Annotated in this window: 57 protein-coding genes and 1 pseudogene (1 of these 58 running past the window's edge); 25 read left to right on the top strand and 33 right to left on the bottom strand. The window is 49.8% G+C overall.

Annotated features, from left to right (window positions below; all coding sequences use genetic code 11):
- Nucleotides 1–140: 140 nt before the first annotated feature.
- Nucleotides 141–1,250 (bottom strand): methyl-accepting chemotaxis protein, encoded by a 1,110-nt coding sequence (locus GUC46_RS11270; protein ID WP_016150306.1) that lies wholly within the window; start codon nucleotides 1,248–1,250, stop codon nucleotides 141–143.
- Nucleotides 1,251–1,661: 411 nt separating this feature from the next.
- Between GUC46_RS11270 and GUC46_RS11265 the strand changes: the two genes are divergently transcribed.
- On the top strand, nucleotides 1,662–3,776 hold the full coding sequence (locus GUC46_RS11265; protein WP_121571773.1) for a bifunctional diguanylate cyclase/phosphodiesterase: 2,115 nt from the start codon (nucleotides 1,662–1,664) through the stop codon (nucleotides 3,774–3,776).
- A gap of 67 nt (nucleotides 3,777–3,843) precedes the next feature.
- Nucleotides 3,844–5,076, top strand: a complete 1,233-nt coding sequence (locus tag GUC46_RS11260) for a sensor domain-containing diguanylate cyclase (protein WP_003843938.1) — start codon at nucleotides 3,844–3,846, stop codon at nucleotides 5,074–5,076.
- A gap of 12 nt (nucleotides 5,077–5,088) precedes the next feature.
- Here GUC46_RS11260 and smrA read toward each other — a convergent pair whose 3' ends face one another.
- Nucleotides 5,089–5,652 (bottom strand): DNA endonuclease SmrA, encoded by a 564-nt coding sequence (smrA, locus tag GUC46_RS11255; protein WP_130714621.1) that lies wholly within the window; start codon nucleotides 5,650–5,652, stop codon nucleotides 5,089–5,091.
- Nucleotides 5,653–5,877: 225 nt separating this feature from the next.
- Here smrA and ogt point away from each other — a divergent pair, with 225 nt between their 5' ends.
- The 3 genes from ogt (at nucleotide 5,878) to uspE (ending at nucleotide 8,442) form a co-directional block, all read left to right on the top strand.
- A complete protein-coding gene (gene ogt, locus GUC46_RS11250) occupies nucleotides 5,878–6,393 on the top strand; it encodes a methylated-DNA--[protein]-cysteine S-methyltransferase (RefSeq protein WP_049003283.1) in 516 nt (171 codons plus the stop codon).
- Between the two features lie 194 nt (nucleotides 6,394–6,587).
- A complete protein-coding gene (gene fnr, locus GUC46_RS11245) occupies nucleotides 6,588–7,340 on the top strand; it encodes a fumarate/nitrate reduction transcriptional regulator Fnr (protein WP_003020397.1) in 753 nt (250 codons plus the stop codon).
- A 151-nt stretch (nucleotides 7,341–7,491) separates the two neighbouring features.
- Entirely contained in the window at nucleotides 7,492–8,442 is a 951-nt protein-coding gene (gene uspE / locus GUC46_RS11240) for a universal stress protein UspE (RefSeq protein ID WP_003840808.1), read from the top strand.
- A 48-nt stretch (nucleotides 8,443–8,490) separates the two neighbouring features.
- On the opposite strand, the gene GUC46_RS11235 is transcribed toward uspE, so the two are convergent.
- The gene (locus GUC46_RS11235; RefSeq protein ID WP_003020403.1) at nucleotides 8,491–8,751 is read right to left on the bottom strand and encodes a DUF2534 family protein; all 261 of its coding nucleotides are present in this window, start codon (nucleotides 8,749–8,751) and stop codon (nucleotides 8,491–8,493) included.
- A 244-nt stretch (nucleotides 8,752–8,995) separates the two neighbouring features.
- On the opposite strand from GUC46_RS11235, the gene GUC46_RS11230 reads away from it, so the two are divergent.
- On the top strand, nucleotides 8,996–10,027 hold the full coding sequence (locus GUC46_RS11230) for a mechanosensitive ion channel family protein (protein WP_044710863.1): 1,032 nt from the start codon (nucleotides 8,996–8,998) through the stop codon (nucleotides 10,025–10,027).
- 36 nt (nucleotides 10,028–10,063) lie between these two features.
- Here the strand turns inward: GUC46_RS11230 and GUC46_RS11225 are convergent, their stop codons facing one another.
- The 3 genes from GUC46_RS11225 to GUC46_RS11215 form a co-directional block, all read right to left on the bottom strand.
- Nucleotides 10,064–11,116, bottom strand: coding sequence for an NAD(P)-dependent alcohol dehydrogenase (locus GUC46_RS11225; protein WP_044700101.1), 1,053 nt, complete (start codon nucleotides 11,114–11,116; stop codon nucleotides 10,064–10,066).
- A 43-nt stretch (nucleotides 11,117–11,159) separates the two neighbouring features.
- A complete protein-coding gene (locus tag GUC46_RS11220) occupies nucleotides 11,160–11,567 on the bottom strand; it encodes a cupin domain-containing protein (RefSeq protein WP_130714620.1) in 408 nt (135 codons plus the stop codon).
- Nucleotides 11,568–11,900: 333 nt separating this feature from the next.
- Nucleotides 11,901–12,284, bottom strand: a complete 384-nt coding sequence (locus GUC46_RS11215) for a VOC family protein (protein WP_046670747.1) — start codon at nucleotides 12,282–12,284, stop codon at nucleotides 11,901–11,903.
- Between the two features lie 120 nt (nucleotides 12,285–12,404).
- Here GUC46_RS11215 and GUC46_RS11210 point away from each other — a divergent pair, with 120 nt between their 5' ends.
- Nucleotides 12,405–13,175 carry a DeoR/GlpR family DNA-binding transcription regulator gene (locus tag GUC46_RS11210; protein WP_003843948.1) on the top strand — a complete coding sequence of 257 codons (771 nt, stop codon included), beginning with the start codon at nucleotides 12,405–12,407 and terminating at the stop codon, nucleotides 13,173–13,175.
- A gap of 5 nt (nucleotides 13,176–13,180) precedes the next feature.
- Here GUC46_RS11210 and GUC46_RS11205 read toward each other — a convergent pair whose 3' ends face one another.
- Both GUC46_RS11205 and GUC46_RS11200 read right to left on the bottom strand, forming a co-directional pair.
- A complete protein-coding gene (locus tag GUC46_RS11205; protein WP_087878838.1) occupies nucleotides 13,181–13,456 on the bottom strand; it encodes a Rho-binding antiterminator in 276 nt (91 codons plus the stop codon).
- 66 nt (nucleotides 13,457–13,522) lie between these two features.
- A complete protein-coding gene (locus tag GUC46_RS11200) occupies nucleotides 13,523–13,753 on the bottom strand; it encodes a glutaredoxin domain-containing protein (RefSeq protein WP_003843952.1) in 231 nt (76 codons plus the stop codon).
- A 114-nt stretch (nucleotides 13,754–13,867) separates the two neighbouring features.
- Here GUC46_RS11200 and GUC46_RS11195 point away from each other — a divergent pair, with 114 nt between their 5' ends.
- Complete coding sequence (locus GUC46_RS11195; RefSeq protein ID WP_049003287.1) at nucleotides 13,868–14,431, top strand: MarR family winged helix-turn-helix transcriptional regulator; 564 nt, start codon at nucleotides 13,868–13,870, stop codon at nucleotides 14,429–14,431.
- Between the two features lie 99 nt (nucleotides 14,432–14,530).
- Here GUC46_RS11195 and mppA read toward each other — a convergent pair whose 3' ends face one another.
- Complete coding sequence (gene mppA, locus GUC46_RS11190; RefSeq protein ID WP_003840789.1) at nucleotides 14,531–16,144, bottom strand: murein tripeptide ABC transporter substrate-binding protein MppA; 1,614 nt, start codon at nucleotides 16,142–16,144, stop codon at nucleotides 14,531–14,533.
- 184 nt (nucleotides 16,145–16,328) lie between these two features.
- Here mppA and mpaA point away from each other — a divergent pair, with 184 nt between their 5' ends.
- Nucleotides 16,329–17,057 carry a murein tripeptide amidase MpaA gene (gene mpaA / locus GUC46_RS11185; protein WP_130714989.1) on the top strand — a complete coding sequence of 243 codons (729 nt, stop codon included), beginning with the start codon at nucleotides 16,329–16,331 and terminating at the stop codon, nucleotides 17,055–17,057.
- Here mpaA and ycjG read toward each other — a convergent pair.
- On the bottom strand, nucleotides 17,032–17,997 hold the full coding sequence (ycjG, locus tag GUC46_RS11180; RefSeq protein WP_130714619.1) for an L-Ala-D/L-Glu epimerase: 966 nt from the start codon (nucleotides 17,995–17,997) through the stop codon (nucleotides 17,032–17,034). The two genes, mpaA and ycjG, sit on opposite strands and share 26 nt — an antisense overlap.
- Before the next feature lie 115 nt (nucleotides 17,998–18,112).
- Between ycjG and tpx the strand changes: the two genes are divergently transcribed.
- Nucleotides 18,113–18,619, top strand: a complete 507-nt coding sequence (gene tpx / locus GUC46_RS11175) for a thiol peroxidase (protein ID WP_003020437.1) — start codon at nucleotides 18,113–18,115, stop codon at nucleotides 18,617–18,619.
- A gap of 53 nt (nucleotides 18,620–18,672) precedes the next feature.
- On the opposite strand, the gene tyrR is transcribed toward tpx, so the two are convergent.
- The 4 genes from tyrR to pspE form a co-directional block, all read right to left on the bottom strand.
- Nucleotides 18,673–20,217, bottom strand: a complete 1,545-nt coding sequence (gene tyrR / locus GUC46_RS11170; protein ID WP_032935606.1) for a transcriptional regulator TyrR — start codon at nucleotides 20,215–20,217, stop codon at nucleotides 18,673–18,675.
- Nucleotides 20,218–20,364: 147 nt separating this feature from the next.
- Nucleotides 20,365–21,426, bottom strand: a complete 1,062-nt coding sequence (locus GUC46_RS11165) for a YcjF family protein (RefSeq protein ID WP_044710879.1) — start codon at nucleotides 21,424–21,426, stop codon at nucleotides 20,365–20,367.
- Nucleotides 21,423–22,820, bottom strand: coding sequence for a YcjX family protein (locus GUC46_RS11160; RefSeq protein ID WP_003020444.1), 1,398 nt, complete (start codon nucleotides 22,818–22,820; stop codon nucleotides 21,423–21,425). Before GUC46_RS11160 ends, GUC46_RS11165 begins: the two co-directional genes overlap by 4 nt.
- Nucleotides 22,821–22,962: 142 nt before the next feature.
- Nucleotides 22,963–23,280 carry a thiosulfate sulfurtransferase PspE gene (pspE, locus tag GUC46_RS11155; RefSeq protein WP_003020447.1) on the bottom strand — a complete coding sequence of 106 codons (318 nt, stop codon included), beginning with the start codon at nucleotides 23,278–23,280 and terminating at the stop codon, nucleotides 22,963–22,965.
- Nucleotides 23,281–23,508: 228 nt separating this feature from the next.
- Between pspE and GUC46_RS11150 the strand changes: the two genes are divergently transcribed.
- Nucleotides 23,509–24,519, top strand: a complete 1,011-nt coding sequence (locus GUC46_RS11150) for a LacI family DNA-binding transcriptional regulator (RefSeq protein ID WP_048217506.1) — start codon at nucleotides 23,509–23,511, stop codon at nucleotides 24,517–24,519.
- A gap of 32 nt (nucleotides 24,520–24,551) precedes the next feature.
- Here the strand turns inward: GUC46_RS11150 and GUC46_RS11145 are convergent, their stop codons facing one another.
- From GUC46_RS11145 to pspA, 15 genes are all read right to left on the bottom strand, one after another.
- Entirely contained in the window at nucleotides 24,552–25,457 is a 906-nt protein-coding gene (locus tag GUC46_RS11145; protein ID WP_046670756.1) for an OmpG family monomeric porin, read from the bottom strand.
- Nucleotides 25,458–25,523: 66 nt separating this feature from the next.
- Nucleotides 25,524–26,606, bottom strand: a complete 1,083-nt coding sequence (locus tag GUC46_RS11140) for an ABC transporter ATP-binding protein (protein WP_044700116.1) — start codon at nucleotides 26,604–26,606, stop codon at nucleotides 25,524–25,526.
- Nucleotides 26,607–26,616: 10 nt separating this feature from the next.
- Nucleotides 26,617–27,285, bottom strand: coding sequence for a beta-phosphoglucomutase (gene pgmB / locus GUC46_RS11135; RefSeq protein ID WP_057101436.1), 669 nt, complete (start codon nucleotides 27,283–27,285; stop codon nucleotides 26,617–26,619).
- Nucleotides 27,282–29,558, bottom strand: a complete 2,277-nt coding sequence (locus GUC46_RS11130) for a glycoside hydrolase family 65 protein (protein WP_150115579.1) — start codon at nucleotides 29,556–29,558, stop codon at nucleotides 27,282–27,284. Before GUC46_RS11130 ends, pgmB begins: the two co-directional genes overlap by 4 nt.
- Nucleotides 29,555–30,610 (bottom strand): Gfo/Idh/MocA family protein, encoded by a 1,056-nt coding sequence (locus GUC46_RS11125; protein WP_046670758.1) that lies wholly within the window; start codon nucleotides 30,608–30,610, stop codon nucleotides 29,555–29,557. The genes GUC46_RS11130 and GUC46_RS11125 overlap by 4 nt, the downstream gene beginning before the upstream one ends.
- A gap of 10 nt (nucleotides 30,611–30,620) precedes the next feature.
- Nucleotides 30,621–31,409: a sugar phosphate isomerase/epimerase gene (locus tag GUC46_RS11120; RefSeq protein WP_044710889.1), complete on the bottom strand. Its 789-nt coding sequence runs from the start codon at nucleotides 31,407–31,409 to the stop codon at nucleotides 30,621–30,623.
- Between the two features lie 16 nt (nucleotides 31,410–31,425).
- Complete coding sequence (locus GUC46_RS11115; RefSeq protein WP_160180190.1) at nucleotides 31,426–32,478, bottom strand: zinc-binding alcohol dehydrogenase; 1,053 nt, start codon at nucleotides 32,476–32,478, stop codon at nucleotides 31,426–31,428.
- A gap of 27 nt (nucleotides 32,479–32,505) precedes the next feature.
- On the bottom strand, nucleotides 32,506–33,348 hold the full coding sequence (locus GUC46_RS11110) for a carbohydrate ABC transporter permease (RefSeq protein WP_003020474.1): 843 nt from the start codon (nucleotides 33,346–33,348) through the stop codon (nucleotides 32,506–32,508).
- On the bottom strand, nucleotides 33,335–34,216 hold the full coding sequence (locus GUC46_RS11105; RefSeq protein WP_003840754.1) for a carbohydrate ABC transporter permease: 882 nt from the start codon (nucleotides 34,214–34,216) through the stop codon (nucleotides 33,335–33,337). The genes GUC46_RS11110 and GUC46_RS11105 overlap by 14 nt, the downstream gene beginning before the upstream one ends.
- Before the next feature lie 20 nt (nucleotides 34,217–34,236).
- The gene (locus tag GUC46_RS11100) at nucleotides 34,237–35,529 is read right to left on the bottom strand and encodes an ABC transporter substrate-binding protein (protein ID WP_003840753.1); all 1,293 of its coding nucleotides are present in this window, start codon (nucleotides 35,527–35,529) and stop codon (nucleotides 34,237–34,239) included.
- 16 nt (nucleotides 35,530–35,545) lie between these two features.
- Nucleotides 35,546–37,252, bottom strand: a complete 1,707-nt coding sequence (locus GUC46_RS11095; RefSeq protein ID WP_071698439.1) for a sugar phosphorylase — start codon at nucleotides 37,250–37,252, stop codon at nucleotides 35,546–35,548.
- 164 nt (nucleotides 37,253–37,416) lie between these two features.
- Nucleotides 37,417–37,647, bottom strand: coding sequence for a phage shock protein PspD (gene pspD / locus GUC46_RS11090; RefSeq protein WP_003020493.1), 231 nt, complete (start codon nucleotides 37,645–37,647; stop codon nucleotides 37,417–37,419).
- 8 nt (nucleotides 37,648–37,655) lie between these two features.
- Nucleotides 37,656–38,015 (bottom strand): envelope stress response membrane protein PspC, encoded by a 360-nt coding sequence (gene pspC, locus GUC46_RS11085; RefSeq protein WP_003020497.1) that lies wholly within the window; start codon nucleotides 38,013–38,015, stop codon nucleotides 37,656–37,658.
- Nucleotides 38,015–38,239: an envelope stress response membrane protein PspB gene (pspB, locus tag GUC46_RS11080; RefSeq protein WP_003020509.1), complete on the bottom strand. Its 225-nt coding sequence runs from the start codon at nucleotides 38,237–38,239 to the stop codon at nucleotides 38,015–38,017. Before pspB ends, pspC begins: the two co-directional genes overlap by 1 nt.
- Before the next feature lie 54 nt (nucleotides 38,240–38,293).
- Complete coding sequence (pspA, locus tag GUC46_RS11075; RefSeq protein ID WP_003020532.1) at nucleotides 38,294–38,962, bottom strand: phage shock protein PspA; 669 nt, start codon at nucleotides 38,960–38,962, stop codon at nucleotides 38,294–38,296.
- A gap of 155 nt (nucleotides 38,963–39,117) precedes the next feature.
- Between pspA and pspF the strand changes: the two genes are divergently transcribed.
- Nucleotides 39,118–40,107 carry a phage shock protein operon transcriptional activator gene (gene pspF, locus GUC46_RS11070; protein WP_176691736.1) on the top strand — a complete coding sequence of 330 codons (990 nt, stop codon included), beginning with the start codon at nucleotides 39,118–39,120 and terminating at the stop codon, nucleotides 40,105–40,107.
- A gap of 44 nt (nucleotides 40,108–40,151) precedes the next feature.
- A pseudogene (locus tag GUC46_RS11065) lies at nucleotides 40,152–40,439 on the top strand (pentapeptide repeat-containing protein); the annotation flags it as partial.
- A gap of 8 nt (nucleotides 40,440–40,447) precedes the next feature.
- Here the strand turns inward: GUC46_RS11065 and GUC46_RS11060 are convergent.
- Nucleotides 40,448–40,771 (bottom strand): hypothetical protein, encoded by a 324-nt coding sequence (locus GUC46_RS11060; protein WP_003840736.1) that lies wholly within the window; start codon nucleotides 40,769–40,771, stop codon nucleotides 40,448–40,450.
- A gap of 311 nt (nucleotides 40,772–41,082) precedes the next feature.
- On the opposite strand from GUC46_RS11060, the gene sapA reads away from it, so the two are divergent.
- Genes sapA through sapF form a run of 5 tightly spaced genes read left to right on the top strand, consistent with a single transcriptional unit; the run spans nucleotide 41,083 to nucleotide 46,365 of the window.
- A complete protein-coding gene (gene sapA, locus GUC46_RS11055) occupies nucleotides 41,083–42,726 on the top strand; it encodes an ABC transporter substrate-binding protein SapA (protein ID WP_130714613.1) in 1,644 nt (547 codons plus the stop codon).
- Nucleotides 42,723–43,688, top strand: a complete 966-nt coding sequence (sapB, locus tag GUC46_RS11050; RefSeq protein WP_003020545.1) for a peptide ABC transporter permease SapB — start codon at nucleotides 42,723–42,725, stop codon at nucleotides 43,686–43,688. The genes sapA and sapB overlap by 4 nt, the downstream gene beginning before the upstream one ends.
- Complete coding sequence (gene sapC, locus GUC46_RS11045; protein WP_003020550.1) at nucleotides 43,675–44,565, top strand: peptide ABC transporter permease SapC; 891 nt, start codon at nucleotides 43,675–43,677, stop codon at nucleotides 44,563–44,565. The genes sapB and sapC overlap by 14 nt, the downstream gene beginning before the upstream one ends.
- Entirely contained in the window at nucleotides 44,565–45,557 is a 993-nt protein-coding gene (sapD, locus tag GUC46_RS11040; protein WP_003020556.1) for a peptide ABC transporter ATP-binding protein SapD, read from the top strand. The genes sapC and sapD overlap by 1 nt, the downstream gene beginning before the upstream one ends.
- A 1-nt stretch (nucleotide 45,558) precedes the next feature.
- Complete coding sequence (gene sapF / locus GUC46_RS11035) at nucleotides 45,559–46,365, top strand: peptide ABC transporter ATP-binding protein SapF (RefSeq protein ID WP_003020558.1); 807 nt, start codon at nucleotides 45,559–45,561, stop codon at nucleotides 46,363–46,365.
- Nucleotides 46,366–46,402: 37 nt separating this feature from the next.
- Here the strand turns inward: sapF and GUC46_RS11030 are convergent, their stop codons facing one another.
- Nucleotides 46,403–47,092 (bottom strand): EAL domain-containing protein, encoded by a 690-nt coding sequence (locus tag GUC46_RS11030; protein ID WP_016150328.1) that lies wholly within the window; start codon nucleotides 47,090–47,092, stop codon nucleotides 46,403–46,405.
- Nucleotides 47,093–47,533: 441 nt separating this feature from the next.
- Here GUC46_RS11030 and fabI point away from each other — a divergent pair, with 441 nt between their 5' ends.
- The 7 genes from fabI to osmB all read left to right on the top strand — a co-directional run bounded on the left by fabI (nucleotide 47,534) and on the right by osmB (nucleotide 55,646).
- Nucleotides 47,534–48,322: an enoyl-ACP reductase FabI gene (gene fabI, locus GUC46_RS11025; RefSeq protein WP_130714612.1), complete on the top strand. Its 789-nt coding sequence runs from the start codon at nucleotides 47,534–47,536 to the stop codon at nucleotides 48,320–48,322.
- Between the two features lie 197 nt (nucleotides 48,323–48,519).
- Nucleotides 48,520–49,665: a carboxymuconolactone decarboxylase family protein gene (locus GUC46_RS11020; RefSeq protein ID WP_160180188.1), complete on the top strand. Its 1,146-nt coding sequence runs from the start codon at nucleotides 48,520–48,522 to the stop codon at nucleotides 49,663–49,665.
- 89 nt (nucleotides 49,666–49,754) lie between these two features.
- On the top strand, nucleotides 49,755–51,689 hold the full coding sequence (locus tag GUC46_RS11015) for an exoribonuclease II (protein WP_003840726.1): 1,935 nt from the start codon (nucleotides 49,755–49,757) through the stop codon (nucleotides 51,687–51,689).
- A 264-nt stretch (nucleotides 51,690–51,953) separates the two neighbouring features.
- Complete coding sequence (pdeR, locus tag GUC46_RS11010; RefSeq protein WP_003840724.1) at nucleotides 51,954–53,945, top strand: cyclic di-GMP phosphodiesterase; 1,992 nt, start codon at nucleotides 51,954–51,956, stop codon at nucleotides 53,943–53,945.
- Nucleotides 53,946–54,128: 183 nt separating this feature from the next.
- A complete protein-coding gene (locus tag GUC46_RS11005; RefSeq protein WP_003020577.1) occupies nucleotides 54,129–54,311 on the top strand; it encodes a hypothetical protein in 183 nt (60 codons plus the stop codon).
- A gap of 95 nt (nucleotides 54,312–54,406) precedes the next feature.
- Nucleotides 54,407–55,159, top strand: a complete 753-nt coding sequence (locus GUC46_RS11000) for a DNA-binding transcriptional regulator YciT (protein WP_130714609.1) — start codon at nucleotides 54,407–54,409, stop codon at nucleotides 55,157–55,159.
- A gap of 268 nt (nucleotides 55,160–55,427) precedes the next feature.
- Nucleotides 55,428–55,646, top strand: a complete 219-nt coding sequence (gene osmB, locus GUC46_RS10995; RefSeq protein WP_003020583.1) for an osmotically-inducible lipoprotein OsmB — start codon at nucleotides 55,428–55,430, stop codon at nucleotides 55,644–55,646.
- A gap of 91 nt (nucleotides 55,647–55,737) precedes the next feature.
- Here osmB and yciH read toward each other — a convergent pair whose 3' ends face one another.
- Nucleotides 55,738–56,064, bottom strand: coding sequence for a stress response translation initiation inhibitor YciH (yciH, locus tag GUC46_RS10990; protein WP_003843984.1), 327 nt, complete (start codon nucleotides 56,062–56,064; stop codon nucleotides 55,738–55,740).
- Nucleotides 56,065–56,438, bottom strand: partial view of an orotidine-5'-phosphate decarboxylase gene (pyrF, locus tag GUC46_RS10985; RefSeq protein WP_003840720.1) — the 3' portion only. 364 nt of this gene lie beyond the right edge of the window; 374 of the gene's 738 nt are visible here — the last part of the coding sequence; the start codon falls outside the window, past its right edge; the stop codon is at nucleotides 56,065–56,067. It abuts the gene before it with no gap.

Below are 56,438 nucleotides of genomic sequence, written 5' to 3'. Positions count from 1 at the left end.
AACATTCAGCTTTTTTCGTTAGTCTAGCCGTCAGAATATGTTAAGCAATATCTCATTGTCCCATTGTGCTGAAATGACTCATAAAAGTATCTGATAACAAAAAGCGCCGACAAAGGTGGCGCTTGTTGTGAGGTACCCTGTTAAGCCCGCTGGCGTCTCTCAGATTCAAAAGCGTGACTTAAACGAAACTTGTGCGTTCGTGACTGGAGGTCAGTCACTTGATTTTTCAGAATATCCGAAGAGTCAGACAGTTCATCCACCATAATGGCGTTACTCTGGGTAACGTTTTCCAGTTCCGCGAGCGCATGAGTAATACTGATGATCCCTTTCTCCTGCTCCTGCGTAGTGGTTAATATCTCGCCCATCAGTTGGTTTAATTGCCCGGCGCCACCAACAATATCCTGCATATTTTTTTCAGCTTCACGCACAATAGCCGCGCCTTGCTGAACGTTTTCATGAGTTTGGGCAATCAGATGTTTAATATTCTTAGCGGCATCTGCGCTACGGTGCGCGAGCATTCGTACCTCTCCGGCCACCACGGAAAAACCTTTACCATGTTCTCCCGCTCTCGCCGCTTCTACGGCGGCATTCAATGCCAGAATATTTGTCTGGAATGCAATACCATCTATCAGGGTAATAATTTCTGTCATCTGCTGGGCGCACTCGGTGATCGACTGCATATTGGTTGCGACCTGCACCATTAAATCACCGCCCTGCCGGGCAGATAGTGTTGCAATATTGGCCTTAGCACTCGCCATTTGCGTATTCTCTGCATTGTTACGCGTGCTGACCGCTATTTCATCCATGTTGGCAGCCGTTTGCATTAATGCTCCGGATTGCTGCTCTGTTTTTACCGATAACTCAGCGCTGCGTTCCGCGAGCTGTTCAGAGAGCGCCATCGCCGTTTGCGAAGATGTTCTGATCTCATTAACGAGTGTTGAAATATTACTTGATAAACTATTAATGCCCGGTATTAATCTTCCCGCACAGTTATTGCCAAACTCTGGAATACTAATCGCCAGATTCCCGGAGGTTACCTCCTCAATGCTTCTTTTAACCGTATTAATTGGCACGACTAAATATTTCGTCATGTACCACCACAAACATAATATAGAAGTAAAACTGACCAAATTAGTTCCAATGATAATTACCGGGGGAGCGGAAAATATTATTTCAAAAACATTGAGAGCGACCGCCGTAATGAGCAGAAATAAAATAATAAAGGTTCTGACGCTAATATCATTTAACATTTTAGTCCTGTGCGCTAAGAAATAACGTGGATATTATTTTTTATAGCATCTGCAATGCAGATTTCCATAACGCGGAGACGAAAGACGAACTTTCAATGAGAGTCTGCAATCCTTTCACTTAAGACAGACAATAACACTATTTATTTACATTAACCAGGTGCTTTATCCTGCAAAGGATAATGCTGGCGCTTGTCGTTAGATTATTGTGATGACAAGCACGTCGTGTGCATAAAATGCACAGAATTATAAATCTTATGAATATTTGTATAAGTAAAGGTCTATCATTTTCGATGTTTGCCCCTTCCCTCTAATAGTCATTGTAAAAACACAAGAACATCCCAGGTTTTATCAGGTTAACTGGACAAAACCTGCTAAATTTATCATCACGTCTTTTTTTTGATAGGTAGTAAGATGTTGCACGTGTCGTGGGACCCTGTATTGATTGGGATTTCCTTTATTGTCGCGTTTATTGCCTCCTTTATTGCCCTCGACAGTGCGGGCAAAGTGGCAATTTCCAGCAGACGTGAATCTACCTTCTGGCGACTCTCTGGCGGCGCTACGCTGGGTATGGGGATCTGGTCGATGCATTTTATCGGTATGCTGGCCATGAAAATGAGTATGCCAATAAATTACCATTTATCCCTCACCGCGTTTTCGTTCTTTATTGCGCTCATTTCTGCGACAGTCGCCATCAATATCGCCATTTCTGGTAATACGCTATCAACAAAACGCCTGCTCATTGCTACCAGCATATTAAGTGCCGGTGTTGTTACAATGCACTACGTTGGTATGTATGCCGTTATCGAACATGTGGCTATAACCTGGGATCGCTCGCTGATCCTGCTCTCCGTGATTATTGCCGTCGCTGCGTCTGGCGTGGGTTTGTGGCTGGCCTTTCACTTACGCCAAAATAGCCGTCGAGCGCTAATAAATCGGCTTATTGCTGCCTTTATTATGGCGCTGGCAATAGCCTCTATGCATTACACCGGTATGGGAGCAGCTACGTTCACCCATTTTGGACACACTGCGCACGATGGTCTCAGCACGCTGGAACTTTCTATCTGGGTCTGCGCCGTCACGCTTGTTATTTTGGGGATCATGCTGGTGGTTTCGATGGTGGATTCGCAACTCCGTACCTCCCGACTGGCTGACAATCTGCATCAGTTGAACTGCCAGCTTGAGCATCAGGTTCACTTCGACGCGCTGACCGGTCTCGCTAATCGTACGCAAATAGACACCTGCTTACTGGCCTGCCTGCGGCATTCTAAACTGCATCAGCAGCATTTCGCGTTGGTATTTATCGACCTCGATCGTTTTAAAGTCGTTAACGATACCTGGGGACATCACATTGGCGATCAGCTACTGATAGCCAGTACACAGCGAATCTTCACTTGCCTTGATGACTCAATGACGCTGGCAAGACTGGGGGGCGATGAATTTATCCTGCTGATTCCAGACTGCAACCAGCAGGATATCTCCGCCCTGCTGACGCGGATTGCCGATGTGATCGGTGAACCCTTTACCTTGTTCGGACATACCATTCGGGTTTCGTTAAGTGCGGGGAGCAGTATTTACCCTGAGCATGGCTCAACGCTGCATGAGCTAAAAGTGAAGGCCGATATGGCGATGTATCATGTCAAACAGGCGGGCAGAAACGGCTGGGCTATTTATCATCCGGAAATGGAAGCTATCGCGGATACACCGCCGACATTTTTACAAGAATTGTCGCAAGCGCTTGAACGCAACCAGTTTGAGCTATGGTATCAGCCTAAATATACCGCTGGAGATCATTCCCTGACCGGTTTTGAAGCATTATTACGCTGGCATCATCCGGAACGCGGCATGCTGCTGCCAGCCGAATTTCTTTCTGCGTTGGAAGATACGGGCCTGATTATTCCCGTTGGGAAATGGGTTATCCAGCAGGCATGCCTGCAGTTGCATCAATGGAAATTACAGGGAAATGCAGAATGGACGCTCGCCGTTAACCTCTCACCCGCCCAGTTTGAACAGCATGATATTATTGATGTTGTTTGTAACGCCCTGGCGCAGTATCAACTGTCACCTGCTTGCCTCACGCTGGAACTCACTGAAAGCACCGCCCTTAAAAATTTGAAACGCAGTGTGGAAGTCCTGAATGCTTTTTCTGCTTTGGGGATCACCGTATCTATTGATGATTTCGGTACAGGTTATTCAAATATATTGATGCTGAAGTCTCTTCCGGCGCGCGAATTAAAAATTGACAGGATATTTGTCAAAGATATCAGCGAGAACAGCAAAAACACAAAAATTGTGTCTACCATTATTGACATAGCTCACTCCATGAATATGCGTGTGGTGGCAGAAGGAATAGAAACCCAGGAACAGGAAATACTCCTTACTCAGATGGGGTGTAGCATGCTGCAAGGTTTCTTGTTTGCAAAACCGCTGCCAGCACATAAGATTCATGAACTGATACAACAAGAAAACAGTATCAAGCAAAAGCCAGTTGTACACCCCTTGTCTCACCGACAATCAATAACATTGTGAGACGTAATATCTAAAAATATTCGCCATTTAACAGGCAACACAGCAGATAAAGATAACGGGATTATCGATGAGCACAACCGAGCTGCATTCACTGGATTTATTAACCTTTCCGGTGTGGATTGTTTTGCCACATACCGAAGAGCTGGTGTTCGCTAATAACGTTGCACGGGAGCTAATGCAGGGTCTCTGTTTTTCCCCGCTCCGCAAGGGAACATTTTCAACGCATGCTCAAAATGACTTAACCATGTATCTCAGCGACTTGCGAAATCATCACCATGTAGTGGAAATTCTCACGGTTTACCGCGACGGTGAAGAGATTGCGATGGCAAGTCGCCTTTCCATTAAACCCCTGCCTGGCATGGGTGAAGTCATCCTTTTCGAAGGCATTGAGACGCCTGCTGCACAGGGTCTGAAAGCGAGCCGTTCAGCAACCTATCAGCGGAAAAAACAGGGATTTTATGCGCGCTTCTTCCAGACTAATTCCGCGCCAATGTTACTTATTGATCCGTCCCGCGATGGGTTGATCGTGGATGCAAACCTCAGTGCGCTCAATTTTTATGGATACACTCATGATGTGATGTGTCAGAAACATACATGGGAAATCAATATGCTGGGCCGCCATATACTTCCGGTGATGCATGAAATCGCCCATCTGCCCGGCGGCCATAAACCTTTGCATTTTGTCCATAAACTGGCTGATGGGACTTCCCGTCATGTGCAAACCTACGCCGGACCGATCGAAATTTACGGTAATAAACTGATGTTGTGCATTATTCATGACATTACCGAACAAAAGCGGCTGGAACAGGAGCTGGAGCGTGCGGCCCTGCGAGATGTTTTAACGGGATTACTTAACCGCCGACATTTTTATCAGGTAACCGAGCCGGAACAGACGCATGCGATATCATTGACGCAGGACTACAGCCTGTTGTTGATCGATACGGATCGCTTTAAAAGCATTAACGATCTGTTTGGCCATTTAAAAGGCGACGAAGTGCTCTGTGCTCTGGCACGCACCCTGGAATCCTGTGCGCGAAAAGACGATCTTATTTTTCGCTGGGGTGGTGAAGAATTTGTGCTGCTCCTGCCGCGAACGTCGCTGGATGTCGCTCTCAACCTAGCAGAAGTGATCCGTGCGACAGTGGCAAAGGTGACTCTCCCTGGCCTTCCCCGTTTTACCGTCAGCATTGGTGTAGCACGGCACGAAACAAATGAAAGTATCGATGAGTTATTCAAACGTGTTGACGACGCGTTGTACAAAGCCAAGAACGAAGGCAGGAACAGAGTGCTGGCCGCCTGATGTTTACGTCGTTCAGCGACTACGTTTAGCGTGACGCTCCCAGTTATCCTGTTTTGCCTGCGCGGTTTTACGCAATGCCACATAGCATGCCCCGCTGCCGCCGTGATGCGGCAGTGCGGCGCAGTATGCTTGCACGTCGTCAAATTCCGTCAACCAGCGCGCTACGTAGCTGCGAATAATATTGGCATGAGAATTATCGTCACGTCCCTTGCCGTGTATCACCAGCACGTTACGCAACCCTTCTTGCTGCGCCTGCAGAATAAAGCTAAAGAGCATCTGACGACATGTTTCAACAGGTTGGCGAATAAGATTAAGACTCGCCTGCTGCGGGTATTTTCCGTTTCGCAGCTTGTCAGTCACACCGTTCTGTAAACCTTCGCGACGAAACTCGAGCGGCACACTTAACGGGACAATATCGAGAAATCCCGTCGAGAGAAAATTATCCAGTTGAAGCGTATCGATACGCGCCGGAATGCGAAGATTACGCATGGGCTGCCAGTGTACATCGGTATGGCTTTTCAGCGGTTGAACATCCCCCATAGCGTCAAGAAACAACGATGCATCATCAAGGTTCATGTTTCATCCTCCAGCGTATTGCGACGGGCATTATCATAACCGCGCACTATTATACCGACAACTATACCGGTAACGCTTTACGGTTATTTCCAATAATTAACCGGATCCGTCGCGCTGAACCGATCTACTCACGACAAGTTGATATCCATTTTTAGAGGTATAGCTGCGACGGTCACTGGCGTGATAATGTGTAGCCTCGCCTGAATGCTGTAATGAGAGAAACGGATGCTTAACTTACTGGAAGACACCATCGACACGCCGCTGGGCCCGCTGTGGGTTATTTGTGATGAGCAATTTCGCCTGCGTGCAGTGGAATGGGATCAGCACAGCGATCGCATGGAACAATTGCTTGATATTCATTACCGCACAGAAGGTTATCAGCGCATTACCGCCAAAAACCCAGGTGGATTAAGCGACAAACTCGCTGAGTATTTTGCCGGAAACCTCAGCATCATTGACACGCTTGAAACGGCAACCGCAGGGACGCCTTTCCAGCGTGAAGTCTGGCAAGCGTTACGCACTATCCCCTGCGGGCAGGTCATGCATTATGGTCAACTGGCCGAAAAGTTGGGTCGCCCCGGTGCTGCAAGAGCCGTCGGCGCAGCTAATGGCTCCAATCCAGTAAGCATTGTGGTCCCCTGTCATCGCGTCATTGGACGTAACGGCACCATGACCGGATATGCCGGTGGCGTACAACGAAAAGAGTGGTTATTGCGCCACGAAGGTTATTTGCTACTCTAGACTCTAGGCAATTAATGCCTTATCCATCACACTTCCGCATAATGCGACCCCAAATTAATTGTGGCTAATCAAGCAGATACAAATATTCACTCCAGTTATGCCTGAATTATTCTCTCTTGGGAGTAGCTCAGGCTTACGTGCTCACCAAAAAGATGTTAAAATTGACAAATATCAATTACGGCTTGAGCAGACCTATGATCCCGGAAAAGCGAATTATACGGCGCATTCAGTCTGGCGGTTGTGCTATCCATTGCCAGGATTGCAGCATCAGCCAGCTTTGCATCCCGTTCACACTTAACGAGCATGAGCTTGACCAGCTCGATAACATCATCGAGCGCAAAAAGCCTATCCAAAAGGGGCAGACGCTCTTTAAAGCAGGTGATGAGCTTAAATCACTCTATGCTATCCGCTCCGGAACGATTAAAAGCTATACCATTACCGAACAAGGCGATGAGCAGATTACTGGCTTCCATCTGGCGGGCGATCTGGTCGGTTTTGACGCGATTGGCAGCGGACATCACCCGAGCTTTGCTCAGGCGCTGGAAACCTCGATGGTATGCGAAATTCCTTTCGAAACCCTTGATGACCTGTCCGGCAAAATGCCAAATCTGCGTCAGCAGATGATGCGTCTGATGAGTGGCGAAATCAAAGGCGACCAGGATATGATCCTGTTGTTGTCGAAGAAAAACGCTGAAGAGCGCCTGGCGGCTTTTATCTACAATTTGTCTCGTCGCTTTGCCCAGCGTGGATTCTCGCCTCGTGAATTCCGCCTGACCATGACCCGTGGCGACATCGGTAACTACCTCGGTCTGACGGTTGAAACCATCAGCCGCCTGCTGGGTCGTTTCCAGAAAAGCGGTATGCTGGCGGTGAAAGGCAAATACATCACTATTGAGAATAGCGACGCGCTGGCAGTTCTTGCTGGCCATACGCGTAACGTTGCGTAATCTTTCCGCAAGCATCTCTGTTATCCTTCTGTCAAATCGCTAAATTATCCCGATTTATTGATCTGGCAGGAGGTTATTCCCTGTTTCAAACCACATTATTGGGTTACTCTTTTAGTTACAAACTGCGATGACAGTTGTAAGGAGACCCTGTATGGCTATGTATAAAAATATGCTGGTCGTCATCGACCCGAACCAGGACGATCAACCAGCATTACGGCGAGCTGTTTATTTGCATCAACGGATTGGTGGCAAAATTAAAGCCTTTTTGCCGATCTATGACTTTTCCTATGAGATGACTACCCTGCTGTCGCCCGATGAGCGTACGGCAATGCGTCAGGGGGTTATCAGCCAGCGAACTGCATGGATACGTGAACAAGCGAAATACTATATCGAAGCAGGGATCCCTCTGGAGATTAAAGTGGTCTGGCATAACCGACCCTTTGAAGCCATTATCCAGGAAGTCATCAGCGCCAAGCATGACCTGGTCCTCAAGATGGCGCACCAACACGACCGCCTCGAAGCCGTAATATTTACGCCAACCGACTGGCATTTATTGCGTAAATGTCCAAGTCCGGTATGGATGGTGAAAGACCAGCCATGGCCTGAAGGGGGTAAAGCACTGGTTGCAGTAAACCTCGCCAGTGAAGAGGCTTATCACAACGCGCTCAATGAAAAACTGGTCAAAGAGACGCTACAGCTTGCAGAACAGGTTAACCATACCGAAGTGCATCTGGTAGGCGCCTACCCTGTTACGCCAATCAACATCGCGATTGAACTGCCTGAATTTGATCCCAGCGTTTATAACGACGCAATCCGTGGACAGCATCTGCTGGCCATGAAGGCGCTACGCCAGAAATTCAGTATTGATGAGAAAGTGACGCACGTTGAAAAAGGCTTACCTGAAGAGGTCATTCCTGATTTAGCCGAGCACCTACAGGCAGGTATTGTGGTATTGGGGACCGTCGGACGTACCGGTATTTCTGCCGCGTTCCTTGGTAATACCGCGGAACAGGTTATCGATCATCTACGCTGTGACCTGCTGGTCATCAAGCCAGATGAATATCAGACGCCAGTTGAACTGGACGACGAAGAAGACGATTAACCACATAATAAAATGCCGGATGGCGATATCATCCGGCATTTTAAACGCCTAGTGTTGCTCCTCGCCGCCGAGGAAATAGATACCAAGCGGGATAGCCAACAGAATCGTAAACACCATGCTGTAGACACAAATCATTGCAGATTGAATGGCATACATTGAAGCGGTCCAGTCGGATAGCGGAATGTCATACTGTTCAATAACGCCGCCGATCGTCGCGCGCGTCACGACCGACGCTGCGATAATAAACACTCCAAGCAGGCACAACAAAAATTTCCGTCCCTTCGCTGTTTTCAGCTTAGCCATGATCATAGTACTGTCCTTTTGCAGATGAAAACCTTGTTACTTTGCGCTAACAATACCATGACATCAACTGACTGTCTGCTACATAAACCGCATACAGGGTTGACGTCAGCATTATTTCGCTGAAAATAACGCTGATTGCATTATTTATCTCTCCTTTTGATTAATGATCTGACCGCCCTAACTGAGTAAAATATCCGGGGATTAAGATGTCAGATGATATTTAGATAACATGGAGTTGCCAGGAAGAATCATGATCGCTGAACTGTTTATGAATAATGCGTTTAATTTGACGGTAATTCTCAGCTGCTGTGCCGCGCTGGTCCTGATGAGTGTCTGGTATCATCGTGGAGAGCGTCGCTGCAAAGGATTCATATTTCATGCCGCACAATTTTTTGTCTATGCCATTATCATTGGGACGTTTGGCAGCATTGCTAATAACGTTATCGAAAGTTACAGCCTGAAATTTATCTCCCCCAACGTGGTCGACTTTATCTGCACCTCGTTGATTGCATTGATCCTGACCATCAAACTTTTTCTGGTGATTAATCAGTTTGAAAAGACGCAGATTAATAAAGGCAGAGATATCACCAGCGCGAGGATCCTGTCGCGTATCATCAAGATTACCATCGTGGTTGCCATCATTTTACTGTATGGCGAACACTTCGGTATGAGCTTATCCGGCCTGTTAACCTTTGGCGGCATTGGCGGTATCGCTGTGGGTATGGCGGGGAAAGATATTCTGAGCAACTTCTTCTCAGGCATTATGCTCTATTTCGACAGACCGTTTAGCATCGGCGACTGGATCCGCTCCCCGGACCGCAATATTGAAGGCACAGTGGCCGAAATTGGCTGGCGAATGACTAAAATAAACACCTTCGACCATCGTCCGTTGTATGTGCCAAACTCGATTTTCTCCTCCATCAGCGTAGAAAATCCAGGGCGCATGACCAACCGGCGTATTAAAACGGTGATCGGGTTACGATATGAGGATGCCGATAAAGTCGGTGCTGTTGTCGAGTCGGTCAGAGAAATGCTGCAAAACCATCCAGGAATAGACCAGAAACAAACTCTGTTGGTCTATTTTAATGAATTTGCCGATTCATCGTTGAATATCATGGTGTATTGCTTCACGAAAACCACCGTCTGGAAGGAATGGCTCGCGGTACAGCAAGACGTTTATTTAAAGATTATCACGATAGTCCAGGCAAATGGCGCCGACTTTGCGTTCCCCAGCCAGACGCTGTATATGGATAATCCTGAAGCATCGCCGTCGACACACTAACAAAAAAAGACGCGGAAATCCGCGTCTTTTTTGTACTTATTTCAATGAGGCAATATCAATTACAAAGCGGTATTTCACATCGCTTTTCAACATCCGCTGCCAGGCATGATTAATATCCTGAATATTGATCACTTCAACATCGGCGGTAATACCATGCTGACCGCAAAAATCGAGCATCTCTTGCGTTTCGGCAATACCGCCGATAACTGAACCCGCCACAGACCTACGTCCAAGGATCAGGGGAACCGTATTCAGAAACGGATCCAACGCACCGAGATAACCAACCAGCACCAGCGTACCGCTTAGTGCCAGGGTTGGGATATACGGGTTCAGGTCATGAACGTAGGGCACAGTATCGATAATCAGATCAAACTGATTCGCTGTCGCTTTCATCTGCTCACTGTCAGTGGAAAGCACAACATGACTGGCACCCAAACGTCTGGCATCAGCTTCTTTGCCCGGTGAACGCGTAAACAGCGTAACTTCCGCGCCCAGTGCATTTGCAAGTTTGATTGCCATATGCCCAAGCCCACCCAGACCAACAACCGCGACTTTACTGCCCTCGCCTACCTGCCAATGGCGCAGAGGCGACCATGTCGTGATCCCGGCGCAGAGCAGCGGTGCCGCACCGCGTAAATCGATCCCTTCAGGGACCTTCACCACAAACTTTTCAGTAACGACAATTTTGTCAGAATAGCCGCCGAAAGTGGGCAGACCGTCATGACGGTCGATATCGTTATACGTTAGCGTGTTGCCTTCTTCGCAATATTGTTCCAGCCCTTGTTCACAGGCGCTACAGTGTTGACATGAATCAACCATGCAGCCTACCCCTGCGAGATCGCCCACGTTGAATTTCGTTACCGATTTACCAACATGCACCACGCGGCCAATGATTTCATGCCCTGGTACCATCGGATATTTAGCACCGCCCCAATCGTTGTAGGCGTTGTGGATATCCGAGTGGCAAACACCGCTGTATAAAATATCGATAACCACATCATCTTCACGCGGGTCACGACGAACAAAACTATGGGGGACTAAATCTTCTTTCACTGCCAGAGCAGCATAACCCTTCACGTTCATGACCATTGAGATCTCCTCAGGGATTAGGTGTTACCAGAACCAGCATAGTTCAGGGCAGCAGGTTGTACTCAGCGTCGCTAACCGGTTCCAGCCATTCGTTCGACGCGCCAGGGGCCGGGATTTCCACGGCGATATGGGCAAACCAACTATCACGCGCAGCGCCGTGCCAATGTTTCATTCCCGCGGGAATATGCACGACATCACCGGTTTCCAGCTCGCGCGCCGGTTGATTCCATTCCTGATACCAGCCTCTACCACCGGTCACCAGCAATATTTGTCCGCCCTCATGATGAACATGCCAGAAGTTACGACCACTCGGTTCAAATGCGACATTGCCAATTACCACACCTTCCATGGAGAGCATGGTCAGATAGCTATCACCAGTGAAATACTTCGCATAAGCTTCATTTTTCTCGCCTCGCGGAAAGACGCTGTTACCATCAAATTGTTCGTTCATAGTGACTCCAGTATGAATAATGTCTGCGGTGTTCGTGCAAGACATTCATCAAAAACCGTACGGGCATAGCAGGACAGGCCGTTCAGACTGCGAGGGAAACCGCAGTATGCTTAGAGCTGTGCTTCATTGAGCGTGAGTCCCGCATCCAGTTGGTATTGCATATTCGACTCTCCAGAGCGGTGGCAACATTGCACCACCGGGGGCTGAAAACAGTAAAATTATAGAGACTCGACGTGTCGGTGATTAGAGAGGAAAAGAAAGACAAACTTATGAGCTGGGCTCATCAATAATAAGCAGCAGGTACTCTTTATTTGCAGGTTACTGATTGATGACTTACGCCACAATCTCGATTAAATTGCCGTCAGGATCTTTTATCACCGCTTCGTAATAACCATCGCCCGTAGTGCGCGGACCTGAGACTAATATCCCCTGTTTCTGCGCTTGCATTGCAACGGCATCAACATTTTCATTGCCGCCAACAGAAATGGCGAGGTGTACCCACCCGCAACGATTATTGTCAGGTTGCTGCCCGACAAGACCCGGTTTGGTCATTAACTCAATTGCAATATCCTCGCCAATTTTGACAAAATAAGATTCAAACCCAGGGTTGGTTTTACTGCAGTATTTCTCGTTGATCTTACCGTCAAAAAATGAGACCCAGAAGCGAGCTTGCTGCTCGAGATTCTGTGTCCATAACGCCATATGCGCAATTTTCATAGCTTACCTCTTTCCGTTGTATCCAGAATAGTACGGTCCCTGTAAGGGATGTTGACATCGTTAATCATAATGCACGATCATGCACTTTATTGCTCGATGTTTATTTTACCTGGAGTATCTATGCTTGATTACGCCGCATTCCCGGAACAGCGCCAGGCGCTTATCTATCAGATCCTGCAAGAAAACGGCAGAGTCATTTGTTCTGAACTCGCGAACCGATTAGGTGTTTCTGAACATACAATTCGTCGTGACTTGCATGAATTGAGCAAAGATGGCGTGTGCAAGAAGGTCTATGGTGGCGCGGTAATTGCACTCCCTGAATCCGAAGACATTGCCGTGCGCAAGGGTATTAATGTGGCCAAAAAGAGCAACATCGCGCAGCGATGTGCCAGACTGGTCAAATCCGGAAGCTGTATTTTTATCGACACGGGTAGCACCAATCTGGCGATGGCAGAAGCTCTGCCCGCCGAACTGGCGTTAACCGTGGTGACAAATTCACCGGAGATTGCCGCCGTTTTGCTAAAAAAACCGCTGTTTGAGGTCATTATGCTGGGCGGCGCGGTACAGAGATCTTCTGGCGGGTGTGTGGGAGCTTCCGCCATCGCACAAGTGCAGGACATTTTATTCGATCAGGGATTTATTGGCGGCTGTGCGATGTCGCCTGAATCCGGCTTAACGGGGTTTGATTACGCGGATTGTGAGTTCAAAAAAGCGGTGATCAAACAATGTAATGAAACTATCGTCGCGCTAACCGCTGAAAAAATCCCAGCCGTCGCCCGATATGTCGTTACCGAAAGCAGCAATATTGATGTGATTGTTGTAGAGGACAACATCAGCAAAGAGTACGCCACAGCATTCCAGGCGCACGACATTCGGATTTATACCGTCTAACCGTGTCAGGCTCTCTGAAAACTTACTGTGCTAAACGTCGCTCCTGGCGTCAGCGCGGTGATAGCTGACAGACAATCCAGACGGATTTTTTGCTGATTTTCAGATTGCCCCACTACCAGAAATTCTTCTTTTTCCACGGTGGTAGACGTCGTCAGCGCTTTAGAATCAAAACATGTGCCATCCGTTAGTTCAATGCGCAACCAATAGTGGTACATGCAGGCGATTTCCAGATAATCATGAAGATCGCAATCTATCGGGTGATACTCTTCGGTCGTTTTCATCGCGTTACCTTCCCCAACGTCTTGTATATTCGGGAAATCGCCAACGCAACTTCCCGAACTATCCAGCTATTTCAACGCTTCAATGGGAGCGCCAAAATTAATATGCAGCACATTGCCGTCAATCACCAGCGCCGGAACAGATTTCACGCCAGCCACTTCAGCCTCGGCAACCCGATCAGGATGCTCTCCCAGATGAACCACATCGATTTCAACATCCGCAGACAAGTGCTGCAGAAGAGCTTGTTCTGCGGAAACACAAACCGGGCAACCTGCATGATAGAAACGAGCTTTAGTCATGATACATCTCCTATAAATTATAGTATCGATTCGATACTATAATTTATAGTACGTTGCTTTTATTCTTTGTCAATATAGTTTTTAATCGATACTATATGCCGAGGAGGATTTGTTATGCCCGACATGTCACTTTTCGACGTACTTGACCGGCTTTCCAGCCTGACACGGATGTGGTTTCGCCAGCATCCTTTACTGGTGGATCTCCAGCCAGTACAACTTAGTGCGTTAATGTATCTGGCCCGTTGTAACCGTTATTCCAATACGCCGCTTGGCGTGACAGACTACCTTGGTCTCACCAAAGGTACCGTGTCGCAATCGCTGAAGCTGTTGGAAAACAAAGGGTTGATTGTTCGCAAGCCGGATGACCGTGATAAACGTAGCGTCCATCTCCACTTAAGTGAGTCTGCCAATACCTTACTGGAAGCCCTGCTGCCCCCCACGTTTTTAGTGGAGGGTGAATCGGCAATGGGTGAACGGGCGAGCGTACTCAGAGAGCTGCTGTTAGAACTGTTACGCGGGATCCAGAGGAGCAACAATGTGCCTGGCTTTGGTCTTTGCCATAGCTGTCGGTTCCACCAAAAAATTGATGGTCAGGGATTTTGTAATCTGACGAAAGAGGGATTAAGTGAAGAAGATTCGTTGCTGATTTGCCGTGAGCATCAACCGCCGGAAACGTAATGCGGTTAACAAAGGTTAACGAGAGGTGCTGGCGCTGAAATCCGCGCCAGCTCTGGTTTTAGATGAGGTTAACGAAGGTTATCAGGAGAGTGTATCCAACTAGTGCTTAACGATATACATTGTGCGGCTATAGGCCACATCTTCAGGGTTAGTAATCGGATACCCTTTCAGCCACGGTTTAATTAAACGCCCATTAGTGTACTGATAGATCGGCGCAATAGGCGCCTGTTCCATCAGAATTTTCTCCGCAGCGTTATAATCAGCATTCCGCGCTTTTTCTGTATTCTCCAGAGTAGCCTGGGTCAACACTTTATCGTATGCCGGATTATTAAAGCGGGAGATATTGCCCGTATGGGTCGATGTTAATAGCGACAAGAACGTAGAAGGTTCATTGTAGTCACCCACCCAGGAGGCACGGATCACATCAAAGTTGCCGGTATTACGACTATCAATATAGGTTTTCCACTCCTGGTTTTGCAGTTTCACGTCAACACCAAGGTTTTTCTTCCACATAGAAGCCACTGCGATAGCAATCTTCTGATGATTTTCTGAGGTGTTGTACAGCAGCGTCAGTTTAAGCGGTTTCTGTGGACCATAGCCCGCCGCACGCAGCAGCGTTTTCGCCTGCGCATTCAATTCTTCCTGACTCATTTGCTCAAACGGTGAAGGTTCAGGCACAAATCCTGCCGTTACATCCGGCGTAAAATGCCATGCAGGCTTCTCACCGGTACCCAGCACCTTCTCCGCCATCAGGCGACGATCGATAGTCATGCTGAGCGCCAGACGCACGCGTGAATCGGCAGTCGGTCCCTTCTGGGTATTAAAGGCATAATAATAAGTACCAAGCTGCGGCGGGGTGTAAACCTGACCCGGGATATCCTTCAACAGTTTCTGGTACATATTTTTCGGGAAGGATTCCGTGATATCAATATCACCAGCAAGATAGCGCTTGGTCGCTGCCGATTCCTGGTTAATTGGCAGGAAGGTAACTTTTTGCAGCACTGTTTTGGCGTTGTCCCAATAATGCGTGTTCGGGACAACTTCCAGTTTTTCGTTCACGACGCGATTTTTTAGCACATAGGCGCCGTTACCAATCAGGTTACCCGGTTTGGTCCACTCTTTGCCGCTCTCAACGTTGGCTTTTTGTACCGGATAAAATGCAAAACTCGCCGTCAGATTGGCAAACCAGGGCAGCGGTTTATCCAGTTGAACTTTCAATGTCCGCGCATCGACAGCACTAACGCCAAGTTTATCAGGCGTGGCTTTGCCATCGATAATAGCCTGAGCATTATTAATACCCGCCAGCGCAGCAAACCAGGCAAACGGCGACAGCGTTTTTGGATCAACCAGACGCTGCCAGCTGTAGACAAAATCCTGCGCCGTTACGGGCGTACCATCCGCCCATTGCGCATTGTCGCGCAGCGTAAACGTCCAGATGCGGTTATCGTTACTCTTCCACTGGGTAGCGACGCCAGGTACGATCTCACCCTTCTCATTCTGGTTGACCAGCCCTTCAAATAAATCACGAATTACCTGAATCTCAGGGAGCCCGACGGCCTTTGCCGGATCAAGCGACGCCGGTTCGTCTTTTATATGACGCACCAGTTCTTGTTTCTCTGCCAGTACCGTTCCGCTGGGAACATCAGCAGCCCAGGATAAAGAAATGCTGCTAACCAACAACGCACAACAGGTTACTGAAACAGAATGCTGCATAAGATACCCTCGATTCCGGCTACTAAGTGAATGTGTAATTATTTGTATCGCCAGCAGGAAATGCAATTAACTTCCGACAAGAAAGTGATATTACACCTGAAAAGATAAGTGTGTGAAAACGATTTGATTATCCATACATTTTGCACAACACTGCGAGTAACAATCCAAGCATTCAGAGATGACTATGACCGTTACCCGTCCCCGTGCCGAGCGCGGCGCATTCCCACCTGGAACCGAACATTACGGACGTTCATTGTTAGGCGCACCGCTAATCTGGTTTCCTGCACTGGCAGCCGATCGTGAAAGCGGCCTGATACTGGCGGGAACGCACGGCGACGAAAACTCCTCGGTCGTTACCCTTTCCTGCGCATTGCGTACGCTTAACCCTTCCCTGCGTCGCCATCATGTGGTGCTAGCCGTAAACCCTGACGGTTGCCAGCTTGGGCTGCGCGCAAATGCGAACGGCGTCGATCTTAACCGTAACTTTCCCGCCGCAAACTGGAAAGCAGGCGAAACGGTGTATCGCTGGAACAGTAGCGCAGAAGAGCGTGATGTGGTGTTGTTGACCGGCGATCATCCGGGCTCGGAACCAGAAACCCAGGCATTATGTCAGCTTATTCACCGAATTCATCCCGCCTGGGTAGTCTCTTTTCACGATCCACTGGCCTGTATTGAAGATCCCAGAAGCAGCGAGCTGGGCGCGTGGCTGGCACAATCGTTTGAATTGCCTCTGGTCACCAGTGTAGGTTATGAAACGCCCGGCTCTTTTGGTAGCTGGTGCGCAGACCTAAACTTACACTGTATAACCGCCGAATTTCCGCCCATTTCATCGGATGGAGCGAGCGAAAAATACCTGCTGGCTATGTCCAATCTCCTGCGCTGGCACCCTAGAGATGGAGCTGCCCGGTCGTAAAATGCAGGGCTGGCACCGCATCGGTGGCAAGCCACGTTGGACCATCAAGATCGGCAAAGCTAACCAGTGGCGTAAGGGGTAATGCCGCGCCGATCGCCCGGGAGGTACACAGCATACAGCCCAGCATCAGCGCAAATCCCTGCTCGCGTGCTTCGGTTGCCAGCGCGAGCGCTTCCGTCAGGCCGCCTGTTTTGTCCAGTTTGATATTGACCATTTCATAGCGTCCGTGCAGCGCTTTCAGACTGCTACGGGTGTGGCAGCTTTCATCTGCGCAGATGGGCAGCGGATGTACAAAATTCTCCAGCGCGGCATCATCCTGCGCCGGCAGTGGCTGCTCCAGCATCGCAACCCCTAAATCAGCCAGCAACTGACAGCGTGCCGCAAGGCCTTCTGCCCGCCAGGATTCGTTGGCGTCGACAATAATCGTGGCGTCAGGAACAGCCGCACGAATGGCAACCATTCGCTCACTAATCAAGCGAGCATCCAGTTTAACTTTCAGCAATTTCGCGCCATTTTCCCACAGCGCAGCCGCGCTCGCAGCCATTTGTTCCGGCGAGGCAATCACTACGGTTTGCGCCGTAGTCACCACTTCCGCCAGTTCACTTCCCACTAATTCCGCCAGCGACTGCTGCTGTTGACGCGCGCTTAGATCCCACAACGCGCAATCCACGGCATTACGCGCTGCACCCGCTGGCAGCTGCTTTTGCAGCTCTTCACGCGTCATTCCGTTTTCCAGTTGTGGCGCAATGCTCATAATTTGCGCCAGCACTGAGGCATCGCTTTCACCGTAGCGCGGGTACGGTGTGCACTCGCCTATACCTGTGACGCCGTTTTCTTCCACCTCGACAACCACCACATGCGCTTCGGTCCGGCTCCCACGGGCAATGACAAAGGGAGTGTGCAGCGGCCAGGCTTCCTCATATACCTTAACTGTTCTCATTTGTTTTCCTTAATGCAGTCCCTGAAGCGGATATCCGCAAATAGCGTTTGCCGTGTTAACTGCTGATGGCATAAACTAGCCTCGACGTTAACTATATGTAAACAGGAAGATAACCATGTCACAAACCGTTCATTTCCAGGGCAACCCGGTTGCAGTTGCCGGCTCTATTCCTCAGGCTGGAAGCAAAGCTCAGGCTTTTACCCTTGTGGCTAAAGACCTGTCTGACGTTACGCTGGGCCAGTTCGCAGGCAAGCGCAAAGTGCTGAATATTTTCCCAAGCATCGATACCGGCGTTTGCGCGGCATCGGTACGTAAGTTTAACCAACTGGCGACAGAAATCGACAATACCGTCGTACTGTGCATCTCAGCCGACCTGCCATTCGCCCACTCTCGTTTTTGCGGCGCGGAAGGTCTGAGCAACGTTATCACGCTGTCCACCCTGCGCAACGCAGAATTCCTGAAAAACTACGGTGTTGAAATCGCTGAAGGCCCGCTGAAAGGCCTGGCCGCACGTGCCGTGGTCGTTATTGATGAAAATGATAACGTTGTTTTCAGCCAGCTGGTCAATGAAATCACCAACGAACCAGACTACACCGCTGCGCTGGACGTACTGAAAGCGTAAGCTGCGTCTGCATACAAAAATGCCTCCACATGGAGGCATTTTCATTTACGGCATTACTCTTCGCTTTTTTTCTGCTGGCTCAGTCCATACTCACGCAATTTGTTAGCTATCGCAGTATGCGAAACACCTAGGCGCTTGGCCAGCTTGCGCGTGCTGGGATAATTCATATACAGCTGCGTCAACACGGAGCGTTCAAAGCGGCTGGTGATTTCATCCAGCGACCCTTCCATCACCTCTTCTCCGACAGCAACCGTTGCCGCATCGTAATCCGGCAGCAAAATATCCTGTGGTCGCAGCTCATAGCCTTCTAGCTGGGTCAGAGCCCGGTAGATCGCATTTTTAAGCTGACGCACGTTGCCCGGCCAACCATAACGAGTTAGTACCGTGCTGAGATCTGCGGACAGTTTCGGACGCGGCACGCCCTGCTCGTCGGCAAAACGCGCCACAAACAGTTCGGTAAGCGGCATAATATCTTGTGGGCAATCGCGCAGCGGCGGCAGGTTTAGCGTTAGTACATTCAGACGATAATAGAGGTCTTCACGGAAAAGTCCTTTCTGCACCAGTTCCACAAGGTTCTTTTGCGTTGCGCAAATCACGCGAACATCAACATGAACTTCGTGATCTTCTCCCACACGACGGAACGTGCCGTCATTGAGAAAACGCAGCAATTTGGTCTGCATACGCGGCGACATTTCGCCAATTTCATCTAACAGAACCGAACCGCCATTCGCCTGCTCAAAGAAGCCTTTTTTACCTTCCGGCGCATGGCCAAACAGCTCGCTTTCAACCGCATCTTCAGGAATTGACGCGCAGTTCAGCGCCAGATACGGTTTTGACGCACGCGGACTTGCCAGGTGGCAGGCATGAGCAAAGAGATCTTTGCCGGTGCCGGTATTACCGGTAATCAGCAGCGGCGCGCTCAGCGTCGCCAGCTTACGCGCCTGTTCCACCACGTGTTTCATTTTAGCGCTGACGGCAATAATCTGGCTAAACGCGCTGAGATCCTGCGTAGTCATATTTTGCAGCTGGCGTCCCATTCGGATAGTGGAGCGCAACATCACCACCGCACCGGTCAGCATCTGCTCCTGATTTTCGCCCTGCAAATGGACAGGCGTAATTTCCATCAGGAAATTCTGTCCGTTAATCACGACATGTTCGCTATGGGAATCCTGCGGATTGCTTTCCAGCCAGCGCTGGAAGTTAAACCCATTGATTAACTGGGCAGCGGTATGATTGCGCATCCGTTCCTGACTGTGGGCGAAAAGCTGACAGCTCGCAGGATTCGCCATCTCGATTTTGCTTTTCATATCCAGAGAAAGGACCGGTTCTGGTAGCGCCTCAAGCAGCGCGCTCAGCGCAAGATGTTCACGCTCTGAAGGCATCCAGGGTACAGTACGCACATCCGTAACGCCTGATATACGGCGGATTTCAGCCATCAGACTGCTGAAGTTGGTGAACTCCAGCTCAGCAAAATTAAGGTAAATTCGCCCGATGGGGTCAATCTCGATACCGCGTAAATCAATGCTTCTCAGCACCAGTAAATCGAGCAGTTCGCGGGTCAGACCAAGACGGTCTTCACAAAAGACTTCCAAACGCATAGGAACCTTCACCTGGACAAGGGATTATGTGTTAAATGATAAGCCAGTATTTGGTTTGCAGGAAGAACTCTGTCAACAAATATTGACAGCGAGCTGGAAAATTGGGCGCCGGGGCGTAAAGTTAAACGATCGGCGCCTGTTTTATAGTTAACTTTCGCGCGGAGATTTATTCTTTTGTAAGGTCTCTTTCACCTGACCAATCAGTTGGCGGCGGAAATCGCCCAGCCGTGGCTTATCATCATCGATCCACGGCAATGGTCGGCAAAGTTCCATAGCTTTAATGCCCAGACGCGCCGTTAATAACCCCGCGCCAATGCCCTGAGCTGCACGCGTTGATAAGCGGGCGGCTAAATCCTGCGACATCCAGTCCATTCCTACTTCCCGCACCAGTTCACTGGCCCCGGCAAAAGCGATATTCAACAGCACCAGACGGAACAAACGCAGGCGGCTGTAATAACCCAGCTCAATGCCATACAGCGAAGCAATACGATTAATCAGCCGCAGATTGCGCCAGGCGATAAACGCCATATCCACCAGCGCCAGCGGACTGACGGCAATCATCAGTGTGGATTCTGCCGCTGAACGGCTAATCTCACGCCGGGCTTGCGCATCCAGCACCGGCTGCACCAGATGGGCGTACAGACTAACCACTTCACGATCGTTCTGCGTTTCATGAATTGAGGCATACCAGCGCTGCAATGCCGGATGAGACTGATCGATGCCCGCCTGCTGCGCCAGCTTTTCACAAAATGCACGGCCTTTTCCGGTTCCATGGCTGTGGAGCAGATCTCGCGCTTCATCGCGCTCGTGCGCGCGCTGACGCAATCGCCATAGCCGACGCCATTCGGTCGCCACCGATCCAACCCCTGCACCGATAATCAATGCGCCTGCGGCACATCCTCCCAGCGCGACCCAATCCTGAGTCTGCCAGGCATTCATGGTCCACTGCACACCCTGAGCGACAACGCTCACGCCAAACAGCGCCACGCCACCCATCACCATCTTACGCCACAGACTACGTTTAGGGCGAAGGGCCGCATCAATAACGGCTTCTGCCTGACCTTCGTCTTCCAGTGGTTCATCCACTGTCGCCGGAGAAAAAGTCTGCGCCTCCGTTTCGTTAAACATCTGCTGCGCTTTAAACGCCGCATTTTGTTCCACGTCCAGCGGACCTGAGAAATCGATACGCGGTTTTAACGGCTCGCTCATCGCAATTTATCTCCTATTAAAAACTCCAGCGCGGCATCAAGACGGATATGCGGTAAGGGCTTATCGACATCCATCACCTGCGGGCGAAACGCCTCAAACTGAAAGCCCTGGTTGTCCCAAAATGCCTGTCCAGGTAAACGCGCGGGCACTTCCCCCGGATAAACGGTTAGCGGTTCGCCATCGCTCAGACGATTACCACGCAGCGCGGGGATCTTTTCACCTTTCACATCGATAAGGCCGCTGGTGGTTGCCTGCACCGATGCCAGGCCCAGACAATCCATGCTGATACCTTCGAACGCAGCGTTTTGCCAGGCATCCTGGATCAACTGCTGTAAAAGCGACACCATATTGGCGTGCTGATCGACCGTGACATGGTCAGCTTTGGTGGCGGCAAACAGCAGTTTGTCGATCACCGGAGAAAACAGCCGACGAAACAGCGTGCGCTGTCCATAATGGAAACTTTGCATCAGTTGGGTCAGCGCCAGACGCATGTCGTTAAACGCCTGTGGCCCGCTGTTGAGCGGTTGCAGGCAATCGACCAGCACAATCTGACGATCAAAGCGCAGGAAGTGATTCTTATAAAATCCCTTCACGACTTTTTCACAGTAGTAATTAAACCTGTCGCGCAGCATGCCCGCATTGGTGTGTTTATCTGCCTGCGCCAGCTTCGATTCTCCCCAGGCATCAACGTCCGGCCACGGGAAGAATTGCAACGCAGGCGCGCCCGCCATATCTCCTGGCAGAACAAAACGGCCCGGCTGAATAAAGTGCAGTCCCTGCTGCTTGCATTGATGCAGATACTCCGTCCAGGCAGCAGCAATTTCCGCCAGACGGTTTTCGTCAGCAGGTGCCAGTGGATCCAGCCCGTGGCTTAACTGCCGCCATTTTGCCGACCATTCGCCACGCTGACCCTGTAATAATCCGGTCATTTGCCGCGACCAGCTCAAATAATCCTGGGCCAGCATCGGTAAATCGAGCAGCCACTCCCCCGGATAATCGACGATTTCCAGGTACAGCGTGGAGGTGTCTTTAAAGTGGCGCAGTAATGAGTCATTAGACTTGTAACGCAGTGCCAGACGAATTTCACTCACACCGCGCGTTGGTGTCGGCCAGGTCGGCGGAGAGCCATACAGCTGCGCCAGTCCTTCATCATAGGTAAAGCGCGGAATACCAAAATCGCGTTGTGGAACCCGTTTCACGCCAAGCAGACGCTCTTCGCGCACGCAACTGAGCAACGGCAAACGCGCACCGGCATGAATATTGAGTAACTGATTAACCATTGCGGTGATAAACGCCGTCTTACCACTCCGGCTAAGTCCGGTGACAGCCAGGCGCAAATGCCGGTCTACGCCACGATTAACCAGCGAATTGAATTCATTTTTAAGTCGCTTCATCGCCATCCCGTTTTGCTGAAGGAACCGAAGAAATTATAACAAACAGGAAGTAAAGATAGGGGTCAATTCTTACTTATCAACTACCTGAGCTGTATCAGGCGGCATTATTCTTACCGCCTGTAGCAGAATGAATGTGGGCGGTTTATTTATTCTCTACTTTAGGAAGCGCTATCTGATTGATGCCACCTTCGTTGGTCACCTGCGTGTAGCCCATTTCAGTCAGCATATCTTTCGCCTGCCCTGATTGACGCCCGGAGTTGCAATAGAGCTTCACGGTATCGTTCTTATCTGGAACTTCAGTTACGATACGCGCCTTGATCTCTTTTAACGGGATGTTGACAGCCCCCTGAATATGCTGCTGTTGGTACTGTTCAGGAACGCGAACATCAATCCAGTGCTCGGCAGCATAAACCGGCATGCCAATAACCAGTGCCAACGCTAATACGCTTTTCTTCAACATAATATCTTCCTGACTGATAGTTGGATTTAACCCTTACACTATACGCCAGTTCTTAAGAAAATATTGCGACCGCATTATCACCGTCCGCACCCGTGGACGATTGTTCCTCAGCACGCACATAGTGCGGTTAGCCTTTTGATTTTCCAACTCGCATTCCGAGATTGTTGTCATTCGCCACTTAACTCCATAATATGTCCGCCATTGACTCTCGGACGGAGCTTGGGATCTATGTCTCCTACCATTTATGATATTGCACGAGCCGCTGGTGTATCAAAATCCACGGTATCGCGCGTGCTTAATAAGCAAACCAACATCTCGCCGGAGGCGCTTGAAAAGGTGCTGCGCGCAATTGATGAGTTACAGTATCAGCCTAATAAACTAGCTCGCGCGCTTACCTCTTCCGGATTTGATGCAATAATGGTGATATCTACCCGTTCTGCAAAAACAACTGCCGGTAATCCGTTTTTCTCTGAAGTATTGCATGCAATTACTGCCAAGGCTGAAGAAGTCGGTTTTGATGTCATATTGCAGACGTCGCGAAGCACCGAAGATGATTTACAAAAATGTGAGAGCAAAATTAAGCAGAAGTTGATCAAAGGGATCATTATGCTGAGCTCTCCTGCCGATGAATCATTTTTTGCTCGGTTGGATAAATACAACGTCCCGGTTGTGGTTATCGGGAAGGTTGAAGGTGACTACACTAATGTCTATTCTGTAGACACCGATAATTATCGCGACAGTATTACGCTGACAAATGCACTGATTGAGAGCGGCCACCGTAATATAGCCTGTTTGCATGCACCGCTTGACGTTCATGTTTCTATCGATCGCGTTAACGGTTATAAAGCCAGCCTTCAGGCACATAACATTAAAATGCGTGATGAGTGGGTTATTGACGGGGGGTATACTCATGAAACCGCCCTACTTGCTTCTCGAAAATTACTGAGTCAGCAGTCGTTACCCGATGCCGTATTTGCGACAGACAGCTTAAAGTTAATGAGTTTATATCGCGTAGCGGCCGAGAAAAACATTTCCATCCCAAAACAACTTGCCGTCGTAGGCTATAGTAATGAGCTACTTTCTTTTATGCTCACACCAGTTCCTGGTGGAATTGATGTACCTACTCAGCAATTGGGTGAACAAAGTTGTAATTTATTATTTAATCTGATTGCAGGTGAAAAAGGATTACAGAATATCACGGTGAGCACGCAAATATCGTTGGCGGACTCACTGGTGTAAAAACAGGGGCATAATAATGCCCCTGTTCATTTTTAGAATGCGTAGTTCACGCCTATGCCAGCATAATGGAACCTGTCGCTTTCACCTTCGTCATGATCTTCCCATTCATAAGCATACTCCAGAGACATTGATAAACCGTTCTGGAAATCATACGCATACAATAAACCGAGGCGATTGAAATCATGGCCTTCGCGTTCAGGATCATCCTGCCAGTCCCAGTTTGACCAGCGATCAAGCCCGATACGGGTATACGGCGTCAGGGTTGTATTGCCGAAGGACAGAGGCAGATAAGCCCGAATTTCCTGGGTTGAGAACTCACCATTATTACGCGAATCTGCCAGATTAAAGCCACGTTCAAGGTAATAGTTGACCGTTAACCCTACTGTTTCGTTAAACGTATAATTCAACCCGCTCTCACTTTCGACGCGGCTATCAGAGTAGCCAGTGGTGCTCAAATCATTAACGAATTGATACATCGCAAACCAGCCGCTAAAGCGCAGATCATCGGTAAGTTTAACATCCCAATCTGGCTGCACTTTCCAGCGCTGCATATTAGCTGTGTCTTTTCCGGGTTCATTGACATAGTGATAACCGTAATTACGGAAGCCACCGGTCAGGCCGAAATTAACATTTTCGCTTTCAAGGAATTGATAGCGGACTTCCAGTTCAGGGCGGTCAAACCACGTACCGCGCTTACCCTCGCTGTAATCAACCGGTCCTTCCTGGTAATAGGCCAGTGATATTTTCCACGGTCCATTGGACGCATTAAAATAGACGGACGGCTCAGCCAGTCCATCCATATCTTCGCCCTGACCTTCAACGTTTTCTATTTCGTACATAGCTCCGATATTAAAGTGCCAGTCATTCTTTTCAGCAGCCTGCGCGCAGGCCATTCCTGCGCTCATAATCAGCGCAGTCGCGGACAGTAGGGTTTTCATTATTATTCCTTGTTAAAATACTCGCAAAAATGCCCCAAGGCTTGGGGGGGATATCCCCCCGAAATTTTATTGAATAGCCACTTCAGTTTCAGCATCAAAGAAATGGCATTTCGCCATATCAAAATGAATAGTGATATTTTCTCCTGCGTGATAATCATTCACTGCACCGGCACGGACCACCAACTCATGCCCCCCAACAATGGTATAAAGCATAAATTCAGCGCCTGTGAGTTCTGCAACGCTAATTTTTGCCGATACACTATTTTCATTATTAAGCTGCGGATGGATATCCTCAGGGCGAATACCCAGCGTGATCGCCTGATGTTCATAACCCTGCGTTTTTAATTGTGCTAATTTATTCTCTGGAATCGTTAATTTTAGGGTTTCAGTAACAAACTTATCACCGTCAATCGCGCCACGAATAAAGTTCATGGCCGGTGAGCCAATAAATCCTGCGACAAACATATTTGCTGGGTGGTTATAAACTGTTTTCGGCGCACCGACCTGCTGAACAATACCATCCTTCATAATCACAATACGCGTCGCCATCGTCATGGCTTCTGTTTGATCGTGGGTAACATATATCATGGTGGTATTGAGTTTCTGATGCAGCTTGCTTATTTCTGCCCGCATCTGTACGCGAAGTTTGGCATCGAGATTCGATAAGGGTTCATCCATCAGGAAGACCCCTGCCTCACGAACAATCGCACGCCCAAGTGCCACACGTTGACGCTGACCACCGGATAACGCACCCGGTTTACGTTGCAGATAATCGCGCAGGCCAAGGATTTGCGCCGCCCAGTTGACACGTTCCTCAATCACTGCAGGGGCAATTTTCTGCATTTTCAGGCCAAACGCCATGTTGTCATAGACTGTCATGTGCGGGTACAACGCATAGTTCTGAAAGACCATCGCAATGTTGCGCGATTTCGCCGGCACATCGTTCATCCGTTTACCGTCAATCAGCAGATCGCCACCGCTGATCTCCTCCAGACCGGCGATCATGCGCAACGTCGTTGACTTCCCACAGCCTGAAGGGCCAACAAAAACAATAAACTCTTTATCTTCAATTTCCAGATTGAAGTCTTTAACGACGTGTACCTGGTTGTCGTAAATTTTTTGAATGTGTTGCAACGAAAGCTGTGCCATGTTGAATCCTTTACTTGTCGTGTTGCCAGAGAGCCGATAAGCACGGCCACGTCAGAAATTCGGTTGAAGGAAGTTGCAAGCTTGCTCCGTTCAGCCCCGTACCAATGCCAACAGAGAGCATGCCGCAGGCGTTGATCGCATCAATACCCGCCTGAGCATCTTCTATGCCAATGCACTGTTGTGGGTCAGCGCCAAGGCCCGCACAGGCTGCCAGAAAAATCTCCGGATCCGGTTTCGAGCGAGAAATTAACGCGGCATCCGCACAGAAATCAAAATAAGATTTAAGATCAAGCGCTTGTAAAATCGCAGGGGCATTGAGCGACACAGAGGCCAGCCCCACCGGAATCCGTTCTTCCCGCAACGTCATCAGCAGCTCACGTATTCCCGGCAATACCGAGTTCACCGTCAACTGGCGCAAAGAATGGACATATAGTCTGTTTTTTCTCTCGGCCAATTGTGCGCAAACCTCAGGTGTAAACTCCCCCGCTTTCCCGCCATATTGCAAAATACGCTGTAGCGATTCGCCGCGACTAATCCCTTTCAGGCTGTCATTAAATGCCTCGTCAATCGCAATCCCTATTTCACCGGCTACCTGCAGCCAGGCGAGAAAATGCAGATGTGCAGTGTCGGTAATCACGCCATCTAAATCAAAAATGATGGCCTGTGGTTTGAGGATCATTCATCACCCCTTTCTGTGGTAGCGGTCCCATAAGTGGGCGAAATAATGGCGTCATTGCAGATAACTATCTCCCCCTGAAAAGAGATCTTTTCCCCTTTTACCCAAAGAGTAATCTGCTCGGCGCTGTTAATGCGGATTTCAGTTGCATTGATGGTTACCTGCAAATCGATACCCTGCCAGCGCAGTGGGAAAGACAGTGTTTGCCAATGTTCCGGTAATGCAGGGGCAAGATGTAACTCCCCATGGCGAACATTCACTCCGGCAAATCCCTGGATAGCGCCCAACCAGATTGCGCCCGTTGCCGCCGCATGAATACCATCATCGCAGCTGTGCGGGTCATCCCCGAGATCGATTAGCGAACCTTCGCGCCAAAACCGATACCCCTGAGCCGAATCACCACAACGCGCAGCCACAATCCCGTGAATCGCCTTACTCAAAGAGGAGTCGTGAATCGTACGTGGCTCGTAATAACGCAGGTTAGCCAGACAGGTTTGCGGGCTAAATTGCTCCGGCAACATGTAGGTCAGCATCACGACATCAGCCTGTTTGAGAATTTGCATCTCATTGACTTCTGCACGGGAGTAATCGAGCAAAATGGTCTGCTTGCCCGCTTTGGCTTTGTACTGCGACAGATCGATAACCGGTTTGTTCAGGAAGGTATCATCCTGAGGAAGCACGCCATCGGGCTGCACTTCCGGTCGCCAGAGATACTGTAAAAAATGCTCTGCGCGATGAATAAACGTGTCATCGCCACAGCCCAACCGACGGGCAAAACCCAGCGCCTGCTCTACGTTGTACCTAGCCATGTAGTTGGTGAACGCATTGTTGTTCACATGCTCAGTGTATTCATCCGGGCCAATCACATCGTGGATCTCTAAACGATCGTTGACCATGACAGCCCTGCTAATCCAGAACTTCGCCGTTTCCAGCAGCAGCGTCATGCCCTCACGGGTCATGAAGTTTAGATCCCCTGTGGCATGCCAGTAATTGATTACCGCCCAGGCAACATCCGCCACAAGGTGATGTTCAGCCTGTGCGGAGGCCACTTTTTGCCGCAGCCCGGTACGGATGTTGATCGCCGCGAATTCAGGCGTTTCCTCATCACCGCTGCGAGCGCTTTCCCACGGGAACAACGCGCCCTGCCAACCGTTACGGCGGGCTTTCTCACGCGCGCCCGGCAAATTATGCCAGCGGTAACGCAATAGACCTCTCGCGGTTTTCGGTTCGGTAAACAAGTGAAACGGTAACAAAAAGACCTCAGTATCCCAGAAGATGTGGCCTTTATACCCTTCACCCGTCAGACCTTTGGCCGCAATACTGCTTCGCTCATCATGGTCTGGGGTCATCACACGCAGATGATAGAGCGCATAGTCCAGCGCACGCTGATCGCTAATATCAGAGCTGGTAACCTGAACGCGACGAGTTTGCCACCAGGCATGCCAGTTGGCGCTCGACTCAGCCAACAGAGCGTCATATCCCTGTTGCGCGCATGCTTCAATGTTACGTAGCGACTGGCGTCCCCAGGTCTCAAGCGACAGGTTGCGTTCGCTCGTCCAGTCAACCCAACTCATTTTCGTCAGCGTGACGCGCTGCCCGGCTTGCGCCTGCACGGTGTTGTGTTGTAACAACCGACGTTCTTTCGCCGTGAAGCAGCGCTGCGCTGCGCCGTCGACGTCACAATATGAGGTGATCGCGATATCGTTGCGATTGTCCTGGGTTGTGTAAATGCCCTGCAGAAGATGCTGACCAAATACTCTAATCTGTGTTTCATCCAGATGCTGACGACCATGATTGGTGATCGTGGCATCAATACCGGTTGAGATACCAATGCTGGCATCGGCATCCAGTGGCGTTACGACCACTTCCATAGCAACCAGCGGCAGCTTCTGTGCCGAGACAAACCGCCGACTCTCAATAGCGAAACGCGCCCCGCCAGGTGCATGCCAGATAAGCGCACGGCGCAATTCCCCGCTGGCAAAATCCAGTTCGCGATGCCAGCTTTCAATCACGCCGCTGGTTAGCGAGAAAATCTCGCCATTAAGCGTGATCTCCACTCCGACTACATCGGGTAGATTAACCAGTTCATTAATTTCGCCTTTACCCGCACGGTGATACAACCCAGCCAGATACATGCCACGAGTCTGTAAGGTGTAAGCTTCCTCGTGGCTGGCGCGAATTCCCATATACCCGTTACCGGTCGTCATGAGTGACGCATATTTATTCAGGCTGTGTGGGCAAAAAGCCGGTTCAGTTAGCATTACTGGCTTCGTCATAAGTCTACGTAGGTCCCTGTTTCAGCCGATTGGTACAGTGCGGCAACCAGTTGTTGAATAACGACGCCCTGCTCTGCGTCAGCAATAGTGACAGGCTCGCCCTGGACATGGTTAACGAAGGCTTCCATGCTGCGATAATGACGGTTGTCATCAGCCATCTCGCGCGCAAGCAGCACGTCAAGCGTACCATCACGGTCGGTGTAAACCTGGGCCGGGAATAACGTCGCCCCCGCCAAATCGCCGCAGAAATTAACGTTCATAATCGATTGTTCAGGAATATTCAGCGCGAAAGAGGTTTCCAGGCGCAGGATACCGCCGTTATGAAATTCAATCGTGCCGAACAAAGAATCCTCCACGGTATATGTAGTGGGATCCCATTTCCCAAACTGACCGCTGTTTTTAATCGTGCCAATGCGTTGATAGCTGTGCGCGTTAACACGCTTTACCGCCGGGAACCCCAGCACATACATGGCGGCATCAAGCATATGAATACCGAGATCAATCAGCGGCCCGCCGCCCTGCAGTTCTTTGTTGGTAAACACTCCCCAGCCGGGCACGCCGCAGCGGCGCAAAGCGCGGACATTGGTGACATAGATTTCACCCAGAATACCGGCCATCACCTGCTCACGAAGCAGTTGCGTATCCAGCGCAAAACGATGATGAAAATCATAAGCCAGTACTTTTCCCACCCGACGCGCCGTTTTACACATTTCCAACGCCTCGTCTGGCGTCATTGCCGGAGGTTTCTCGCACATCACATGGCATCCAGCGTTCAATGCCAACATGGTGTGTTCATAATGAAAGCGATTGGGCGAGCAGATGCTGACGATATCTGGCTTAGCTTCGCGTAACATCGTTTGCGGATCGTCCCAAACCTGCGGATTACCGTATTTTTCTGCAAACAACCGCGCCTGTGACAGGCGGCTGTCGCAGACAGCCACCAGTTCCAGATCGTTGCGGGTGCAGTAGTACGAAGCATGAACTTTATCCGCCACCTGCCCGGCACCAATAATGGCGACACGTAACGGAGCGCTTGTCAGTGCACTTTTCACGGAAATCCTCTTAGCAAGTACGCAGCCAGGCCAGTGACTGACGATACGCTTCCGGCAGATTCTCTGCTCGTACGCGCCCTTCGTACACAACGTAGCCCTGATAATTATCTTCACGTAACTGGTCAAACAGTGCAGCGAAATCCAGCGTACCGCTTCCCGGCTGATAACGATGGTTATCCGCAATATGGACGTGACCCAGCAGATCGCGATTGTCGTGCAGCGCCTGTGCCATATCGTCTTCTTCGATATTCATATGGTAAAAATCACCAATGATTTGCACATGCTTTAGATTATTTTCCACGATATAGCGACGGGCATCCGCCAGGGTGTTGATCATATGATCCTGATAGCGGTTGAGCGGTTCCAGATACACCACCGTACCCGTACGCTGGGCAACTTTATCAAGATAAATCAATGAATCACTGATAGCTTTACGATCGCCTTCCTGGCTACGCGGAGAGGTCATCGGCGGTAGGCGGAAGGTAAACATGCCCCATGCAGCAGGTACAATAATGCCTTGTCCGCCAACTTCGGCCAGCGCTTCGAGAATGCGGGTAATCTGCCGCAACCCGTTTAAACGACGCTCTTCGATAAAATCACCGATCCAACCGTCATATCCTCCACAGGCAGTGGTAACAGGCAAACCTGTTTCTTTGATCGCCGCTTTTACTTCATCAAGGTTATTGACCAGCAACTTACCGTCAATTTCAAAACCGTCGAATCCCATCTCTTTGATGTAACGGAATTTCTCGAGAATATTTTCCGGGAAAAAAGCCTGATTCTGTGTTCCAATTTTCATCTTCTGCATTCCTTAATTAAAACGTCACACCCATTTTGATGCTCTTTTCCGGATGGCGATCGACATACTGCATATAGCTTTCCGGGCTGCTGGCGAAAGTCACTACCGGGTCGATCAGTTCTTCACAGTTCAGGTAACCGTTCATCAACAGTTCCCAGCAGGCCTCCTCAATACGCTTGCGGCTCCAGCGCGGATAATCTGGATTCGGTTCACTGCAGGCGCGAGAGAAGACAATTTTGGCGTTGTTGAAGTGCGCTTCACGCCCCAGGTTGAAACCTTCAGCAAAAGGTTTCGCGAAAGCGACATAGGAAATGGTTCCACCATAGGCCAGACCGCGTAACGCCGACTGCAGCGCATCTGCATAGCCACTGGTTTCGATGATCACATCCGCACCCTGTTTGCCGGTAAGCTTTTTAATTTCCATGCCCACGTCGGTGCCAATCGGATTCAGACAAAAATCAGCGCCATGGCGACGCGCGATATCGCAGCGATGGGCAATCGGATCCACACCAATAACCACTGACGCACCCGCTTTCTTAGCAAGTTGTACGGCGATCTGGCCAATTGCCCCTAACCCGACGATGACAACAAAGTCGCCGACGCGCACATTGGCATCGCGCACACCGCTCATGGCGAACTGTGCCGGGTCATAGCACACGGCATTTTTCCACGAACTGCCTTCAGGCATTTTGCGCAGTTTGTAGTTGTTCACCGCATTAAAAATAACCGTTTCAGCCAGAGGACCGTAGCCGCAAACTGAATCGCCAACGGCGTATTCGGTCACATCGCTGCCACACTCAATAACATCGCCCACCACCATATTGCCAAGCTGGAATTTACCGAATTCGATCCCGCGCGGTGCCCCTTCCGGACGCGGCATAAACATTTGCCATTCACCGTTAAAATCTTCGTCAATAAACGGGCTGGCAGCGCGAAAATCGACCACTTCCGTGCCATGTTTCGGCGCGCCAAATTTAACGCGAACTTTAACTTCATTGGCGGATACCGCTCTGTCTTCATATTCCACCAGCGCTGCAACGCGCGGTTCTGTGGCAACTAACTTCTTCATTTACAACTCCTTAATTAAACTGGCCGCTTAGCCTTTCACGCCGCCAGCGGTCAAACCACTTTTAATAAAACGTTCGGAAAGCGCATACATAATGACCACCGGCAATGCAGTGACTAACGATGCAGCCATCATGCGTCCCCAGATATAGTCAGGTGTACTGAACAGCGCGTTCAGACCGACCGGTAAGGTAAAATTGCTGGCGCTGGAAAGGAAAATCGAAGCAAACAGATAGTCATTCCACGCCACCATAAAGCAGTACACAAAGACCGAAACCAGACCAGACATTGCCAACGGCACGGTAATACGAAAGATGATCTGCAGACGGTTCAACCCATCCATCATCGCAGCTTCTTCGATCTCATCCGGAATGGTGTCGAAATAGCTTTTCAACATGAACACTGCGGTCGGCAGCGTCTGGGTGACCATAGTGATAATCAACGCCATTTCGGTGTCGTAGATGCCGAGTGCCGTAATGATCTTGAATAACGGCACCACCAGCAGGATCCCCGAAAACATGTACACCGTGTAAAAACTGGCATTGATGGTCATTCGTCCCTTAAAACGCAGGCGGGAAAGCGCATACGCCCCGAGCACGCCCAGAAATACCGCCACCACCGAAGAAGTCACCGATACCACCAGGCTATTACGGAAGTAGTCAACAAAGGGGAAAATCATCGGGTTGAAGATGTCGATGTAATGTTCCAGCGTCCATTGCTGCGGTAACAGCGTCGGATGCAGCGAAATCGCCTCTTTTGCGCTTTTAAATGAGGTCATCAGCATCACAAAAAATGGAAATAACGTGATGCCCAGGAAGACAATTAATCCACAGTAAAAGCCAATGCGGCCAAGCGTGCGCTTATTTGTTGCCATTGAGGTTCACCCGTTTTCTGGTCAGCAGGATAACAGCGAAAATGATGACGAAGAGGACAACAGAAATCGCGGCCGCTTTACCTAAGTCATTAAATGCAAACGCTGTTTTATAGAGATAGACCCCGAGAATATCGACTTTAGTGGTCAGCAGATAAACATCGGCGAACATATAAAACATCCAGATCGTACGCAGCGTGACTACGGTCGCCAGCACCGGCATGATCGCTGGCAGCGTGACGATGCGAAACCGTTGCCAGGCGTTCGCGCCATCCATTTCTGCCGCCTCATACAACGATTTATCAATAGTCTGTAAAATCGCCAGAAACGAGATAAAGGCATACGGGAAGTAGCGCCAGATGGCGAACAACACGACCAGCGCGAAGCTGCTACCGGGATTGTCGAACCACAGCGGAGCCTGATCGTAGAGATGCAACAGATCCACGCCGAGGTAGTTCACAATGCCGTAGCCGTTGTTGAACATGTATTTCCAGGCAAACACCAGCGAAATTGATGGCGTTACGTAAGAGAGGATGACCAGTGAGCGCGCAGTTTTCCGCAGACGAAACTCACGGTTAAAAAACATCGCCACTCCCAGCCCCAGCACCGTGCTCCCTGCCACAACCAGCGCGGTATACCAGACCGTCATCCACAGCGAATGCCAGAATCCGGGATCGGATAAGATACGGATATAGTTGCTCAGCCCGACAAACGTAGACTCAATTTGCGGATTAAGCGGCAAACGCATAAAGCTGATTTCGATGTTAGATATCATTGGCCACGCCACTAAACCGCCCAATAACAGCAAGCTGGGCGCCAGCAGCAGCATGGCAAATGGCATATCAGATCGACCTGAAAAGAACTTATTCATCACGGCTTTCCATTTCCCCATTAGCGCTGTTCAACGAGGTCATCCAGTTTTGTCTGGCTTGCCTTGATGGTCGATGAAAGGTCAGCTTTTCCTACCGTGACGTTGTGCACCATGGTACTCACGATGCCGGAGCCGGTTACGTCGCCCATGCGGGTAAAGTTCTTATCTCCGACGGCGCCAAAGACCTGAATATTTGGCAGTTCGGCAATCAGTTGATCGGGTAATTCACCCAGCGCTTTGATAACAGCGTTATCTTTCCACGTCGAAGTATTCACCACCGCTTTGTTGACCGGCAGCGCCGCCCCTGGCGACATCATGACCCAGTCCGCAATGTTGTCTGCCTGCTCCATAAAGGTGACAAATTTCTCTGCTGCTTCTGTTTCTTCGGTTTTTTGACCTGCGGTAATGGTCAGCGACGTCAGCATGCCGTAAACAGCGGAATTTTTTTCCGTCGGCACCATAAAGCCAACATTTTTAGGATCGCCCTCTTTGATCACCGCCGGGAGGATATAGGTGGAATAAATCGCCATTGGCGCCGTGCCGTTCATGAAAGCATCTTTGACTTCCATGATGTCGTTCGAGCCAGGCATAGTGTTCATGGCAAGTTGGCGGTAATACTGCAACGCCTGCGCCATTTCAGGTGTGTCGAGCGTAATCTTTCCCTGCGCATCAAAAACGTTGGCCTGGTTAGAGAGCGCAAACTGGGAGAATGACTGTTCGGTCAAAACGCTTTCTGCCGTCGGCAGCGCAATGCCGTATTTCTTACTGCCAGGATTGTTGAGCTTCTGCGCCACGTTTAGCAATTGCTGCCAGTCTTTTGGCTCTTCCAGTCCGGCTTTTGCCAGCACATCTTTGCGGTACCAGATCCCGCCAATCCAGGCGCTGACCGGAACCCCGGTCCATGCACTACCGTCTTCAGTGCGTACAATACGCAGGACACCATCATAAAAAGTACCCTCACCTACACCGTTGATGACCTGCGCTACCGCTTTACGGTCGATGAGGGATTCTTTATCCATAACTTTCGCGTAGTCATGGCTGGTTTCAATGACTTCAGGTAGTGAACCGCTGCGCGCCAGGGTGATGACCTTGGTGTTGTAAGCATCTTCTTCCACAGGAACCTGTTTGACGCTGATGCCCGGGTTTTCTTTTTCAAAACGCTCAATCAGTTTTGCAATGACCGCCTGCCGCTCCTGCTCAACAGAAGAGTGCATAAATTCAATCGCGACAGAGGACTTTTTATCATCCTTACACCCGGAAACCAGGGCGCAGGAAACCAGTGCTGAAATCAGCACAATTTTAGCTTTAAGCATGAAATGTTCCTTTTTATTACTTAACCCACATGACCTGCCAGGCGTACAACGTTAATTCCTTACCGGAAATAGTTTTACCGCCAATCAAATCAACTCCATTTTCTATATCAATACGAATGGTTTGAGTATGACCGCTGACATTAAATAACCCGGTAATTTCCTCACCTGTTTCCGCAGTACGTTTAATTTGCATTACGGCTGGTGTAATACTGTTAATTTGAAAATCACTATCAGGATGAAATGCTTTATTATTACGACGTATTACAATTAGCCGGGATAACTCATGATAAATAGCGTGACGCAAACTGGTTTCATCTGCCAGCTCCGCTTCTATTTGTCTCACCTGATATTTTTTGCGGTTGATCGCGCGGTTATAACCGAACGTCTCAACACCTTTATAATCATTGCGTGATCCAAGTATGCTTTGAATGTAAACCGCCGGCACGCCTGGAAAACTCAGCAAAATGGCATGTGCGAGAATAAAGCGAGAAAACCGTTCGGCATCGCTACAATTACCAGGGGTTAGCGCATCCATATATGTCACGTTAATTTCATACGGGCTGCGACTGCCATCAGGGTTATTTTTCCAGTTAACCAGCGCACCTTCCTGTTGTAGTTCTGTCACCAGCCGCATGATCTCGTCTTCAGGCAACAAACCGCGTAATGGGTTGAGACCAATGCCATCATGTGATGCGAGAAAATTAAACCAGGTTGTCTCACCAGACGGCAGCTCCAGTGATTGCGCCCACTGACACAATATCGACGTGTCCTGGCGTTGTACCGCATGCAGCACCAGCGGCGGCAGCGAGAACTGGTACACCATATGCGCTTCATCATGGCCATTACCGTAGTAGGACACGTTATCCTTATGCGGGACGTTGGTTTCGGTAATAATCGCCGTACCAGGCGCCGCGCAGTCAGCAATAGCGCGGAATAGTTTGATAAGCTGATGCGTTTTTTCCAGATGAATACAGCTCGTTCCAGGCTCTTTCCACATAAAGCCAACCGCATCCAGGCGAACATAATCTGCGCCCTGCTCAAGATAGCTCAGCAGCACATCGACCATCGCCAGTAACACCACCGGGTTGGCATAGTTGAGATCGATCTGGTCATCGCTGAACGTCGTCCATAAATGGCGCACGGTGTTATCTTTTAGCGTAAATGGTGTCAGTAACGGTAATGCGCGAGGACGTGTGACGTTGCTCAGGTCCGTATCAGGATCCATTGCAATAAAGAAATTTTCATAACCGTCAAGTTGTTGCAAATAATTATTAAACCACTCGCTTTTAGCTGACATATGGTTACAAACAAAATCAAACATCAGTCGACTGGACTCACCTAATTCCTTAATATCATTCCAGTCACCGGTTTCTTCGGCAACCTGATGGTAATTAATCACGGAAAAACCATCATCTGATGACCACGGATAAAATGGCAGAAGATGCACATGAGAAAATGTCGACTTAAGCCATTCATTATAAAACTGATTAAACGTCGGCAACGGTTTTTTACCAACCCCGTGGAATTGATCGGCGTAGGTAATAAGCACCACATCGCCCTCGTCCCAATGCGCTTTACGGATTTTTTTAATTAATCCCTGTGATTTCTCTAAACGTGCAAACAGCGCTTCATAGTGGCATGAAGTAAATGTATGACCATAAACTTCTGTCAGGCATTTTTGGATTTTTTGGTTCACCTTCGATTCTCGTGGTAGCGGTCCCATGAACCAAGAGACTACTCTGCGGGAAATAAGCTGTCAATTAGCAGAGGTGGTCTGGAGGGGGGTAAAAAAAGAATTTTGGCAGCCAAAAAATCGTATTTGTGAGCTGCCGCAAATTAACTGAGGGAATGTTGATTAATTGTTGCTTGCTTTTACTGATTCAAATATCAGGTTCGATTACCGGAATATCGTTTCGACAATTTTGCCGCGGCCCGACTCAACACCGGTTCCAGAACCAACGCCAGCAGCATTTTTAGCGGGCGTCGGGCGACGGATTTCACCGCCCACCCTGCTACCCCCGCCGGGCCGTAGCGAAGCGCCGTTAAAAGCACCAGCTTACCTGCTATTTTAAAGCCCGGCTTAACCCTTTGCCCGGCACGTTGCCAGCGATTGTTCATTTCTAACCTCACAATTGGCGGAAACGACTACGTAAGGAAAAAGTATCGGACGTCACATAGCGTTCCATTTCACGCAAACGCTTTTCACTAGCCGCCAGCTCGCGATCGACGGCATCCAACAGCTCACCGCTTGATGGCTGCTGCTCGCCGGAAACCACATTATCCGGCATCGGATCCAACACAAATGTCAGCACGATATAGGCGACGAAGGTGAAAAAGGCCAGACCAAAAAAGACTGACAGCACCACCAGGATCCGTACCAGCTTCACAGGCACATCGAGATAATGCGCAATACCCGCACAAACCCCCTTCACCATGCCCTGCTGCGGAATACGCCACAGTTTTTTGTTCAGATTAACGCCTCCCATTAGCGGTCCCTCCAGTTTGGATGTTCAGCATCAAGGATGTCTTCCAGCGCCTGAATGCGCTCACGCATCCGCTGTGCGTCGTCGTTGAGTTCGACCAGACGTTGCTGTTCACTTTGCGACAGTTCACCACGACTGGAACGGTTGCTGTAATGCAGCCAGAGCCAAATCGGTAAAACAAACAGCACAAAGATAGTTAACGGGATAGCCAGAAATAGCGCGCTCATGAGTACTCCTTACAGGTGATGAGCGGCGGCGCGATCGGGCACCGCCAGATGTTATTATTGCTTGTCTTGCTGCATTTTGGCTTTAAGTTGCGCCAGCTGCTCGCTGATTTCATCATCTGCTTTCAGGTCAGCAAATTGCTGATCCAGGGACTTCTGTTTACCGAAATTATGGCTTTCAGCCTCAGCTTCCATCTGATCGATACGACGTTCGAAAGATTCAAAGCGCGCCATCGCTTCATCAAGTTTACCGCTGTCCAGTTGACGACGAACATCACGTGAAGAACTCGCTGCCTGATGACGTAACATCAGCGCCTGCTGACGAGCACGGGTTTCACTGAGTTTATTTTCCAGCTCACCAATCTCTTTTTTCATACGCGCCAGCGTATCGTCAACCAGCGTGACTTCATGCTCCAGAGAGGCAATCAGGTCAGTCAATTTCTGTTTTTCGATTAACGCAGAACGCGCCAAATCTTCTTTCTCTTTGCGCAGCGCCAGCTCAGCTTTTTCTTGCCACTCTGCCTGTTGCGCGCTGGCCTGTTCGATACGACGAGATAATTGTTTCTTTTCTGCCAGAGCGCGTGCGGAGTTTGAACGCACCTCAACCAGCGTATCTTCCATTTCCTGGATCATTAACCGCACCAGCTTCTGCGGATCTTCAGCCTTTTCCAGCAACGCATTAATGTTGGCGTTCACGATGTCGGCAAAACGAGAAAAAATACCCATAATGTAATCCTCACTTACTGTTCTGATATCGGGCTATGCCCTGCTGATTTCGTAATGCACTTGGCGTGCCAACTTTTTATCTAATTGATTTTAATAATTATATCTAATTTTACCTGGCGAGAGAATTAGGGTAAATTGGTGAATAACACTAACAAATGGTGAATTTCATCATGGCAGGATACAAAGATAATCTTCTGGGTGAAGCAAACAGCTTTATTGAAGTGCTGGAGCAGGTTTCTCATCTGGCGCCGCTGGATAAGCCTGTCCTGGTTATCGGTGAGCGAGGTACTGGGAAAGAGCTTATTGCCAACCGCCTGCACTATCTCTCCACCCGTTGGCAAGGCCCGTTTATTTCACTTAACTGCGCAGCGCTCAACGAGAACTTGCTTGATTCCGAACTGTTTGGTCACGAAGCAGGTGCCTTTACCGGCGCTCAAAAACGCCATCCTGGACGTTTCGAACGCGCCGACGGCGGTACGCTGTTTCTCGATGAACTGGCAACCGCCCCGATGTTGGTGCAGGAAAAATTGCTGCGCGTTATTGAATATGGAGAGCTGGAACGTGTTGGCGGCAGCCAGCCGTTGCAGGTTAACGTACGACTTGTTTGTGCAACCAATGCCGACTTACCTCGCATGGTCAACGAAGGTACTTTTCGCGCGGACCTGCTGGATCGTCTGGCCTTTGACGTAGTGCAACTCCCACCGTTGCGCGAACGCCAAAGCGACATAATGTTAATGGCCGAGCATTTTGCTATTCAGATGTGCCGCGAGATCGGGTTACCACTGTTTCCAGGGTTTAGTGCCGAAGCCAGAGAAACGCTCCTCCACTACCGTTGGCCGGGCAATATTCGTGAACTGAAAAACGTCGTGGAGCGATCCGTTTATCGACATGGGACCAGTGATTACCCGCTGGATGAGATAATCATTGACCCCTTCCGCCGCCATGTTGTGGAATCTCAGGTGCAGGAAGCAAAACCAGCATCTGTAGCATTACCGCTGGATCTGCGTGAATTCCAACAACAACAAGAGAAAGACTTTCTACAAACCAGCTTACTGCTGGCTAAATTTAACCAGAAAAAAGCCGCTGAATTACTGGGTCTCACTTATCATCAGCTACGAGCCTTGCTGAAGAAACACCAGATCTAGCACGCATTTGCAAGTGTCATACTGGCGGGTTTGACGCATAACCTCATCTAAGCTACGCCAATTTTTCGAAAGTCGTGTTGGAAAAGTGTGAGCTGCGGGAGAACCGCTGGATGGGGACTCAGGTACTGGGTGCGACATTCAGTGGCTCAGATCTCTCCGGCGGCAAGTTTTCTACTTTCGACTGGCAAGCAGCAAACTTCGCACATTGCGATCTGACCAATTCGGAGTTAGGTGACTTAGATATTCGGGGTGTTGATTTACAAGGCGTTAAGTTAGACAACTACCAGGCATCGTTGCTCATGGAACTGCTCGGTATCGCTGTGATTGGTTAGCCCAGCGTTTACACCGGGAGATGCGTTTGACGATTTACTTTTAACCAGTACGACTCCTGGCAAGCATTGTGAAACGTTTTCTCCAGTGGACGAATATCCTGACCTGCCGCATCAACGACATGCCATCTAATGCTGCATTCTGGACAGGCATTTGATGAATATTTAACCAATTCATTTTCGCGAGAACAACGAATAACCACTCCCGAATCATGAAGCCATGTCTTATTTATAATCTCAACTTCAGCCATGTCATCCCGTTTACTGACATCCTCAATACAAATAACATTTTTGCCTATTTTTATAGCATTGACATAATCCGCTAAGTTGCTCATTTATTAAATATTCCCGTTGATTCGTACACTAACGCATTGTAATCGCTTACGCATTTTGTCACAGCGAGGAAACCGTAACAAATTACGCCAACTGTCCACATCCTGCACCGCGTTTATAACAAGTCAGATGGGGCATGAAAATGCTAAGATAGTTAACAGAGTAGATTCAAAGTGGATAGCAGGTATGAATTTTGACCATGACGCGGTGTTGAACTCGCGCTTATCGAACCTGTTGCTCCCAAAAACAAACGGTAATGGCAAATGTCATTAAGTATTAGTAAGATAGCCTCTTTATATAATCCATTAAAATTATGCGCCTGGTTTTATCATCTCTGATCGTGATGGCTGGATTTCTGAGTGGTCAGGCTGCTGCTGCGCCTGAGCAAGCTTCGCACGCTGATATCCGTGACAGTGGGTTTGTCTATTGCGTCAGCGGGCAGGTCAATACGTTCAACCCGCAAAAAACGAGCAGTGGTCTCATCGTCGACACGTTAGCGGCCCAATTGTATGACCGACTGCTTGATGTAGATCCCTACACCTATCGACTGGTGCCTGAGCTGGCTGAAAGCTGGGAGGTGCTGGATAACGGCGCAACCTACCGCTTCCATCTGCGTCGTGACGTACAGTTTCAAAAGACCGCCTGGTTCACTCCCACCCGCAGACTGAATGCAGACGATGTGGTGTTTACCTTCGAGCGCATCTTTGATCGCCACCATCCATGGCACAATGTGAACGGCAGCAATTTCCCCTACTTCGACAGCCTGCAGTTCGCCGATAACGTCCAAAGTGTGCGCAAACTGGACAACAACACCGTTGAATTCCGCTTAACTCAACCTGATGCCTCCTTTATGTGGCATCTTGCCACACACTATGCCTCCGTAATGTCGGCGGAATATGCGGCTAACCTGGCAAAACAGGATCGTCAGGAACTGCTCGACAGACAACCTGTCGGCACAGGACCGTACCAACTTTCGGAGAATCGTGCCGGCCAATATATTCGGTTGCAGCGGCATGAAAAATTCTGGCGCGGCACTCCTCTGATGCCGCAGGTGGTAGTGGACCTCGGTTCTGGCGGAACCGGACGGTTATCAAAGTTACTGACCGGCGAATGTGACGTTTTAGCCTGGCCTGCCGCCAGCCAGCTCAGCATATTGCGTGATGACCCTCGCCTGCGTCTGACGCTGCGCCCGGGGATGAACATAGCCTACCTGGCGTTCAACACCAATAAACCGCCGTTGAATAACCCTGCCGTGCGGCATGCGCTGGCGCTAGCGATCAACAACCAACGGTTAATGCAGTCTATCTACTACGGGACGGCAGAAACCGCGGCATCTATTTTGCCTCGCGCCTCGTGGGCTTATGATAACGAAGCTAAAATTACAGAGTACAACCCGGCAAAATCGCGCGAGCAGCTAAAAGCGCTGGGGCTGGAGAATCTGACGTTACAACTTTGGGTTCCTACCAGCTCTCAGGCCTGGAACCCCAGTCCGCTGAAAACCGCAGAGCTGATTCAGGCAGATATGGCTCAGGTGGGTGTGAAAGTGAAGATCATCCCGGTAGAAGGCCGTTTTCAGGAGGCAAGATTAATGGATATGAACCATGATCTGACGTTATCCGGCTGGGCGACGGACAGTAACGATCCTGACAGTTTTTTCCGGCCGTTGCTCAGCTGTGCCGCCATCAATTCGCAGACCAACTTTGCCCACTGGTGTAATCCGCAGTTTGACAGCATTCTGCGCAAAGCCCTCTCTTCGCAGCAGCTTTCATCGCGAATAGATGCCTATGACGAAGCGCAAAATATTCTAGCGCAAGAGTTACCGATCCTGCCGCTGGCCTCTTCACTGCGTCTACAGGCTTACCGCTACGACATCAAAGGGCTGGTGCTCAGTCCGTTCGGCAATTCCTCTTTTGCCGGGGTGTCCCGGGAAAAGAAAGATGAGGTGAAAAAACCATGATTATCTTCACCCTACGTCGATTTTTGTTGCTGCTGGTCACCCTGTTCTTTCTGACCTTTATTGGATTCAGCCTGAGCTACTTCACACCTCATGCGCCGTTACAGGGCGCATCGTTGTGGAACGCCTGGGTATTCTGGTTCAATGGTCTCATTCACTGGGATTTCGGCGTATCCAGTATCAACGGTCAGTTGATCTCAGAACAGCTGAAAGAGGTGTTCCCGGCCACAATGGAACTGTGCATTCTTGCCTTTGGTTTTGCACTAATGGTCGGGATCCCCGTTGGGATGCTGGCAGGCATCACGCGCAACAAATGGCAGGATCGTTGCATCAGCGCATTGGCTCTGATGGGGTTTTCTATCCCCGTTTTTTGGCTGGCTCTGCTGCTGACATTGCTCTTCTCACTGACCCTCGGCTGGTTACCCGTTTCCGGGCGTTTTGATCTTCTCTACGAGGTGAAACCCGTTACCGGTTTTGCCATTATTGATGCGTGGATCTCCGACTCACCCTGGCGCGATGAAATGCTGGTCAGCGCTATCCGTCATATGGTGCTCCCGGTGTTGACGCTTTCCGTCGCCCCTACTACCGAAGTTATTCGCCTGATGCGTATCAGCACCATCGAGGTCTTTGATCAAAACTACGTCAAAGCGGCAGCCACACGCGGTTTGTCACGCTTAACGATTCTGCGCCGTCACGTTCTGCACAACGCCCTCCCGCCGGTGATCCCGCGTCTGGGCTTACAGTTTTCCACCATGCTGACGCTGGCGATGATCACCGAGATGGTCTTTAGCTGGCCTGGTCTTGGTCGTTGGTTGATTAACGCGATTCGCCAGCAGGATTACGCGGCGATTTCAGCGGGCGTTATGGTGATTGGCTCACTGGTTATCATCGTCAACGTTATCTCTGATATTTTGGGTGCTATGGCTAACCCTCTGAAACATAAGGAATGGTATGCCTTACGATAGCGTCTATAGCGAAAAACGCCCGCCAGGTACGTTGCGCACCGCATGGCGCAATTTCTATGGTGATGCAACTGCGATGATCGGCCTGTATGGCTGCGCGGGATTGGCTGTTTTGTGTATTTTTGGTGGTTGGTTTGCCCCTTACGGCATCGATCAGCAATTTCTCGGCTATCAGCTTTTACCACCGTCATGGTCACGCTATGGCGAAGTCTCTTTCTTCCTCGGAACTGACGATCTGGGACGAGACGTTTTAAGTCGTCTGCTCAGCGGCGCGGCCCCGACCGTTGGAGGCGCGTTTGTCGTCACTCTTGCCGCCACACTGTGTGGCCTTGTATTGGGCGTAGTTGCCGGTGCGACGCACGGCTTGCGCTCCGCTGTGCTGAACCACATTCTGGACACCCTGCTGTCAATCCCTTCTCTGCTGCTGGCGATTATTGTGGTGGCCTTTGCCGGACCGCATCTGACACACGCCATGTTTGCCGTCTGGCTGGCTTTGCTACCGCGCATGGTGCGCTCCGTTTACAGCATGGTGCATGACGAGCTGGAGAAAGAATACGTCATTGCCGCTCGCCTGGATGGTGCAACCACACTGAATATTCTGTGGTTTGCCGTTCTGCCCAATATTACCGCCGGTCTGATTACTGAAATCACCCGCGCACTGTCGATGGCGATTCTGGATATCGCCGCGCTGGGTTTTCTCGACCTTGGCGCACAGCTGCCATCCCCGGAATGGGGGGCCATGCTCGGCGACGCGCTGGAGCTGATTTATGTCGCACCGTGGACGGTCATGCTGCCAGGCGCAGCAATTATGATAAGCGTGCTGCTGGTTAACCTACTGGGTGACGGCGTGCGCCGCGCAATTATTGCGGGGGTGGAATAATGCCATTACTGGATATCCGCAACCTGACGATAGAATTCAGAACCGGTGACGACTGGGTTAAGGCAGTTGATCGCGTCAGCATGACCCTCAACGAGGGTGAAATCCGCGGGCTGGTCGGCGAGTCTGGTTCCGGCAAAAGTCTGATCGCTAAGGCCATTTGCGGCGTCGCTAAAGATAACTGGCGCGTAACCGCAGACCGTATGCGTTTTGATGATATCGATCTGCTACGTCTTTCCGCGCGTGAACGACGCAAACTGGTCGGTCATAACGTCTCTATGATCTTTCAGGAGCCACAGTCATGTCTCGATCCGTCTGAGCGGATCGGACGGCAACTAATGCAAAATATTCCTGCCTGGACTTACAAGGGCCGCTGGTGGCAGCGCATCGGCTGGCGCAAACGCCGTGCGATTGAACTCTTACACCGCGTCGGGATAAAAGACCATAAAGATGCCATGCGCAGCTTCCCATATGAGCTAACCGACGGCGAATGCCAGAAGGTCATGATCGCTATCGCATTGGCGAATCAGCCGCGCTTGCTGATTGCCGATGAACCGACGAACGCGATGGAGCCAACCACCCAGGCGCAAATTTTCCGTCTGCTAACCCGTCTGAATCAAAACAGCAATACCACCATTTTGTTGATAAGCCATGACCTGCAAATGCTCAGCCAGTGGGCTGACAAAATCAACGTTATGTACTGCGGACAAACGGTGGAAACCGCGCCAAGTAAAGATTTGGTGACCATTCCGCATCATCCTTATACTCAAGCGTTGATTCGCGCTATTCCTGATTTTGGTAGCGCAATGCCGCACAAAAGCCGCCTGAATACCATGCCAGGAGCAATTCCATTGCTGGAACAATTACCCATCGGCTGTCGTCTGGGGCCACGCTGCCCTTATGCACAACGCGAATGTATTGAAACCCCAAGACTGACCGGAGCAAAGAATCATCTCTACGCCTGTCATTTCCCGCTGAACATGGAGAGAGAGTGAGATGGTAGAAACCCTGCTCGAAGTTCGTAATCTGAGCAAAACCTTTCGCTACCGGACAGGTTTATTTCGCCGCCAGACCGTGGAGGCCGTCAAGCCCCTGAGTTTCACCCTGCGCGAACGTCAGACGCTCGCCGTCATTGGTGAAAACGGTTCAGGGAAATCTACGCTGGCAAAAATGTTGGCGGGTATGATTGAACCTACCAGCGGTGAGCTGCTGATTGACGATCATCCGTTAAAATATGGTGATTATTCATTTCGTAGTCAGCGGATCCGTATGATTTTCCAGGATCCGTCAACATCGCTTAATCCTCGGCAACGTATCTCACAGATCCTCGATTTTCCACTACGTCTGAATACCGACCTCGAGCCTGAGCAGCGTCGTAAACAGATCGTGGAGACCATGCGCATGGTCGGACTGCTGCCGGATCACGTAAGCTATTACCCGCATATGTTAGCGCCGGGGCAAAAACAGCGTCTGGGCCTTGCCCGTGCGCTCATTTTACGACCCAAAGTCATTATCGCCGACGAAGCCCTGGCTTCTCTGGACATGTCGATGCGTTCGCAGCTCATCAATCTGATGCTGGAATTACAGGAAAAACAGGGGATTTCATATATCTATGTGACTCAGCATATTGGCATGATGAAGCACATCAGCGACCAGGTATTAGTCATGCATCAGGGCGAAGTTGTTGAGCGCGGCAGTACAGCGGACGTTCTGGCCTCCCCGTTGCATGAACTTACCCGTCGCCTGATTGCAGGTCATTTCGGCGAAGCGCTTACCGCCGACGCCTGGCGGAAAGATCGCTAACAAACGACTGCCCCCTCAACCGGGGGGCATTCTGCCATCAGTGACACAACGTAGGTAAGAGCAGCGTATCAACTTCGGTAAACGTGACTGACGGGTAAAGGGCACCCTGCATTGCCCAGACACCTGCAGCACTGGCCTCGTCGACAAGTTGTGCTGTTTCGACTCCCTTCACTACAACACGGTCGCAATATTCCCTGATATTTTTGATCAGCACCGGGAACATCGGTTTTTCTACCTGTTCCAGGAAGAAACCGCGATCCAGTTTAACAACGTCAAAATGACCGCAAACCAGCGGGCTGGCCCCTACGCTGCCGGAGCCAAGATCGCCTAACCACAATGCGTTTGGGCCGTCGCGAAGTGAATTAATCAACAGACTATTCAGGCACACGGTATTCGTCAGAAAACGTTCTGAAAGTTCCAGCGCAATAAATGGTAGTGCCTGTAAGGCCGACTTGATGGCTGGATCACCAATCGCCAACAGCGCCATTTCGTCAATGAGTTTCAGGGTACAAATAAGGCTGTTGCGCTCAAACCAGTCACGCTTTTCGGCAATTAATCGAATTTGCTCGAGCATGAAATTACGCTTTTGTTCGCTATCCCACGCTGAAATGATGAAATCTGGATGCAACGGTTGAACCGTATCTGAAGTAAACCGGGCGTTGATCTCTACGCCCAGTAATTTATCTGTTGTGTCTCTCATCGTTTCCGCGATGAAATGATAGTGCATAAGACCACTCCAATTGATCATAACATCATGATAATGCACTTCTAATCACAATCAATCAATAATATCGATCAATGTGTCGATATTGATCGATAAAAACAATATATCATAACAAGCTGAATATTGTCATATTTTTTGTTTTAAGAAAGTTCCTACCTTGCTATGTTTATTAACATCAGCTAGCAATGAAATAATACCATTTCAATGCCTTTGAAACCTTGCATTTTCTCTGATTCACCGACGTTAAATGCCTGAACGAAGCATAACCGGAGGGGAATGATATACTCCCACATGCAATGAAGTGACTGGTCACGTGAGGTTGATAACCATTCCTCAGGGAAAAGGCGTGGGATATAATTTCAGACCAATTTCGAGTGAGCTTAACGCGTCAATCATAATTCATTGATTGGTAAAAGATAAGTGTTAACAAAAAGGATTAAAGCCATGGGTTTTTTATCAGGTAAGCGTATTCTGGTGACAGGCCTTGCCAGTAAATTGTCTATCGCATGGGGAATCGCTCAGGCGATGCATCGCGAAGGTGCTGAACTGGCGTTCACCTACCAGAACGACAAGCTGAAAGGTCGTGTGGAAGAATTTGCAGCGCAATTAGGCTCCAACATTGTTTTGCAGTGTGATGTGGCTGAAGATGCCAGCATTGACGCCATGTTTGCTGGACTGAGCAAAACCTGGCCGAAATTCGACGGTTTCGTACACTCAATCGGCTTCGCACCTGCTGATCAGCTGGATGGCGATTATGTGAACGCAGTTACCCGCGAAGGATTTAAAATTGCGCATGACATTAGCGCTTACAGCTTTGTTGCGATGGCAAAAGCATGTCGTTCCATGCTAAACCCTGGCTCTGCGCTACTGACGTTGTCCTATCTGGGCGCAGAGCGTGCAATCCCTAACTATAACGTCATGGGCCTGGCGAAAGCCTCCCTGGAAGCGAACGTCCGTTATATGGCTAATGCGATGGGACCTGAAGGCGTGCGTGTGAATGCCATTTCCGCAGGTCCAATCCGTACACTCGCCGCCTCTGGCATTAAAGATTTCCGTAAAATGCTGGCGCACTGTGAAGCGGTTACACCGATTCGCCGCACCGTTACCATTGAAGATGTGGGTAACTCCGCAGCATTTCTGTGCTCCGATCTCTCTGCCGGTATCTCTGGTGAAGTCGTACACGTTGACGGTGGCTTCAGCATCGCCGCAATGAACGAGCTGGAACTTAAATAATCCTAAGACCTCGATGGGCGGTCTTGCACCGCCCATGACACTCCCCTCAGCCACCACATATGCCTTTCTGATATTTATTATCACGTAACAATCTTTCATCCCCTCATTTGCTTACGTCAGGATATTGCAGCGCAAACGATCCGGCGTAGTAGTATGACGACGAGTCCGGGTCGCCACTTTTAGACCAAGGAACGCCCATGGAACAACGCCGAATTGAAGGCAAAAGCCACTGGTATCATGAGACGCAATCCAGCACGTATCCGCAAGATGTTCTGCCGCTGGTCCCGGAAGCCGCTCATGTCGACGACAGTTTTTTACTGGATCTGGCATTACCTGATGACGCTCTTTCGCCCTTTCAATCCTGGTTAACCCCTGCCCGTAGACTTGCCCAGACGCTCTTCCCGGCTCATGTAAACCTGAATCAGATGCATACGTTCAGTGCCTATGAACGTATGAGTACAGCCCTGACCGTCGCTCAAGTGTATGGTGTGCAGCGATTGTGTAATCACTATGCCGCGCGTTTAACACCGCTTCCCGGTCCGGACTCCTCGCGGGAAAGTAACTATCGACTGGCGCAAATCACCCAATATGCTCGCCAACTTGCCAGCTCTCCTGCCGTGATAGGCGAACGCGACCGTCAGCATCTGGAAGCGGTCGGACTGACCACCAGCGATAATATTCTGATGAATCAAATCATCGGCTTCATCGGTTTTCAGGCCCGAACCGTGGCCCTGTTTCAGGCCTGGTCTGGTCATCCGGTACGCCGAATACCGGGGCTGGATATTCAGCAATTTGCTCACGCTTCGTTATTTAACGCCACAAAGACAACCTGGCATGCTGCACCATTCCCGATCGAAAAATATCCCCCCCATGCTGAGAATTCTGCCAGAGGATATCCCGATGAACTGCAAGCGTTGGTGCCATTATTGATACATTCACCGGTCATTTTAGATTTACTCACGACGCTGATTTCCTCTGTCCGGCGCAGCACTGTATCAGTACAGGAATTTTCACTGGCAGCGCTGGTGACGTCACGAATTAACGGCAGCGTGGCCTGCTTTAACGAGCAGGCGCATACAGCAAATGAATTAGTCGACGTTATCGCCCTGCTTCGCCTGGATGAACGTGAATTACAACGTTGGGAACAACGACATCCGGTTGAGCGCGTCACCCTACAGGCGGTACAATGGCTGACCCGGGCGCCCGACCGCTTTAGCACCGCACTGTTAACGTCTTTGTTCGATCAGGGAATCTCTTCAGAGCAGGCCATCAACCTGCTAGCCTGGAGTGGATTGTGCGGATGGTTGAATCGCTTGAAAATCGCGCTGGGCGACACTGATTAACCGATCCACTTACTGAAAGAGCGCTTGCTGCCACTGGCAGAATCGCGTAAAACTGTCAGCCGCTCTTTTAGCCACGAAAATAGACAATTATGCTTCAGGACAACCCGCTGCTAGCGCAGCTTAAACAGCAACTACATTCCCAGACGCCACGTGCTGAAGGGGTGGTAAAAGCCACGGAAAAAGGCTTTGGCTTCCTGGAAGTCGATGCACAAAAAAGCTATTTCATTCCACCGCCGCAGATGAAAAAAGTGATGCATGGCGACCGCATTGTTGCGGTTATCCATACAGAAAAAGATCGTGAGTCTGCAGAGCCGGAAGAACTGATCGAACCCTTCCTGACGCGCTTCGTGGGTAAAGTTCAGGGCAAAAATGATCGTCTGTCCATCGTGCCGGATCATCCGTTACTGAAAGATGCTATTCCTTGTCGTGCCACCCGTGGCGTTGAACATGAATTTAAAGAAGGCGACTGGGCAGTTGCAGAAATGCGCCGTCACCCGCTGAAAGGCGATCGCACCTTCTACGCCGAGTTAACCCAATTTATCACTTTTGCTGATGACCACTTTGTCCCGTGGTGGGTCACACTGGCACGCCATAATCTGGAAAAAGAAGCACCGGACGGCGTAGCAACCGAAATGCTGGACGAAGGCCTGGTTCGTGAAGATTTAACTGCCCTTAATTTCGTCACCATCGACAGCGCCAGCACCGAAGATATGGACGATGCGCTGTATGCTGAAGAACAAGCTGACGGCACGCTACAATTAACCGTCGCCATTGCCGACCCAACAGCCTGGATTGCAGAAGGCAGTAAGCTGGATAAAACGGCAAAAATTCGCGCGTTCACCAATTATTTACCGGGGTTCAATATCCCGATGTTGCCGCGTGAGCTGTCTGACGATCTTTGCTCTCTGCGCGCGAACGAAGTGCGCCCGGTTTTAGCTTGTCGTATGAGCATTACCGCCGATGGCGCGATTGAAGACAACATCACCTTTTTCGCTGCGACAATTGAGTCAAAAGCGAAGCTGGCCTATGACAATGTTTCCGACTGGCTGGAAGGTACAGGCGAGTGGCAACCAGAAAACGACGCGATTGCGGAACAGATCCGTCTGCTGCATCGTATTTGTCTGAGCCGAGGAGAGTGGCGCCATAACCACGCGCTGGTCTTTAAAGATCGCCCGGATTACCGTTTCGTTCTCGGTGAAAAAGGTGAAGTACTGGACATCGTCGCTGAACCACGTCGCATCGCAAACCGTATCGTGGAAGAATCCATGATTGCGGCAAATATTTGCGCCGCCCGTGTGCTTCGCGACAAGCTGGGCTTCGGTATTTATAACGTCCATATGGGATTCGACCCGGCCAACGCCGACGCTCTGGCCGCGCTGCTGAAAACCCACGGTATGCACGTCGATGCCGAAGAAGTCCTGACTCTGGAAGGTTTCTGCAAACTGCGCCGCGAACTGGATGCTCAGCCATCAGGCTTCCTCGACAGCCGAATTCGCCGCTTCCAGTCTTACGCTGAAATAAGTATTGAGCCAGGTCCACACTTTGGGCTGGGTCTGGAGGCATATGCCACCTGGACTTCCCCAATCCGTAAGTATGGCGATATGATCAACCACCGTCTGCTTAAGGCTGTCATCAAAGGCGAAACCATCGCCCGACCTCAGGATGATACCACCGTGCAAATGGCAGAACGTCGTCGCCTGAACCGGATGGCTGAGCGTGACGTGGGTGACTGGCTTTACGCCCGTTTCCTGAGTGATAAAGCCGGTACAGACACCCGCTTTGCGGCCGAGATCATTGACGTCAGCCGCGGTGGCATGCGCGTGCGCTTGGTTGATAATGGCGCTGTTGCATTTATTCCAGCACCGTTCCTGCACGCCGTTCGTGATGAACTGGTATGCAGCCAGGAAAGCGGCACCGTGCAAATTAAAGGTGAAGTGGTTTACAAAGTCACAGATGTGATTGACGTAACTATCGCTGAAGTACGGATGGAAACCCGCAGCGTTATCGCGCGTCCAGCCGCGTAACACGCATAAATCAAGCGACCTTTCTCATTTTTGAAAGGTCGTTTTCTTTTTACCTCCCAAATTTCAACCGCGCACTACACTTCTTTCATCCAGTCAAAAAATTTATTTACTATTTTTCAGCTCCGTTGGCTTTGCTTTTTACGGATTCTGGATTACACATAAATATATAAAAAAAACAATACGTTCAGCCATAATCACCCTGAATGAATCATGGCTACCCATACTTTTGAGGCTCTATGCGCTTTAAACGGGATAGTACACATCATGAAAGACGTCCGGGAGCTGATTACGTTGTATAGCTATGTTGGCACCAATAACCCTTACTGGCGTTTGTCAGAGGATTGCAACATCCTGCATTTCTCTGTCGAAGAAACGTCAGAGGCCGATCAGACCATCGAATTATCCCCGGAACAAGCCGAACGCATTCGCGAGATGACGGTAATTACGTCAAGTTTATTAATGACGTTACCGATTGAAGATGACAACATTCCCGTGCATCTGGTCGGCCGAAAAATCAATAAGCGTGAATGGGCCGGTAGCGCATCCGCCTGGGATGACACCCCTTCCGTCGCCCGTGACCTGGCTCATGGCCTCTCTTTTGCCGAACAGGTGGTTTCTGAAGCCAATTCAGTCATTGTCATTCTTGATCGCATGGGCAACATTCAGCGGTTTAATCGACTGTGCGAAGAGTATACCGGACTCAAAGAACGTGAAGTCATTGGCCAAAGTGTATTCACATTATTTATGAGTCGACGTGAAGCTGCCGCGTCACGACGCAATATCGAGGTCTTTTTTCGCGAAGGTAACTCATATGAAGTTGAACGCTGGGTGAAGACCTGCAAAGGACAGCGTCTGTTTTTATTTCGTAATAAATTTGTGCATAACGGTAGCGGCAAGAACGAAATATTTCTGATCTGTTCCGGGACCGATATCACTGAAGAACGCCGCGCCCAGGAGCGTTTGCGGGTGTTGGCGAATACTGACTCGATCACTGGATTACCCAATCGCAACGCTATTCATAATCTGATCAGCAATGCGATTGAGAACGCGGGCGATACGCAGGTCGGGATTGTGTACCTCGATCTGGATAACTTCAAAAAGGTAAACGATGCCTACGGGCATATGTTTGGCGATCAGCTATTGCAAAGCGTATCGCTGGCAATACTCAGTTGCCTTAGCGAAAACCAGTTACTGGCACGGTTTGGCGGCGATGAGTTTATTGTCCTTGCCACCGAAACATCCCAGGGTTCACTGGAAGCCACCGCGTCGCGTATTCTGACACGCCTGCGTCAACCTTTTCGCATCGGCCTGATTGAAATCTATACCGGATGCTCTATTGGTATTTCCCTCGCCCCACAACATGGTCAGGACTGCGAGAGCGTCATTCGTAACGCCGATACGGCCATGTACACCGCAAAAGAAGGTGGCCGTGGACAGTTTTGTGTTTTCTCTCCGGAAATGAATCAGCGGGTATTTGAATATCTGTGGCTGGATACTAATCTGCGCAAAGCGCTGGAAAACGATCAACTGGTTATCCATTATCAGCCAAAGATAACCTGGCGAGGCGAAGTGCGCAGCCTGGAGGCGCTGGTTCGCTGGCAGTCTCCGGAACGAGGCCTCATTCCACCACTGGAATTTATCTCCTACGCCGAAGAATCAGGGCTTATCGTTCCTCTGGGTCGCTGGGTTATTCTGGACGTTGTGCGTCAGATAGCAAAATGGCGCGCAAAGGGAATCAATCTGCGCGTGGCGGTAAACGTTTCTGCCCGGCAGCTCGCCGATCAGACGCTATTTACCGATCTCAAGCAGGTGCTTCATGAACTCGACTTTGAATATTGCCCCATCGATGTCGAGTTAACGGAAAGCAGTTTAATTGAAAATGAGCAGTTGGCACTGTCCGTCATTCAGCAGTTTAGCCAGATGGGGGCGCAAATCCATTTGGATGATTTTGGTACCGGTTATTCGTCACTGTCTCAACTGGCTCGGTTCCCGCTTGATGCAATTAAACTGGATCAAACCTTTGTCAGGGATGTACACAAACAACCTGTTTCGCAGTCGCTGGTACGTGCCATTGTTGCGGTCGCACAGGCACTCAACCTGCAGGTCATCGCCGAAGGTGTTGAAAGCGCGAAAGAGGATGCGTTTTTAACCAAAAATGGCGTCAACGAGCGTCAGGGTTTTTTGTTTGCCAAACCAATGCCAGCCGCCGCGTTTGAGCGTTGGTATCGACGGCACCTCAATAAAAAAACACGCTAATGCAGTGGGATCAAACGTTGAAAATAGCCATAAATGGACATTACGTAACGATCCTATCTTCATGTAATCACAGAATATATAATATTCTTCTATCGTTGATAGTTAATACTATTTTTCCCTTCTCTTTTGCCATGAAATTCTGCATCATGAAATTCAAACTCTATTGCCATTAGGATGATAACCATGTCTGATATCGACGCTCAGCGTCTGGCCGAACGCATTGATACCGTGCTGGATATCCTCGTTGCAGGTGATTACCACTCAGCTATCCATAATCTCGAAATTCTGAAGGCTGAGCTGCTAAACATGACCAAAGAAGATGCCGAATCCTTGCCCAAAAAGCACAAGGCTCCCTGGGAGATCTGACGACATTAACCCTTTAATGTCGCTGCTATAAGCAAACTGCACGTGAGGCAGTTTCCGTTTAATTTCCGATACGATATCGCAATAAAATTAATATTATGAATTCCCGACAACAATCTATTTTGCAGATGGTGACTGATAAAGGTCAGATGAGCGTTGCCGAACTGGCAAAAATCACCGGTGTCTCAGAAGTGACGATTCGACAGGATCTGAACGCACTGGAAAAACAGAGTTATTTACGCCGTGCGCACGGTTTTGCTGTTTCATTGAACAGCGATGATGTGGAAACGCGCATGATGACTAATTTTACGCTGAAGCGTGAGCTGGCTGAATTCGCCGCATCGCTGGTAAGCCCAGGTGAGTCCGTATTCATTGAAAACGGCAGCAGCAATGCGCTCTTAGCCAGAACGCTCGCGGAGCAAAAAGATGTCACCATCATTACCGTCAGCAGCTATATAGCCCATCTGCTGAAAGAAACCCCCTGCGAAGTGATTCTCCTTGGCGGCATCTATCAGAAAAAAAGCGAAAGTATGGTTGGGCCCTTAACTCGCCAGTTTATCCAGCAGGTACACTTCAGCAAGGCCTTTATCGGCATTGATGGCTGGCAGGCTGACACCGGCTTCACCGGACGCGACATGATGCGTTCTGATGTGGTTAACGCGGTGCTGGAAAAAGGTGCAGAAGTTATTGTGCTGACTGACAGCTCAAAATTCGAAGCCATTCACCCGTACACGCTGGGTCCATTAGAGCGATTCAGCCGCGTAGTCACGGACTCCAGACTTAGCGCCAGCGTACAAATGCAGCTTGAGCACTCCGGATTAACCGTCAATATCATTGATGCCCACGCGTAACATCTTCAGCAGATGATTTGTCAGTTGGCAAATCATCTCCTCTCTGAGAGTTATCTGACAGTCCAATTAAGACTTTTTACCTGTCGTTAACAGGATTAAGTCGTAAAATTAATGTTAGCGATATAACAGGAACGAACCTCCAACTTCAGGATAGTGTTTGTAATGCCTTCGCTAAACGGTTTCACGGAAATATCTTCGTTAGCCTAAATTTAGCGCTATTCTTAAAGAACACTGGATTCCGTGAATCAATAATTCAGGAGAAAGTATTATGTTAGTAACGAGCAAAAAAATGACCGCTGCCATTCTGGCGATTACTCTGGCAATGTCGCTGAGCGCCTGCTCTAACTGGTCCAAACGCGATCGTAACACTGCAATCGGTGCTGGTGCAGGTGCAATAGGTGGTGCAGTCCTGACTGACGGCAGCACGCTGGGTACGCTGGGTGGTGCTGCAGTAGGTGGTATCATTGGCCACCAGGTGGGTAAATAATCTACGGTTGAACGGCTCGATATAATAATACGTTTACTTTTTCAGGTCTGTATTATTAAAAAGCCACGGAAATATTCCGTGGCTTTTTTTATTAACCGCCAGCCAGTTTAACTTTCATTCCTTTGGCTTCCAGCAGCGATTTAATCAGGTCGCGTTTATCACCCTGTATCTCAATCACGCCATCCTTCACTGCCCCGCCACAACCACATTTTTTCTTCAGTTCCGCAGCTAATTTGGTCAGTTCGGCATCGTCTTGATCAATACCGGTAATCAAACACACGCCCTTACCTTTGCGGCCACTGGTCTGGCGCTGGATACGAACAATGCCATCGCCTTGTGGGCGCACAGGAGCAGCTTTTGGTTCATCAATGCGCCCGGAGTCGGTTGAGTAGACCAGGCGAGAGTTTGAGTCGTTCATTTACGCACCTCGTTTCAGTGAGGCATTAATCATCTTCAGCGTCTGAGCCGGATCTGCCGACTGCGTGACCGGACGACCAATAACCATATAATCCACACCAGCTGACTGTGCTTGTTCCGGCGTCATAATGCGACGCTGGTCGCCCGCCTCGCTGCCTTCAGGACGAATACCCGGCGTAACCAATTTAAATGCCTGGCCAAACGCCTGCTTGAATCGCACCGCTTCCTGCGCGGAGCATACAACGCCATCCAAACCACAATGTTGGGTTAAGCGCGCCAGCCTTTCAGCATGCTCTGCAGGTGACAACGTCACGCCGAGATCGGCGAGGTCGCTGGCTTCCATACTGGTCAGAACCGTTACCGCAATCAGCAGCG

It is taken from the genome of Citrobacter sp. LUTT5 (assembly GCF_009905315.1).
Classification (GTDB): Bacteria; Pseudomonadota; Gammaproteobacteria; order Enterobacterales; family Enterobacteriaceae; genus Citrobacter; species Citrobacter freundii.
Note: the sequence above shows the minus strand (reverse complement) of the source record. Positions and strands in the feature narration are given on the sequence as shown.

What these genes read in the sequence shown, in the direction of transcription:
- ogt (WP_049003283.1), top strand. Translation starts at nt 5,878, where the DNA reads ATGCTTAACTTACTGGAAGACACCATCGACACGCCGCTGGGCCCGCTG.
- GUC46_RS11000 (WP_130714609.1), top strand. Translation starts at nt 54,407, where the DNA reads ATGAATTCCCGACAACAATCTATTTTGCAGATGGTGACTGATAAAGGT.
- sapC (WP_003020550.1), top strand. Translation starts at nt 43,675, where the DNA reads ATGCCTTACGATAGCGTCTATAGCGAAAAACGCCCGCCAGGTACGTTG.
- GUC46_RS11130 (WP_150115579.1), bottom strand. Translation starts at nt 29,558, where the DNA reads ATGACGAAGCCAGTAATGCTAACTGAACCGGCTTTTTGCCCACACAGC.
- GUC46_RS11020 (WP_160180188.1), top strand. Translation starts at nt 48,520, where the DNA reads ATGGAACAACGCCGAATTGAAGGCAAAAGCCACTGGTATCATGAGACG.
- GUC46_RS11210 (WP_003843948.1), top strand. Translation starts at nt 12,405, where the DNA reads ATGCTTGATTACGCCGCATTCCCGGAACAGCGCCAGGCGCTTATCTAT.
- GUC46_RS11160 (WP_003020444.1), bottom strand. Translation starts at nt 22,820, where the DNA reads ATGAAGCGACTTAAAAATGAATTCAATTCGCTGGTTAATCGTGGCGTA.
- sapB (WP_003020545.1), top strand. Translation starts at nt 42,723, where the DNA reads ATGATTATCTTCACCCTACGTCGATTTTTGTTGCTGCTGGTCACCCTG.
- GUC46_RS11145 (WP_046670756.1), bottom strand. Translation starts at nt 25,457, where the DNA reads ATGAAAACCCTACTGTCCGCGACTGCGCTGATTATGAGCGCAGGAATG.
- sapD (WP_003020556.1), top strand. Translation starts at nt 44,565, where the DNA reads ATGCCATTACTGGATATCCGCAACCTGACGATAGAATTCAGAACCGGT.
- GUC46_RS11095 (WP_071698439.1), bottom strand. Translation starts at nt 37,252, where the DNA reads ATGGGACCGCTACCACGAGAATCGAAGGTGAACCAAAAAATCCAAAAA.
- GUC46_RS11270 (WP_016150306.1), bottom strand. Translation starts at nt 1,250, where the DNA reads ATGTTAAATGATATTAGCGTCAGAACCTTTATTATTTTATTTCTGCTC.
- GUC46_RS11030 (WP_016150328.1), bottom strand. Translation starts at nt 47,092, where the DNA reads ATGCACTATCATTTCATCGCGGAAACGATGAGAGACACAACAGATAAA.
- mppA (WP_003840789.1), bottom strand. Translation starts at nt 16,144, where the DNA reads ATGCAGCATTCTGTTTCAGTAACCTGTTGTGCGTTGTTGGTTAGCAGC.
- pspF (WP_176691736.1), top strand. Translation starts at nt 39,118, where the DNA reads ATGGTGAATTTCATCATGGCAGGATACAAAGATAATCTTCTGGGTGAA.
- GUC46_RS11195 (WP_049003287.1), top strand. Translation starts at nt 13,868, where the DNA reads ATGCCCGACATGTCACTTTTCGACGTACTTGACCGGCTTTCCAGCCTG.
- GUC46_RS11225 (WP_044700101.1), bottom strand. Translation starts at nt 11,116, where the DNA reads ATGGTCATGAACGTGAAGGGTTATGCTGCTCTGGCAGTGAAAGAAGAT.
- pspA (WP_003020532.1), bottom strand. Translation starts at nt 38,962, where the DNA reads ATGGGTATTTTTTCTCGTTTTGCCGACATCGTGAACGCCAACATTAAT.
- GUC46_RS11100 (WP_003840753.1), bottom strand. Translation starts at nt 35,529, where the DNA reads ATGCTTAAAGCTAAAATTGTGCTGATTTCAGCACTGGTTTCCTGCGCC.
- yciH (WP_003843984.1), bottom strand. Translation starts at nt 56,064, where the DNA reads ATGAACGACTCAAACTCTCGCCTGGTCTACTCAACCGACTCCGGGCGC.
- pspB (WP_003020509.1), bottom strand. Translation starts at nt 38,239, where the DNA reads ATGAGCGCGCTATTTCTGGCTATCCCGTTAACTATCTTTGTGCTGTTT.
- GUC46_RS11140 (WP_044700116.1), bottom strand. Translation starts at nt 26,606, where the DNA reads ATGGCACAGCTTTCGTTGCAACACATTCAAAAAATTTACGACAACCAG.
- GUC46_RS11205 (WP_087878838.1), bottom strand. Translation starts at nt 13,456, where the DNA reads ATGAAAACGACCGAAGAGTATCACCCGATAGATTGCGATCTTCATGAT.
- pspC (WP_003020497.1), bottom strand. Translation starts at nt 38,015, where the DNA reads ATGGGAGGCGTTAATCTGAACAAAAAACTGTGGCGTATTCCGCAGCAG.
- GUC46_RS11015 (WP_003840726.1), top strand. Translation starts at nt 49,755, where the DNA reads ATGCTTCAGGACAACCCGCTGCTAGCGCAGCTTAAACAGCAACTACAT.
- GUC46_RS11200 (WP_003843952.1), bottom strand. Translation starts at nt 13,753, where the DNA reads ATGACTAAAGCTCGTTTCTATCATGCAGGTTGCCCGGTTTGTGTTTCC.
- tpx (WP_003020437.1), top strand. Translation starts at nt 18,113, where the DNA reads ATGTCACAAACCGTTCATTTCCAGGGCAACCCGGTTGCAGTTGCCGGC.
- mpaA (WP_130714989.1), top strand. Translation starts at nt 16,329, where the DNA reads ATGACCGTTACCCGTCCCCGTGCCGAGCGCGGCGCATTCCCACCTGGA.
- pspD (WP_003020493.1), bottom strand. Translation starts at nt 37,647, where the DNA reads ATGAACAATCGCTGGCAACGTGCCGGGCAAAGGGTTAAGCCGGGCTTT.
- pdeR (WP_003840724.1), top strand. Translation starts at nt 51,954, where the DNA reads ATGAAAGACGTCCGGGAGCTGATTACGTTGTATAGCTATGTTGGCACC.
- sapA (WP_130714613.1), top strand. Translation starts at nt 41,083, where the DNA reads ATGCGCCTGGTTTTATCATCTCTGATCGTGATGGCTGGATTTCTGAGT.
- GUC46_RS11150 (WP_048217506.1), top strand. Translation starts at nt 23,509, where the DNA reads ATGTCTCCTACCATTTATGATATTGCACGAGCCGCTGGTGTATCAAAA.
- GUC46_RS11120 (WP_044710889.1), bottom strand. Translation starts at nt 31,409, where the DNA reads ATGAAAATTGGAACACAGAATCAGGCTTTTTTCCCGGAAAATATTCTC.
- sapF (WP_003020558.1), top strand. Translation starts at nt 45,559, where the DNA reads ATGGTAGAAACCCTGCTCGAAGTTCGTAATCTGAGCAAAACCTTTCGC.
- pgmB (WP_057101436.1), bottom strand. Translation starts at nt 27,285, where the DNA reads ATGATCCTCAAACCACAGGCCATCATTTTTGATTTAGATGGCGTGATT.
- GUC46_RS11260 (WP_003843938.1), top strand. Translation starts at nt 3,844, where the DNA reads ATGAGCACAACCGAGCTGCATTCACTGGATTTATTAACCTTTCCGGTG.
- GUC46_RS11105 (WP_003840754.1), bottom strand. Translation starts at nt 34,216, where the DNA reads ATGAATAAGTTCTTTTCAGGTCGATCTGATATGCCATTTGCCATGCTG.
- GUC46_RS11235 (WP_003020403.1), bottom strand. Translation starts at nt 8,751, where the DNA reads ATGATCATGGCTAAGCTGAAAACAGCGAAGGGACGGAAATTTTTGTTG.
- GUC46_RS11110 (WP_003020474.1), bottom strand. Translation starts at nt 33,348, where the DNA reads ATGGCAACAAATAAGCGCACGCTTGGCCGCATTGGCTTTTACTGTGGA.
- GUC46_RS11215 (WP_046670747.1), bottom strand. Translation starts at nt 12,284, where the DNA reads ATGAAAATTGCGCATATGGCGTTATGGACACAGAATCTCGAGCAGCAA.
- GUC46_RS11060 (WP_003840736.1), bottom strand. Translation starts at nt 40,771, where the DNA reads ATGAGCAACTTAGCGGATTATGTCAATGCTATAAAAATAGGCAAAAAT.
- fabI (WP_130714612.1), top strand. Translation starts at nt 47,534, where the DNA reads ATGGGTTTTTTATCAGGTAAGCGTATTCTGGTGACAGGCCTTGCCAGT.
- GUC46_RS11115 (WP_160180190.1), bottom strand. Translation starts at nt 32,478, where the DNA reads ATGAAGAAGTTAGTTGCCACAGAACCGCGCGTTGCAGCGCTGGTGGAA.
- pspE (WP_003020447.1), bottom strand. Translation starts at nt 23,280, where the DNA reads ATGTTGAAGAAAAGCGTATTAGCGTTGGCACTGGTTATTGGCATGCCG.
- GUC46_RS11005 (WP_003020577.1), top strand. Translation starts at nt 54,129, where the DNA reads ATGTCTGATATCGACGCTCAGCGTCTGGCCGAACGCATTGATACCGTG.
- smrA (WP_130714621.1), bottom strand. Translation starts at nt 5,652, where the DNA reads ATGAACCTTGATGATGCATCGTTGTTTCTTGACGCTATGGGGGATGTT.
- GUC46_RS11220 (WP_130714620.1), bottom strand. Translation starts at nt 11,567, where the DNA reads ATGAACGAACAATTTGATGGTAACAGCGTCTTTCCGCGAGGCGAGAAA.
- fnr (WP_003020397.1), top strand. Translation starts at nt 6,588, where the DNA reads ATGATCCCGGAAAAGCGAATTATACGGCGCATTCAGTCTGGCGGTTGT.
- tyrR (WP_032935606.1), bottom strand. Translation starts at nt 20,217, where the DNA reads ATGCGTTTGGAAGTCTTTTGTGAAGACCGTCTTGGTCTGACCCGCGAA.
- GUC46_RS11165 (WP_044710879.1), bottom strand. Translation starts at nt 21,426, where the DNA reads ATGAGCGAGCCGTTAAAACCGCGTATCGATTTCTCAGGTCCGCTGGAC.
- ycjG (WP_130714619.1), bottom strand. Translation starts at nt 17,997, where the DNA reads ATGAGAACAGTTAAGGTATATGAGGAAGCCTGGCCGCTGCACACTCCC.
- osmB (WP_003020583.1), top strand. Translation starts at nt 55,428, where the DNA reads ATGTTAGTAACGAGCAAAAAAATGACCGCTGCCATTCTGGCGATTACT.
- GUC46_RS11265 (WP_121571773.1), top strand. Translation starts at nt 1,662, where the DNA reads ATGTTGCACGTGTCGTGGGACCCTGTATTGATTGGGATTTCCTTTATT.
- GUC46_RS11230 (WP_044710863.1), top strand. Translation starts at nt 8,996, where the DNA reads ATGATCGCTGAACTGTTTATGAATAATGCGTTTAATTTGACGGTAATT.
- uspE (WP_003840808.1), top strand. Translation starts at nt 7,492, where the DNA reads ATGGCTATGTATAAAAATATGCTGGTCGTCATCGACCCGAACCAGGAC.